The sequence below is a fragment of the Yinghuangia soli genome (genome assembly GCF_021502675.1).
Taxonomy (GTDB): domain Bacteria; phylum Actinomycetota; class Actinomycetes; order Streptomycetales; family Streptomycetaceae; genus Yinghuangia; species Yinghuangia soli.
Genome location: NZ_JAKFHA010000014.1, coordinates 8,505 through 60,203, shown reverse-complemented (window position 1 = coordinate 60,203; position 51,699 = coordinate 8,505). Strand labels below are relative to the sequence as shown.

General features: G+C 71.8%; 48 protein-coding genes and 1 tRNA gene. 30 read left to right on the top strand and 19 right to left on the bottom strand.

Translation table 11 applies throughout. The features are described 5' to 3' along the window. Window positions 1-108 precede the first annotated feature (108 nt). Window positions 109-1,548, bottom strand: coding sequence for a thioester domain-containing protein (locus LZ495_RS22785; RefSeq protein WP_235054700.1), 1,440 nt, complete (start codon window positions 1,546-1,548; stop codon window positions 109-111). Between the two features lie 407 nt (window positions 1,549-1,955). Further along, on the bottom strand, window positions 1,956-3,377 hold the full coding sequence (locus tag LZ495_RS22780) for a Cys-Gln thioester bond-forming surface protein (RefSeq protein WP_235054699.1): 1,422 nt from the start codon (window positions 3,375-3,377) through the stop codon (window positions 1,956-1,958). A gap of 344 nt (window positions 3,378-3,721) precedes the next feature. Between LZ495_RS22780 and LZ495_RS22775 the strand changes: the two genes are divergently transcribed. The 4 genes from LZ495_RS22775 (at window position 3,722) to LZ495_RS22760 (ending at window position 8,665) form a co-directional block, all read left to right on the top strand. Next, the gene (locus LZ495_RS22775) at window positions 3,722-5,932 is read left to right on the top strand and encodes an FUSC family protein (RefSeq protein WP_235054698.1); all 2,211 of its coding nucleotides are present in this window, start codon (window positions 3,722-3,724) and stop codon (window positions 5,930-5,932) included. An 89-nt stretch (window positions 5,933-6,021) separates the two neighbouring features. After that, window positions 6,022-6,879 (top strand): bifunctional methylenetetrahydrofolate dehydrogenase/methenyltetrahydrofolate cyclohydrolase, encoded by an 858-nt coding sequence (locus tag LZ495_RS22770; protein ID WP_235054697.1) that lies wholly within the window; start codon window positions 6,022-6,024, stop codon window positions 6,877-6,879. 199 nt (window positions 6,880-7,078) lie between these two features. Beyond that, a complete protein-coding gene (locus tag LZ495_RS44965) occupies window positions 7,079-7,504 on the top strand; it encodes a DUF3017 domain-containing protein (protein WP_235054696.1) in 426 nt (141 codons plus the stop codon). Window positions 7,505-7,675: 171 nt separating this feature from the next. Continuing rightward, window positions 7,676-8,665 carry a malate dehydrogenase gene (locus LZ495_RS22760; RefSeq protein WP_235054695.1) on the top strand — a complete coding sequence of 330 codons (990 nt, stop codon included), beginning with the start codon at window positions 7,676-7,678 and terminating at the stop codon, window positions 8,663-8,665. A 115-nt stretch (window positions 8,666-8,780) separates the two neighbouring features. Here the strand turns inward: LZ495_RS22760 and LZ495_RS22755 are convergent, their stop codons facing one another. Continuing rightward, entirely contained in the window at window positions 8,781-9,230 is a 450-nt protein-coding gene (locus tag LZ495_RS22755; protein WP_235054694.1) for an Lrp/AsnC family transcriptional regulator, read from the bottom strand. Window positions 9,231-9,498: 268 nt separating this feature from the next. Between LZ495_RS22755 and LZ495_RS22750 the strand changes: the two genes are divergently transcribed. Continuing rightward, entirely contained in the window at window positions 9,499-9,699 is a 201-nt protein-coding gene (locus LZ495_RS22750; RefSeq protein ID WP_235054693.1) for a hypothetical protein, read from the top strand. A 153-nt stretch (window positions 9,700-9,852) separates the two neighbouring features. On the opposite strand, the gene rocD is transcribed toward LZ495_RS22750, so the two are convergent. Both rocD and LZ495_RS22740 read right to left on the bottom strand, forming a co-directional pair. After that, entirely contained in the window at window positions 9,853-11,064 is a 1,212-nt protein-coding gene (gene rocD, locus LZ495_RS22745; RefSeq protein WP_235054692.1) for an ornithine--oxo-acid transaminase, read from the bottom strand. A gap of 46 nt (window positions 11,065-11,110) precedes the next feature. Next, window positions 11,111-12,136 carry a dimethylarginine dimethylaminohydrolase family protein gene (locus LZ495_RS22740; RefSeq protein ID WP_235054691.1) on the bottom strand — a complete coding sequence of 342 codons (1,026 nt, stop codon included), beginning with the start codon at window positions 12,134-12,136 and terminating at the stop codon, window positions 11,111-11,113. Window positions 12,137-12,493: 357 nt separating this feature from the next. Between LZ495_RS22740 and trpS the strand changes: the two genes are divergently transcribed. Genes trpS through LZ495_RS22725 form a run of 3 tightly spaced genes read left to right on the top strand, consistent with a single transcriptional unit; the run spans window position 12,494 to window position 15,217 of the window. Then, window positions 12,494-13,519: a tryptophan--tRNA ligase gene (trpS, locus tag LZ495_RS22735; protein WP_235054690.1), complete on the top strand. Its 1,026-nt coding sequence runs from the start codon at window positions 12,494-12,496 to the stop codon at window positions 13,517-13,519. A gap of 30 nt (window positions 13,520-13,549) precedes the next feature. Next, complete coding sequence (locus LZ495_RS22730) at window positions 13,550-14,062, top strand: 2'-5' RNA ligase family protein (RefSeq protein WP_235054689.1); 513 nt, start codon at window positions 13,550-13,552, stop codon at window positions 14,060-14,062. 57 nt (window positions 14,063-14,119) lie between these two features. Continuing rightward, window positions 14,120-15,217, top strand: a complete 1,098-nt coding sequence (locus LZ495_RS22725; RefSeq protein WP_235054688.1) for a YihY/virulence factor BrkB family protein — start codon at window positions 14,120-14,122, stop codon at window positions 15,215-15,217. An 84-nt stretch (window positions 15,218-15,301) separates the two neighbouring features. Here LZ495_RS22725 and LZ495_RS22720 read toward each other — a convergent pair whose 3' ends face one another. After that, window positions 15,302-16,564: a D-alanyl-D-alanine carboxypeptidase family protein gene (locus tag LZ495_RS22720; RefSeq protein ID WP_235054687.1), complete on the bottom strand. Its 1,263-nt coding sequence runs from the start codon at window positions 16,562-16,564 to the stop codon at window positions 15,302-15,304. Between the two features lie 143 nt (window positions 16,565-16,707). Between LZ495_RS22720 and LZ495_RS22715 the strand changes: the two genes are divergently transcribed. The 3 genes from LZ495_RS22715 (at window position 16,708) to gdhA (ending at window position 19,922) form a co-directional block, all read left to right on the top strand. Beyond that, the gene (locus tag LZ495_RS22715; protein ID WP_235054686.1) at window positions 16,708-16,950 is read left to right on the top strand and encodes an SCO4848 family membrane protein; all 243 of its coding nucleotides are present in this window, start codon (window positions 16,708-16,710) and stop codon (window positions 16,948-16,950) included. After that, the gene (locus LZ495_RS22710) at window positions 16,947-18,236 is read left to right on the top strand and encodes a cytochrome P450 family protein (RefSeq protein WP_235054685.1); all 1,290 of its coding nucleotides are present in this window, start codon (window positions 16,947-16,949) and stop codon (window positions 18,234-18,236) included. Before LZ495_RS22715 ends, LZ495_RS22710 begins: the two co-directional genes overlap by 4 nt. Window positions 18,237-18,548: 312 nt before the next feature. Next, window positions 18,549-19,922, top strand: a complete 1,374-nt coding sequence (gdhA, locus tag LZ495_RS22705; RefSeq protein WP_235054684.1) for an NADP-specific glutamate dehydrogenase — start codon at window positions 18,549-18,551, stop codon at window positions 19,920-19,922. A 73-nt stretch (window positions 19,923-19,995) separates the two neighbouring features. On the opposite strand, the gene LZ495_RS22700 is transcribed toward gdhA, so the two are convergent. Further along, window positions 19,996-20,853 carry an SGNH/GDSL hydrolase family protein gene (locus LZ495_RS22700; RefSeq protein ID WP_235054683.1) on the bottom strand — a complete coding sequence of 286 codons (858 nt, stop codon included), beginning with the start codon at window positions 20,851-20,853 and terminating at the stop codon, window positions 19,996-19,998. Window positions 20,854-20,967: 114 nt separating this feature from the next. Beyond that, on the bottom strand, window positions 20,968-21,471 hold the full coding sequence (locus tag LZ495_RS22695) for a MarR family winged helix-turn-helix transcriptional regulator (RefSeq protein WP_235054682.1): 504 nt from the start codon (window positions 21,469-21,471) through the stop codon (window positions 20,968-20,970). 131 nt (window positions 21,472-21,602) lie between these two features. On the opposite strand from LZ495_RS22695, the gene LZ495_RS22690 reads away from it, so the two are divergent. From LZ495_RS22690 to LZ495_RS22680, 3 genes are all read left to right on the top strand, one after another. Further along, complete coding sequence (locus LZ495_RS22690; RefSeq protein ID WP_235054681.1) at window positions 21,603-22,376, top strand: trans-aconitate 2-methyltransferase; 774 nt, start codon at window positions 21,603-21,605, stop codon at window positions 22,374-22,376. 66 nt (window positions 22,377-22,442) lie between these two features. Beyond that, window positions 22,443-22,802: a VOC family protein gene (locus LZ495_RS22685; RefSeq protein WP_235054680.1), complete on the top strand. Its 360-nt coding sequence runs from the start codon at window positions 22,443-22,445 to the stop codon at window positions 22,800-22,802. A gap of 69 nt (window positions 22,803-22,871) precedes the next feature. Continuing rightward, window positions 22,872-23,792, top strand: a complete 921-nt coding sequence (locus LZ495_RS22680; protein ID WP_235054679.1) for an ADP-ribosylglycohydrolase family protein — start codon at window positions 22,872-22,874, stop codon at window positions 23,790-23,792. Between the two features lie 133 nt (window positions 23,793-23,925). Here LZ495_RS22680 and LZ495_RS22675 read toward each other — a convergent pair whose 3' ends face one another. Beyond that, window positions 23,926-24,654 (bottom strand): TetR/AcrR family transcriptional regulator, encoded by a 729-nt coding sequence (locus LZ495_RS22675; RefSeq protein ID WP_235054678.1) that lies wholly within the window; start codon window positions 24,652-24,654, stop codon window positions 23,926-23,928. A gap of 7 nt (window positions 24,655-24,661) precedes the next feature. Next, complete coding sequence (locus LZ495_RS22670; protein WP_235054677.1) at window positions 24,662-25,624, bottom strand: acyl-CoA desaturase; 963 nt, start codon at window positions 25,622-25,624, stop codon at window positions 24,662-24,664. Between the two features lie 309 nt (window positions 25,625-25,933). Between LZ495_RS22670 and LZ495_RS22665 the strand changes: the two genes are divergently transcribed. The 5 genes from LZ495_RS22665 to pth all read left to right on the top strand — a co-directional run bounded on the left by LZ495_RS22665 (window position 25,934) and on the right by pth (window position 30,321). After that, window positions 25,934-26,008 (top strand) — tRNA-Gln (locus tag LZ495_RS22665). Window positions 26,009-26,186: 178 nt separating this feature from the next. After that, window positions 26,187-27,722, top strand: coding sequence for a bifunctional UDP-N-acetylglucosamine diphosphorylase/glucosamine-1-phosphate N-acetyltransferase GlmU (gene glmU, locus LZ495_RS22660; protein WP_235054676.1), 1,536 nt, complete (start codon window positions 26,187-26,189; stop codon window positions 27,720-27,722). Further along, window positions 27,719-28,696, top strand: a complete 978-nt coding sequence (locus LZ495_RS22655; RefSeq protein WP_308268561.1) for a ribose-phosphate diphosphokinase — start codon at window positions 27,719-27,721, stop codon at window positions 28,694-28,696. Before glmU ends, LZ495_RS22655 begins: the two co-directional genes overlap by 4 nt. A gap of 383 nt (window positions 28,697-29,079) precedes the next feature. Continuing rightward, window positions 29,080-29,682: a 50S ribosomal protein L25/general stress protein Ctc gene (locus LZ495_RS22650; protein ID WP_235054675.1), complete on the top strand. Its 603-nt coding sequence runs from the start codon at window positions 29,080-29,082 to the stop codon at window positions 29,680-29,682. 42 nt (window positions 29,683-29,724) lie between these two features. Continuing rightward, on the top strand, window positions 29,725-30,321 hold the full coding sequence (gene pth / locus LZ495_RS22645) for an aminoacyl-tRNA hydrolase (protein ID WP_235054674.1): 597 nt from the start codon (window positions 29,725-29,727) through the stop codon (window positions 30,319-30,321). A gap of 145 nt (window positions 30,322-30,466) precedes the next feature. On the opposite strand, the gene LZ495_RS22640 is transcribed toward pth, so the two are convergent. Beyond that, window positions 30,467-30,949 carry an SUKH-3 domain-containing protein gene (locus tag LZ495_RS22640; protein WP_235054673.1) on the bottom strand — a complete coding sequence of 161 codons (483 nt, stop codon included), beginning with the start codon at window positions 30,947-30,949 and terminating at the stop codon, window positions 30,467-30,469. A 7-nt stretch (window positions 30,950-30,956) separates the two neighbouring features. Continuing rightward, window positions 30,957-31,436, bottom strand: a complete 480-nt coding sequence (locus tag LZ495_RS22635) for a YwqJ-related putative deaminase (protein ID WP_235054672.1) — start codon at window positions 31,434-31,436, stop codon at window positions 30,957-30,959. Between the two features lie 419 nt (window positions 31,437-31,855). Between LZ495_RS22635 and LZ495_RS22630 the strand changes: the two genes are divergently transcribed. The 5 genes from LZ495_RS22630 to LZ495_RS22610 are packed head-to-tail and all read left to right on the top strand — an operon-like array spanning window position 31,856 to window position 37,842. After that, window positions 31,856-32,956 (top strand): Gfo/Idh/MocA family protein, encoded by a 1,101-nt coding sequence (locus LZ495_RS22630; protein ID WP_235054671.1) that lies wholly within the window; start codon window positions 31,856-31,858, stop codon window positions 32,954-32,956. A 7-nt stretch (window positions 32,957-32,963) separates the two neighbouring features. Beyond that, entirely contained in the window at window positions 32,964-33,977 is a 1,014-nt protein-coding gene (locus tag LZ495_RS22625) for an NAD-dependent epimerase/dehydratase family protein (RefSeq protein ID WP_235054670.1), read from the top strand. A gap of 45 nt (window positions 33,978-34,022) precedes the next feature. Further along, window positions 34,023-35,213 carry a DegT/DnrJ/EryC1/StrS family aminotransferase gene (locus LZ495_RS22620; RefSeq protein WP_235054669.1) on the top strand — a complete coding sequence of 397 codons (1,191 nt, stop codon included), beginning with the start codon at window positions 34,023-34,025 and terminating at the stop codon, window positions 35,211-35,213. Next, complete coding sequence (locus LZ495_RS22615; protein ID WP_235054668.1) at window positions 35,210-36,328, top strand: DegT/DnrJ/EryC1/StrS family aminotransferase; 1,119 nt, start codon at window positions 35,210-35,212, stop codon at window positions 36,326-36,328. The genes LZ495_RS22620 and LZ495_RS22615 overlap by 4 nt, the downstream gene beginning before the upstream one ends. Beyond that, window positions 36,325-37,842, top strand: coding sequence for a Rieske 2Fe-2S domain-containing protein (locus LZ495_RS22610; protein WP_235054667.1), 1,518 nt, complete (start codon window positions 36,325-36,327; stop codon window positions 37,840-37,842). Before LZ495_RS22615 ends, LZ495_RS22610 begins: the two co-directional genes overlap by 4 nt. Window positions 37,843-37,848: 6 nt before the next feature. Here the strand turns inward: LZ495_RS22610 and LZ495_RS22605 are convergent, their stop codons facing one another. From LZ495_RS22605 to LZ495_RS22585, 5 genes are all read right to left on the bottom strand, one after another. Then, window positions 37,849-38,736 carry a phytoene/squalene synthase family protein gene (locus LZ495_RS22605; RefSeq protein WP_235054666.1) on the bottom strand — a complete coding sequence of 296 codons (888 nt, stop codon included), beginning with the start codon at window positions 38,734-38,736 and terminating at the stop codon, window positions 37,849-37,851. A 280-nt stretch (window positions 38,737-39,016) separates the two neighbouring features. Then, a complete protein-coding gene (locus tag LZ495_RS22600) occupies window positions 39,017-40,093 on the bottom strand; it encodes a methionyl-tRNA formyltransferase (RefSeq protein WP_235054665.1) in 1,077 nt (358 codons plus the stop codon). Further along, a complete protein-coding gene (locus tag LZ495_RS22595) occupies window positions 40,083-41,108 on the bottom strand; it encodes an MDR/zinc-dependent alcohol dehydrogenase-like family protein (RefSeq protein ID WP_235054664.1) in 1,026 nt (341 codons plus the stop codon). The genes LZ495_RS22600 and LZ495_RS22595 overlap by 11 nt, the downstream gene beginning before the upstream one ends. Further along, window positions 41,105-42,364 carry a nucleotide sugar dehydrogenase gene (locus LZ495_RS22590; RefSeq protein ID WP_235054663.1) on the bottom strand — a complete coding sequence of 420 codons (1,260 nt, stop codon included), beginning with the start codon at window positions 42,362-42,364 and terminating at the stop codon, window positions 41,105-41,107. Before LZ495_RS22590 ends, LZ495_RS22595 begins: the two co-directional genes overlap by 4 nt. A gap of 71 nt (window positions 42,365-42,435) precedes the next feature. Then, window positions 42,436-42,936, bottom strand: a complete 501-nt coding sequence (locus tag LZ495_RS22585; protein WP_235054662.1) for a hypothetical protein — start codon at window positions 42,934-42,936, stop codon at window positions 42,436-42,438. A 170-nt stretch (window positions 42,937-43,106) separates the two neighbouring features. On the opposite strand from LZ495_RS22585, the gene LZ495_RS22580 reads away from it, so the two are divergent. Both LZ495_RS22580 and LZ495_RS22575 read left to right on the top strand, forming a co-directional pair. Beyond that, entirely contained in the window at window positions 43,107-43,499 is a 393-nt protein-coding gene (locus LZ495_RS22580) for a hypothetical protein (RefSeq protein ID WP_235054661.1), read from the top strand. Next, window positions 43,496-44,029: a DUF6036 family nucleotidyltransferase gene (locus LZ495_RS22575; RefSeq protein WP_235054660.1), complete on the top strand. Its 534-nt coding sequence runs from the start codon at window positions 43,496-43,498 to the stop codon at window positions 44,027-44,029. The genes LZ495_RS22580 and LZ495_RS22575 overlap by 4 nt, the downstream gene beginning before the upstream one ends. On the opposite strand, the gene LZ495_RS22570 is transcribed toward LZ495_RS22575, so the two are convergent. Further along, window positions 43,991-44,629 carry a hypothetical protein gene (locus LZ495_RS22570; RefSeq protein ID WP_235054659.1) on the bottom strand — a complete coding sequence of 213 codons (639 nt, stop codon included), beginning with the start codon at window positions 44,627-44,629 and terminating at the stop codon, window positions 43,991-43,993. The two genes, LZ495_RS22575 and LZ495_RS22570, sit on opposite strands and share 39 nt — an antisense overlap. A 282-nt stretch (window positions 44,630-44,911) precedes the next feature. On the opposite strand from LZ495_RS22570, the gene LZ495_RS22565 reads away from it, so the two are divergent. Continuing rightward, window positions 44,912-46,696 carry a glycoside hydrolase family 18 chitinase gene (locus tag LZ495_RS22565; RefSeq protein ID WP_235054658.1) on the top strand — a complete coding sequence of 595 codons (1,785 nt, stop codon included), beginning with the start codon at window positions 44,912-44,914 and terminating at the stop codon, window positions 46,694-46,696. A gap of 179 nt (window positions 46,697-46,875) precedes the next feature. On the opposite strand, the gene bioB is transcribed toward LZ495_RS22565, so the two are convergent. Continuing rightward, window positions 46,876-47,955, bottom strand: a complete 1,080-nt coding sequence (gene bioB / locus LZ495_RS22560) for a biotin synthase BioB (protein WP_235054657.1) — start codon at window positions 47,953-47,955, stop codon at window positions 46,876-46,878. 202 nt (window positions 47,956-48,157) lie between these two features. Here bioB and LZ495_RS22555 point away from each other — a divergent pair, with 202 nt between their 5' ends. From LZ495_RS22555 to LZ495_RS22545, 3 genes are all read left to right on the top strand, one after another. Then, window positions 48,158-49,072, top strand: coding sequence for an ADP-ribosylglycohydrolase family protein (locus LZ495_RS22555; protein ID WP_235054656.1), 915 nt, complete (start codon window positions 48,158-48,160; stop codon window positions 49,070-49,072). Window positions 49,073-49,285: 213 nt separating this feature from the next. Continuing rightward, window positions 49,286-50,425 (top strand): hypothetical protein, encoded by a 1,140-nt coding sequence (locus tag LZ495_RS22550; protein ID WP_235054655.1) that lies wholly within the window; start codon window positions 49,286-49,288, stop codon window positions 50,423-50,425. Beyond that, window positions 50,422-51,603: a hypothetical protein gene (locus LZ495_RS22545; RefSeq protein ID WP_235054654.1), complete on the top strand. Its 1,182-nt coding sequence runs from the start codon at window positions 50,422-50,424 to the stop codon at window positions 51,601-51,603. Before LZ495_RS22550 ends, LZ495_RS22545 begins: the two co-directional genes overlap by 4 nt. The last annotated feature ends 96 nt before the right edge of the window (window positions 51,604-51,699 follow it).

Below are 51,699 nucleotides of genomic sequence, written 5' to 3'. Positions count from 1 at the left end.
ACCTGACCCGCGGCGGGGCGCCCGGGGCCCCGGGTTGAGCACGGTGGCCCCGGACACGCACTGCGTGTCCGGGCCCTCGTACGTGCACGGCCGGCTACCGCCGCGGCATCACGCCGCGGACCGGCGCCGCACCACGAAGAACACCAGGCCGCCGCCGAGCAGCAGCACCGCGGCGCCGCTCAGGTACAGCGCGGTGTTGTCGCTGCCGGACGCACCAGTCTCGGCCAGCTGCGGGCCGCTCGGCGCGGGGACCGGCGTGGCCGGCGTCGAGGGCGCCGGGGTGCTGCCGCCGCCACCGGTGGTGGACTCGGTCTTGCAGTCCAGGACGCCCTTGAAGACCTTCAGCGGCTTGTTGTCCGCGCCCAGGATGGTGATCTCGTACGCCTGGTCCTCGGCGACCTTGATCAGCTGCTTCACCGGGGCGCCCGGCTTCACGACCGATTCCTTGCCGTCCAGGGTGAACTTGAAGTCCACGTCGCCGTTGTTGGTCGCGGTGACCTCGACGCCGCCGTCGACGCAGGATTCCTTGGCGGCGAACGCCGGCAGCGCGCCGTCGGCCGCCCACTTGACCGCCGCCGCGGCGTCCACCTTCACCGGCTTGACGCCGGCCAGGATGAGGAGCTGCGTGCTGTCCGTCTTGTCGGCGGACTTGACGTTGGCGACGCCCTTGAAGACCCGGCCGATGTCGACGGTCGACGTGCCGGACACCTCGACGGTCGCCTCGCCCGCGGTGCTGCCTGCGGGCGGCTGGATGAACAGCGTGTCCTTGTCGCCGAGCTTCGTGGCCGGCGTGACTTCCTTGCCGTCCTTGTCGACCAGCTTGGTGCCCGCCGGGGCGTTCTTGAGCTTGGCGGTGATGTCCTTGCCCTTGCCGCTGGTGTTGACCGTCAGCGGACCGACACCGGGCTTGTCGGACGGCTTGCCCGCGATGTTGTCCGGGGTCAGCGTGAGGGAGAACTTGCTGCCGGTGTCGGTGTTCGCATCGGCCTTGCCGACGAGGTAGTCGTAGAGCTTCTCGACGTCCTCGTTCGGCTCCTTCGCCTTGTCGAGCTCGACCTTGTCGCTGAAGTGCCAGATGGCGGCCTGGGTGGCGGCGCCGGCTTCCTTCTCGTCCAGGCCCGCGACACCCGACTTGGCCTTCAGGTCGGTCAGCGACAGCGCCGGGAACGAGTTGATGAGGATCCACTTGACCTTGGCGCCGTCGGCCTCGCGGCCCGGCTGGCCAAGCCAGACGCTGGCCCACTCGCCCTCGGTGTAGCTGTCCTTGGCGCCGACCGGGTTGTGGTAGTCGATGCAGTAGACCGAGAGGAGCTCGCCGCCGGGCTTGACCTTGAGGCTCAGCACACCCGCGTAGGGGGTGGGGTTCTTGCCCTTCGGGTCCACGACGTGGATGCCCATGCCCTGGTCGGCGACCGGACCCACGTAATCGGCGTCGATGCCGTCGGCTGCGGCGGGCAACGCCGTGACCAGGCCGGCGCCGACGGCGAGCGCGGTCGCGGTGGTTATCGCGGCCAGCCTTGCAGTCCTGCGTCGTTGCGTTCGGAGCATCTCGCGCTTCCCTCGATTCAGGTGTGGGCGAAGTGGCCGAGCCGGACAACCCCCCGTTGCAAGGACGGCGACCCCTGGAATGACCGTTGCAGCCTAGGTCGGGCCGATATTCCCGATGGGCAATTGTCACAGCCTTGTTCCAAGGCCTTTACCTTTCCCGGGGAACGGGTAAAGAGAAGACGGAAATTAATCGGGCTGTCGACAATTTCCGCATGCTGCTTGATGAGGAATACTCCGTTGCAGGGGAATTGCTCGGTGATGCGGCATATGCCCCTGGGTATCTCCGCCGCGAACGCATCGAGGGCCCCGCCGCAATGGCGGGGCCCTCGATGGTCGTACGGGTGGTGCGGGCCGGCTCAGGCCGACCGGTTCAGCCGTGCATCACCCGGGCAGCGTCGCCCCGGCCGTCAGGCCTGGGTGCGGCCGCGGCGCTTGGCGAGGAAGACCGCGCCGCCGCCGGCCAGCAGCAGGGCGCCCGCGATACCGGCCATCAGGCCGTTGTTCGAGTCGCTGCCGCCGGTCTCGGCCAGGTCCTTGCCCTCGACCGCGGGGGCCGGGGTGGAGGGGGCCGGGGTCGGCTGCTTCACGATCGGCTCGGCCGGGGTGTCGTCGACGGGGGGCTCCTCGTCCACGACCGGCGGCGGCGTCACGCAGTCGAGCTTGCCGGAGAAGGTCTTCTCGTAGCCCTCGGGGCCGGTCACCTTGATGGTGAAGTCGGCGTCCTCGGCGACCGGGACGACGTGCGTCTTGCTGCCGTTGGCGGGCACGTTGACCGCGGTGTCGCCGACCTTGAAGTCGCCGGCCGCGTCACCGGTGTTGGTGAGCGTGACGACGAGGCCCTTCTTGGCGCAGTCGATCGCGCTGTCCGCGGCGGGCACGGCCTTCGGGGTCTTCGCCCACGAGAAGGAGCCCTTCGCCGACGCCTTGACCTGCGACGCACCGGCGCTGATCAGCGTCTGCGTCTCGGTGCGGCTCTTGCCGATGAAGACGCGGCCGATGCTCACCGAGGAGGTCGTCTCGGCGCTGATGTCCAGCTTGCCCGGCGCGGTGCCGGCCGGGACCTTGGCGAACAGCTCGGTGCCGTCGGCGGCCGACGTGGCGGGCTTGCCGGCGCCGTCCACCAGCGTGACGCCGTCCGGAGTGGCGCCCTCGACCTTGACGGTGACCGCGCCCTTCGCGTTGGTCTCGACCTTGAGCGGGCCGATCTTGTCGCCCGCCACGCCCTGCGCGGACGCGGGGGTCAGCGCCAGGCCCGGCTTCGGCTCGGCGATACCGGCGTTCGCGGCACCGGTGAGGTACGCGTACAGCTTGGGGATGTCGCGGTCCTGGCCCTTGCGGGGCTGGTTCGGGAGCTGGACCCCGTTGCTGTAGTGCCAGATCGCCGCCTGCGTGGCCGCGACCGCGTCCTGCACGGTCAGCTTGTTCTCGGCGGACTGGGTGATGCCCGCGGCGGTGGCGAGCTGGTCCAGGTTCTCGATCTTCGGGTACGAGTTGTTGAGCACCCAGTTGATGCGGCGGGTCTTCTCGGAGTCGCTCAGCCACGAGTCGCTCCACGAGCCCTCGCGGTACTCGGCAGCGGTGTCGATGCCGGTGGCCAGGTCGATGCAGTAGACCTTGATGACGTTGCCGTCGGCCTTCAGCTTCATCAGCGCGGTGCTGTACTTGCGCCACTTCGACTTGCCGTCTTTTTCGACCTTGACCTGGACGTGGCCGCCGGTCCCGTCGACGTACCCGTCGTACTTCGCGGTCAGCGTGTCGGCGGTCGCCGTGCCGGACGCGAACAGCAGTGCAGCGGCGGTCGCCCCGGCGACTGCTCCGACCGAAGTCACGCGGGATATGCCCCGCAGTGCCCGAAACATGAAGAAGAGTGTCCCCTCGCGGAAGAAGACGGCCCGCTGCCAGCCCGGGTGTGTCACCGGTTCACTGCCCCCCAGGACCGCCGGAATCAAGAATCGTCGCCGAACGGATCACTAGTCAATTCGGGAGTGCCGGATTCTGCGTCAATTGAATAGCGCGTGGAAACTTTTGTTGTCGATCAAGGTATTGATGGCATTTTTGGGCGTTTTGGAGACTCTCAGGGCATACGCCGGGTCGATCCCTCGGAACCGCGCGTAGTTCACTATCATTTGATGGCATTGGTTCGTTTTGTCCGAGTCGACTGTGAGTGAGCCGCATGCCCGAGGACGCCAAGCCGGAGCTCCCTGCCGCCGAGCCCCGCCGCGCCCTCCCGCCCGGCCCGTCCGCTTCCGAGGCCCCCGCGCCGCCCGGCGTCGCGGACACCGGACCCCTGCTGCCGTTCCCCGAGGCCCACCCGCCCGGCCTCGCGCCCAGCCCGGTCGGCAGCACGCTGCGGCCCATCGTCACGCTCACCGACGAACGCTTCGCGTGGTCCAACGGCGTGCGCGCCGCACTCGGCGTCGGCCTCCCCTTTGCGCTCGTCACGGCGACCGCCGGCGTCGAGCACGGCGCCACTGCCGCGATCGGCGGCTACGCGGTCCTGTACGCGAGCCGCGAACCGTACCGCCGCCGCGCCCGCGTGCTGGCCGCCGTCGGCCTGGGCCTCGCCGCCGCGTACACCGCGGGCGCCCTGGTCGCCGGACACCGCTGGTTCACCGCGCTGGTGATCGCCGTGGTGGCCGCCGCCGCGACGTTCCTGTGCGGGGCGCTGCGCGTCGGCCGCCCGGGCGGCTACATCTTCACGCTCGTCTGCGCGCTCGGCACGTTCGTGCCGCCTGACCTCGGCCTGCTGCCCACCAACCTCGGCTGGCTGCTGGTCGGCTGCGCGGGCGGCTGGCTGGTGTCGATGTCCGGCTGGCTCTTCCGCCCGCACCACCCCGAACACGTCGTCACCGCCGACGCGTTCCGGGCCGTGGCCGGCTTCCTGGACGCCATCGGCAGCCCGCAGGTGGACGCTGCCCGGCACCGCGCCTCGCACGGCGTCTACCAGGCCTGGGTCACCCTGACCGGCGCCGCGGACCGGCATGCCCGCATGTCCGGCGAGGCCCGGCGCCTCCAGGTCCTGGTCCGCCGCGCGCACGACGTCTTCCACGCCGGCGAGCTCCTCGCCGAGGAGCGCTCCAAGCCGCTGCCCCCCGAGATCGGCGACGTCGTCCGCGGCCTCGCCGACGCCGTCGGCCGGCCCGCGCTCGTCCCCCTCCCGGAATTCCTGGCCGGCCCCGAGACCAATGGGCAGCGCCGGCTGCGCACCGCGCTGCGCGACGCGGTCCGGGCCGCCGCCGAGCCGACCCTCGGCAAAGGCGAGGCGCTCAAGGGCGAGCGGCCCGGCGCCCTCGAACTCCTGGAGACCGCGGCCGGCCGCGCCTCGCTCCTCCCGCCCGTGGCGATCCGCACCGGCCTCGCGGTCGGCGCCGCCACCGGAGACGCCGAGATCCTGCCGATCGTGCACCCGTCCTGGGTCGCCATCGGCGCCGCCGCCGCACTGCAGGGCGGCAATGCCGTCCTCGACCTGGGCAGTGCCCTGCAGCGCGCGATCGGCACCGCGATCGGCGTCTTCGTGGTGACCGTCTTCCTGCACGACCTGTCACCGGGGCCATGGGAGACCGTGGTCGCGGTGGCCCTGCTGTACGGCGCCGCGCAGACCGTCATCCGCCGCAACCTGGTGGCCGGCACCGCCTTCATCACCCCGGTGCCGCTGCTGCTGGTCGGCGCCGGGGTGCCGGGCAGCGAGGTCGGCGACCTGGCCTTCACCCGGCTCCTCGACATGCTGCTCGGCCTGGCCATCGGCCTCTTCATCAGCTTCTTCCTGTGGCGGCGCGCGTCCACCGCCCGGCTGCCCGCGGCCTTGGGCCGGGCGATCCGCGCCGAGGGCCTGCTGCTGCGCTCGGTCGTCGCCGGGCGGGCCGAGGAGGACGCCGCCGGCTGGCTGCGCACCCGTACCGCGGCCCGCCGCGAACTGATCCAGCTGTGGAACGTCTACGAGTCGTCGCTCGGCGAACTGGCCGGCCGCCGGGTCGGCGTGCAGCGCCTGTGGCCCGCGGTGGTCGTCGCCCAGCGCTTGGGCTTCCGGCTCATGGCGGCCCCCTTCAAGCCCGCCCCGGCGCTCGCCGAACCCCCGCCGCCCGAGGAACTCGACGAACTCGCCGCCTACGTCCAAGAGCTCGCCGAGGAACTCGAGAAGCTCGACGCGTACATCCAGGAACTCGCCTCCGCCGCCGAGGACCGCCGCACCCCCGCCCCGCCCGAGCTGCCCGAGATGTGGGGCCACCCGGTCCTGCGGCAGCACCTCAAGCGCCTGACCCGGGCCCTCGGCGAGGCCGCCGAACCGGTCGCGCCGAGCCTGGCGACGCAGTTCCTGAGCCACCTCAGCGAGCCGCCGCGCAGGGTGCGTGAGGCCGACCAGCCGGGTGCGGGACAATTGCGGTGACCCCCGCGACCCGCGCCGCCGCCGGCGATCCCCGCCGCCAGGCGCCCGGGCCCCGGGACCGGCCGGCACCCGTGGATCAGGAGACCCCCTTGAAGGCGCAGAAGCTCGACGGCAAGGCGACCGCCGCCCAGATCAAGTCCGAACTCGCGGTCCGGGTCGAGGCACTCAAGGCGCAGGGCATCCACCCGGGCCTCGGGACCGTCCTCGTCGGCGACGACCCGGGCAGCCACTCGTACGTCGCGGGCAAGCACCGCGACTGCGCGCAGGTCGGCATCGCCAGCATCCAGCGCAACCTGCCCGCGGACGCCACGCAGGAAGAGGTCGAGGCGGTCGTCCGCGAGCTCAACGAGGACCCGACCTGCACCGGCTACATCGTCCAGCTGCCGCTGCCGCGCGGCCTGGACGCCAACCGCGTGCTGGAGCTGATGGACCCGGAGAAGGACGCGGACGGCCTGCACCCGACCAACCTGGGCCGCCTGGTCCTGGGCCAGGACGCCCCGCTGCCGTGCACCCCGCGGGGCATCGTCGAGCTGCTGCACCGGCACGACATCCCGCTCAACGGCGCCGACGTGTGCGTCATCGGCCGCGGTGTCACGGTCGGCCGCCCGATCGGCCTGCTGCTGACCCGCCGCACCGAGAACGCCACCGTGACGCTGTGCCACACCGGCACGAAGGACCTGACCCGGCACGTCATGGAGGCCGACATCGTGGTCGCCGCGGCCGGGGTCGCGGGCCTGGTCAGCGCCGACATCGTCAAGCCGGGCGCGGTCGTCCTGGACGTGGGCATCACCCGCACCGAGCAGGGCCTGGTCGGCGACGTGCACCCGGAGGTCTTCGAGAAGGCCGCCTGGGTCGCCCCGATGCCCGGCGGCGTCGGCCCGATGACCCGCGCGATGCTGCTCTCCAACGTGGTCGAGGCCGCCGAACGGCAGCTCGCCGCCCGCTGACCCGAACCGGCGAAGCCGGCCGCACCCGATGCGGCCGGCCCACCCGGGCGCTCCGCGCGGACTGCGTCGCGGCGGCCGTCCCCACTAGAGTGGAAGGCTCGACCAGCAGGGAGGCAACGGGCATGGCCGACAAGCCGGATCGCGGTGCGGGCAGCATCGCGGCGACCTGCGTCCCCGCCGGCCGCGCCCGGTGACGGCGGTGGCCTCCGAGGCGTCCGGCAGGCGCAGCCCGGGCTCGGGCCCGCCCGCGGGGCCGGGACGTGCGGCGACGCGGCGGGCGGGTACCCGCGGCGGCGGGACGCACCTGCCCGAGGGCGGTGCCTCGCCGGCCGGTCCGGGCGGACTGCGCGAGTGGCCCGCGATGCTGGTGTTCGGACTGCTGACCGCCGCCCTTCTGACCGCCGCGATGGCCGGCTTCCGGCCCGCCACGGTGCTCATCGGAGTGACCTTCGCGGTCGCCGCGGTGCTCCGGGTCTTCGTCCGCGACGTGGGCATCCTCGCGGTGCGCAGCCGCTTCACGGACGTCACCGTGATGCTCGTGCTCGGCGGCGCGGTCGTGATGCTCGGGCTGATGATCCCGCCGCCGGTGGTCGAACTGCCCTGGGTGCCGCGGCGCACCGGGTAGCGGAGCGCCGGAGGGTGGCCCCGGACGGGCGATTCCGGTGGTGTTTCCCACAAGCGCCCCGGACCGGTCCTCGGGGCTGCCCGGGCGGAGTAGGGTGGCTGCGGAAGTATCTCGATCACGAGATATCCCCTTTCCGGGAACCCTCACCCGCCAGGTAGCAGGAGATCTTCGATGACCCGCACGCCCGTCAACGTCACCGTCACCGGCGCGGCCGGCCAGATCGGCTACGCGCTGCTGTTCCGTATCGCCTCGGGCCACCTGCTCGGCCCGGACGTTCCGGTCAAGCTGCGTCTCCTGGAGATCCCGCAGGCCGTCAAGGCCGCCGAGGGCACCGCCATGGAGCTCGACGACTGCGCGTTCCCGCTGCTCAAGGGCATCGACATCTTCGACAACCCGACCGACGGCTTCGCGGGCGCCAACGTCGCGCTGCTGGTCGGCGCCCGTCCGCGCACCCAGGGCATGGAGCGCGGCGACCTGCTGTCCGCCAACGGCGGCATCTTCAAGCCGCAGGGCGAGGCGATCAACGCCGGTGCCGCGGACGACATCAAGGTCCTCGTGGTCGGCAACCCGGCCAACACCAACGCGCTCATCGCGCAGCAGCACGCGCCGGACGTCCCGGCCGAGCGCTTCACCGCGATGACCCGCCTGGACCACAACCGCGCCATTTCGCAGCTCGCGCAGAAGACCGGCGCCGCGGTGTCGGACATCGCCAAGCTGACGATCTGGGGCAACCACTCGGCGACCCAGTACCCGGACATCTTCCACGCGGAGATCGCCGGCAAGAACGCCGCCGAGACGGTGAACGACGAGGCCTGGCTCGCCGACACCTTCATCCCGACCGTCGCCAAGCGCGGCGCGGCCATCATCGAGGCGCGCGGCGCGTCCTCGGCGGCCTCCGCGGCGAACGCGGCGATCGACCACGTGTACACCTGGGTCAACGGCACCAAGCCGGGCGACTGGACCTCGATGGGCGTCGTCTCGGACGGCTCGTACGGCGTGCCGGCCGGCCTCATCTCGTCCTTCCCGGTCACCTGCCAGGACGGCAAGTGGGAGATCGTCCAGGGCCTGGAGATCAACGAGTTCTCGCGCGGCCGCATCGACGCGTCGGTGAACGAGCTGGCCGAGGAGCGCGACGCGGTCCGCGAGCTGGGCCTCATCTGACCCGACCCGGTCGTCCGGCCCGCGGCCGGATGCGCAGCGTCCCGACGGGCGCCGGTCGGACCGCTCCACGCGGTCCGTCCGGCGCCCGTCGGCGTTCCTGCGAGCGCGCGAGCGGTCAGCTGTCGGCGGCCGGGCGGTCCAGGAGCCGGCTGAGCACCACGGTGCTGTGCGTGGTCAGCACGACGGGGTCCTGGCGGATCCGCTCGAGCACCGTCTCCAGATGCCGGACGTCGGCGGCCAGCAGCCGGACCACCGCGTCCGCCTTTCCGGTGACCAGGTCGGCGCGGACCACCTCGGGATGCCGCTCCAGGCAGGCGAGCAGTGCGGCGGGGGAGGTGCGCGGCTCGCAGAAGACCTCGACCAGGGCCTCGGTGGTCCAGCCGAGAGCGTGCGGGTCGACCTTCACGGTGAAGCCCCGGATCACGCCGGTGCCGCGCAGCCGGTCCACGCGCCGCTTCACGGCAGGGGCCGAGAGGCCCACCCCGGTCCCTATCTCGGCGTAGCTGGCGCGGGCGTCCCGGAGCAGATGCGCGACGATCTTCTCGTCGAGGTCGTCCAGGGGCACGGACCCATGGTGCGCCCTCGGTACGCGGCAGTGGAGTGATTCGGCCTTTTCCCACCCGCATGTGCGACCCGTGGCCGATCCTGTCCCGGCGCGCGGATCCAGGCTGATGAGATCCGTCACACATAGTCGGACTCAGGGCAAATGTACGTATCTGTACGTTTAGGGTGGTCAATCTCGGGGGAGCGCCGCGGCTTCGCGCCAAGCGCCCCAGGGGCTGCCTTCCGGCCGGCCCCCGGCAGCACTGCACGCCGACCGGAAGTACTGCACTTTGATCTCCCTCCGCCTCGCCCGCAAGCTCGGCATACTCGCCGCCGCCCTGCTCGTCGCCCTGCTTCTCCTGCCGGTCGTGCCCGGCGCGGACAACATCGCGATGGCGGCCACTGGCCTGACCTTCCTGGGCCTGGGCGCTGTCGCCATCGCCGTGGCGGCCGGCAAGCGCCGCAAGTGCGAAGGCTGGCACCGTAATTGACGGGGTGGGGGCGCGGCCCGGGGCGGCGCGCGCCCCCCCCCGCCGCCCGGTGCCGGGGGCACCCCGCCGTGGGCCCGGGGGGCCGGGTGGGGGGGGGGGGGGGGCCCCCCCGGGGGGGGGGCGCGCCCCCACCCCGTTCGCGTTTGCCGGTGCTCAGCTCGCCAGGACCGCGCGGAGTTGTTCCAGCGACCAGTCCAGGTCGTCCTTCTCGATCACCAGCGGCGGTGCGATGCGGATCGTCGCGCCGTGCGTGTCCTTCACCAGCACGCCGCGCTCCATCAGCGCCTTCGAGACGTCCCGCCCGGTGCCGTGCGCCGGGTCGATGTCCACGCCCGCCCACAGGCCGCGCCCGCGCACCGCGGTGACCGGGCCGCCGACCATCGCGTTCAGCTCCTGGTGCAGGTGCTCGCCGAGCTCCGCGGAGCGCTGCTGGAACTCGCCGGTGCGCAGCATCGCCAGCACCTCCAGCGCGACCGCGCAGGCCAGCGGGTTCCCGCCGAACGTCGAACCGTGCTCGCCCGGCTTGAAGACGCCGAGCACCTCGCGCGAGGACACCACCGCGGACACCGGCAGCACGCCGCCGCCCAGCGCCTTGCCGAGCACGTACATGTCCGGCACCACACCCTCGTGCTCGCACGCGAACGTGCGGCCGGTGCGGCCCAGTCCGGACTGGATCTCGTCCGCGATGAACAGCACGTTCTGCTCGGTGCAGATGCGCCGCACCTCGGCGAGGTAGCCGGGCGGCGGCACGAGCACGCCCGCCTCGCCCTGGATCGGCTCCAGCAGCACCGCGACGATGTTCGGATCGGCCTCGACCACGTTGCGCAGCGTCTCGATGTCGCCGTACGGCAGCACCTCGAAGCCCGGGGTGTACGGGCCGAAGTGGCGGCGGGCCTCTTCATCCGTCGAGAAGCTGACGATGGTCGTCGTACGGCCGTGGAAGTTGTCGGTGCCGACGACGATCTTCGCCTTGCCGTCGGGGACGCCCTTGACCTCGTACCCCCATTTGCGCGCCGTCTTGACCGCGGTCTCCACGGCCTCCGCACCGGTGTTCATCGCCAGCACCATGTCCATGCCGCACAGCGCGGCCAGCTGCTCGCAGAACGGAGCGAACTGGTCGTTGTGGAACGCCCGGCTGGTCAGCGTGACCCGGTCGAGCTGCTTCTTGGCGGCATCGATCAGGCGCTGGTTGCGGTGCCCGAAGTTGAGCGCCGAGTAGCCCGCCAGCATGTCCAGATACCGGCGGCCTTCGACGTCGGTCATCCACGCGCCTTCGGCATGCGCGATGACGACGGGCAGCGGGTGGTAATTGTGTGCGCTGTACGTGTCGGCGAGCGCGATCAGTTCCTGGTCGTGCTTGATCATGACGTCCTTCCGCCCGACATCGAGTGATTCCGGAAATTCCGGACTCCTACCGATTGTCGCGCAGTTCGAGCACGCAACTGCGGACGCCGACCCCGAAACCGGCAAAGCGCGACATGTCCAGCGCCACCGTGCGGAAGCCGTGCCGCGCCAACTGCAGTGCCAGTCCCGGCGCGCGATCGGTGAGCACCACTGTGCGGCCGTCGCAGATCGCGTCGAGGCCGCCGACCAGCGCGTCGGCCTCGCCGACCGGGATCCGCTCCGGGAAGAGCCGGGCGAGCCGCTCGCGCGCGGTGACCGAGAAGGCCCCCGGGTGGTACGCGATGGTCCGGTCGGTCAGCACGGCTATCGCGCTGCCGAGCCGGGTGAACCGCGGATCGGTGAGCTCCAGCGGCACGATCGGCAGGCCCAGGAACTCGCCTGCCTCCACGTGCGCGTGCAGCTCGGTGTGCGGTCCGGAAGCGGCGAGCAGATGCCGACCGGCCGGCACCAGGTCGATCTCGCCCTCGTGCGCGAAGACCGGCTCCAGCCGGGTCCGGAAGCCGCGTTCGGCGAACCAGCGCAGGTACGCCGGAGCCTCCGGCTGCCGCGCGGTGCTGCGGAACCGGGCGCCGAGCACCCGGCCGTCCACCACCGTCGCGGCATGCGCCGCGAACACCATGCCCGGCAGTCCGCTGCGCGGCGGGATCAGGCTCACCCGGTGGCCGAGCCGCAGCAGCGTCTCGCGCAGCCGCTCCCACTGCTCCAGCGCCGCGTCCGCCCCCGGGCGCGCAACAGCACCCGCTGCAGCGCCCGCTTCGGTGGACGCCGCCGGCCCGGCGCCGTCTGGCAGGCCCGCCGGCAGCGGGTGCAGCGGATACGGGAAGCCGGACGCCGCATCCGCGCCGATCGTCCCGGGACCGCCCAGGTGCGTGGGCGGGCACATCACGTAGTGCCGGACCGAGGCCCGGCGCCCGGTCGCCTCACGGCGGCGGCGCGGCCGCGGCAGCCGGACCTGGCCCCGGGACGCGCGGGGCGGTGCCGGAAGCCACAGCAATCCGGACCCGCCGCCGGGCGGGGGGAAGCTCAGGCGCACGCGATCTCCCCTTACTCGCGGACGGCAGCATGAATGCGGGGGCGCCCGGGATCTCCGGCGCCCGACGTCGATTTGCCGATGCGGCCGACTCGGATCGTCACCCTGGATGCCCGGCCCGCGACCCTGAGTGTCGGCCGAGGAAAGCCTAGGCCGCGGAGCCCAGGCCGGTAAATGCGCGAACGTTGCGCACCCGCGGGCTTTCGTTGCGGCTGCGCCGCGCCCCACGGCGCATCGTTGCGGCGCACGGGTGCGCCTTCGCGCCCCCCGCACGCCGCCGCACACCGGTTGCGGACCCGCTGCGGCGTGTACACACGTACCCGGGATGGAGTAGCGGCCGGAGCCTGCGAGAATGGCGGCATGGTCTCGACGGTCTCGACGCGCCCCCGTGTGCTGTCCGGCATCCAGCCCACCGCCGGCTCGTTCCACCTGGGCAATTACCTCGGCGCAGTGCGGCAGTACGTCGCGCTGCAGGAGGACAACGACGCCTTCTACATGGTCGTCGACCTGCACGCCATCACGGTGCCGCAGGACCCGGCCGAGCTGCGCGCCAACACCCGGGTGTCGGCGGCCCAGCTGCTCGCCGCCGGACTGGACCCGGACCGCTGCGCGCTGTTCGTGCAGAGCCACGTGCCGGAGCACGCCCAGCTGGGCTGGGTGATGAACTGCCTGACCGGGTTCGGCGAGGCCTCCCGCATGACGCAGTTCAAGGACAAGGCCGCCAAGCAGGGCAGCGACGCCGCGACCGTCGGCCTGTTCACCTACCCGATCCTGCAGGTCGCCGACATCCTGCTCTACCAGGCCAACGCGGTGCCGGTCGGCGAGGACCAGCGCCAGCACCTGGAGCTGACCCGCGACCTCGCGCAGCGCTTCAACACGCGCTTCGGCGCGACCTTCACGGTGCCCGAGGCGTACATCGTCAAGGAGACCGCCAAGATCGTCGACCTGCAGGACCCGGCGATCAAGATGAGCAAGTCGGCGTCCTCGCCCAAGGGCATCGTCAACCTGCTCGACCCGCCGAACCAGACCGCCAAGAAGATCAAGAGCGCGGTCACCGACACCGGCACCGAGGTGCGCTTCGACGAGAAGGAGAAGCCGGGCGTCAGCAACCTGCTGTCCATCCACTCGGCGATCTCCGGCGTGCCGGTCGCGGAGCTGGAGGAGCGGTTCGCCGGGCGCATGTACGGCGACTTCAAGAAGGAGGTGGCCGAGGTGCTGGTCGACTTCGTGACGCCCTTCCAGGAGCGCTTCCACCTCTACCACGACGACCCCGCCGAGCTGGACCGCACGCTCGCCAAGGGGGCCGCGAAGGCCCGCGAGGTGGCGTCCGAGACGCTGGCCCGGGCCTACGACCGGATCGGCCTGCTGCCGCCGGCCGGGGCCTGAGGCACGGGTAGCGGCAGGATCGGACGAACCATGCGCACCATCGGCGTCTCCCTCGCGATCCCCGAACCCTGGGGCGGGCAGCTCCAGGCCTGGCGGGCGAGCTTCGGCGACCCGCTGGCCCGGGCCATCCCCACGCATGTGACGCTCCTGCCGCCGACCGAGGTGGAGGACGCCTCGCTCGACGCGATCGAGGCGCACCTGCTCGGCGTCGCCGCGCGGGAGCGCGCGTTCCCGATGATCCTGCGCGGCACCGGGACGTTCCGGCCCACCTCGCCGGTGGTCTTCATCCAGGTGGCGCGCGGCATCCCGGACTGCGAGCGGCTGGAGCAGGCGGTGCGCTCCGGGCCCCTGCTGCGCGGGCTGCACTTCCCGTACCACCCGCACGTGACCGTGGCGCACCACCTGCCGGACCCGGTCCTGGACCGCGCGTTCGACAAGCTGTCCGGCTACGAGGCGAGCTTCGAGGTGCGCGGCTTCAGCCTGTACGAGCACGGCGACGACGAGGTCTGGCGCCCCCGACGGGCCTTCCCCTTCGGCGGCTGACCTGCGGTGACGCCGCGCGCGGGTGTGGATTCCCGGGAATCGGGCAAACGCTCAGGCGTGGCGATCAAGGACAAGCTGTACTCCATGCGCGGTATCGGCCGCACCATGCGTGCGTACGACCGGTACACCGAGCGGGACGGCAACTTCGGTTCCGCGGCGGTGACCTTCTACGGTTTCCTCTCGCTGTTCCCGCTGCTCGCCCTCGCGGCCGCCGTGGTGGCCGCTGCGCTCAGCCCGTCGCGCGTGCAGGAGATGCAGGACAAGATCTCCGAGAACGTCCCGGGCATCGCCGACCGGCTCAACCTGGGCGCGCTCGCCGACAACGCGGGCACCGTCGGCGTCATCGGCGGTGTGCTGCTGCTCATCTCGGGTCTCGGCTGGGTCGAGGCGCTGCGGCCGTCCATCCGCAAGATGTGGATCGCCGACGAGCCCAAGCCGGAGGGCTTCAAGGCGACCGTCTCGGCCAAGCTCAAGGACGTCGGGGTGCTGATCGGCCTCGGTCTGGCGATGGCCCTGACGGTCGGCGCGTCGGCCTTCGCCACCAGCGTGATCGGGCGGATCTCCGACTCGATCGGCCTTGAGGACCAGCCGGTCGGGCGGGTGCTGCTGCAGATCGCCGCGTTCGCGGTGGCGGTCTTCGCGGGCGTGGTGCTGTTCCTCTACCTGCTGGTCGGCATGCCGCGGCTGTCGATGCCGCGGCCTACCGCGCTCATCGGCGCGCTGATCGGCGCGATCGGGTTCGAGGTGCTCAAGTTCCTGGTCGCGGCCTACATTTCGGGGGTCGCGAGCAAGAGCATGTACGGCGCGTTCGGCGTGCCGGTCGCGCTGCTGCTGTGGATCTACTTCGTCACGCGCCTGCTCATCTTCTGCGCCGCCTGGCAGGCCACCGACAAGCGCGCCGAACACCTGCACGACGACGAGGGCCGGACCTCGGAGCAGTCCGCGAAGGCCGACGACGACGCCACCGTCGAGTGGCGGGCCACGGAGGCGCCGGACCGGACGCGTACCGCTCCCGGCGCCGCGGAGCGCGGCGCGGACGCCGATCCGGCCAAGCCTCCGCACACCGTGCGCAATTACGCCCTCGGCATGCTCGGCACCGCCGGGGCGGGCATGGCCCTCGAACGCTTCACCCGCCGCCCTCGCGGCACCACCTGACGCAGACCCCGCAACGCGAAGGAGCCGGACCGGCCTTGCGGCGGTCCGGCTCCTCTCGCTTGTGCGCCCCGGCTGTCCGCGGCGTCAGGGGAGTAGGTCGTCCTCGAAGTGCACCGTGCTCCGGGCCCAGCCGCGGCGCCGGACGAGGAACAACGTGGCGCCGCCGACCAAGAGCACCGCGGGGATGCCGAAGCCGGCCCACACCGCCCAGTCCACGCCCTCGTCGGATGCGGCGCCCGCCTTCGCGACCCCGGGGCCCGACGGCGTCTGGCCGGGCTTGGCGTCCGCGCCGGGCGCACCGCCGCCGGGCGACGCCTCGCCCGGGCTGCCGAGCGGGTCCACCAGGCGCCCGACCGGCTTGGCCGCGGCCGCCGTGCCGAAGCCCCAGTCCAGCAGCTGCTTGGTGAACTCGTAGGTCTTCCCCTTGCCTTCGACGTGCAGGATGCTCACCAGCAGCGTCCGGCCGTCGCGCGTCGCGGCACCCACGAAGGTGTTCTTGGCGTTGGTGGTGAAGCCGTTCTTGACCCCGATCATCCCGGGGTACGTGCCGAGCATCGTGTTGGTGTTGGAGATCGGGAAGGTCGTGTTGTCCTTGCCCGGGAACTTCGCCTCTTTGGTCGCCGCGTAGGTGCGGAAGTCGGCGTTCTTCAGCCCCTCGCGGGCGAACAGCGCGAGGTCGTACGCCGACGACACCTGGCCGGGTGCGTCGTACCCGTCCGGCGAGACCACATGGGTGTCGTTCGCCTGCAGCCCCTTGGCGCGCTCGTTCATCTGCGCGACGGTGGCGTCGATGCCGCCGTTCATGTGGCACAGCACCCGCACCGCGTCGTTGCCGGAGTGCAGGAACACGCCGTTCCACAGGTCCTCGACCTTGTAGGTCAGCTTCTCCTTTATCCCGACCGCACTGCTGCCCGCGCCCATGCCCAGCAGTTCCTCGTCGCCCACGGTGTGGGTCGCGTTGCGGTCGAGCTTGGGCAGCACGGTGTCCGCGAACAGCATCTTCAGCGTGCTGGCCGGGGCGAGCTTCCAGTGCGGGTTCTTGGCGGCCAGGATCTGCCCGGTGCCGGCGTCCGCGACGAGCCAGGAGTATGCCTCGACGACCGGCGGCGGAGGGGTCCCCGCGGGCAGGTCGGACTGGACGCCGGGCTGCGCCAGGCGGTCGCCGCCGAGCCCGGACATGTCGGTGGGAGGGGGCGGTTCGGGAGTGGTGGTGGCCGTCGGTGTCGGCGTGGCCCGGGGTGCCGCGGGAGCCGCTCCAGCCGAGGCCGGAGCTCCCCCGAGCACACCCGTGATCAGCACCGCACCGACGGCGGCGAAGCGCGTCGCCGGTCCAGACCTATATGACATGCAGATGAGAGTAACCGCGGCCCCCGCCTGCGGATGAGGGACGTACACGCCGCATACTGGACCCGGACGCGACTGTGACCGAACGGCCTAATCCCGGTCCGGTCCGCGTGCGCGAAAGCCCCCGAAGGAACAGGTACACCGCCATGCGGATCGGCCGCACGATCTCCCTCTTGCTCGTCCTGTTCGGCGTCTGGACCTGGATCCTCTGGCCGAACTTCCTCAAGAACATCTGGCGCGACGACCGCTCCTGGAACGACGGCCCGACCGCGTTCTTCCTGGTCCATCTCGCACTGACCGTCGTCTCCTTCGCGGCCGGCAACGCGATCGGCTGGCTCGGCGTCAAGGGCCTGCGCGCGGCCCGCCAAGGCGGCCCGAACCCGGCATGACCTGCCCTGTGACCGGCGGCGGGATCCCGCCCGGGCCGGAGCTGTTCACCCGCGAGTTCGTCGCCGACCCCTATCCGGCGTACGCGCACCTGCGCGCGCACGCCCCCGTGCACCGCACCACCCTGCCCAGCGGCGTCGAGGCCTGGCTGGTCACCCGGTACGCGGACGCCCGCCAGGCACTCGCCGACCAGCGGCTCAGCAAGGACCCGCGGCACTCCGAGGCAGCCTGGAAGCAGGGCAAGGTCGGGGTGCCCGGCGAGCAGCGCTCCGGCGTCGGCGCGCACCTGCTCAACCTCGACCCGCCGGACCACACCCGGCTGCGCCGCCTGGTCTCCAAGGCCTTCACGCCGCGCCGCGCGGAGGACTTCCGACCGCGCGTGCAGGAGCTGACCGACCGGTTCATCGACGGCTTCGCGGCGTCCGGCGAGGCCGACCTGATCCACGACTTCGCGTTCCCGCTGCCCATTTACGCGATCTGCGACCTGCTCGGGGTGCCCGAGGAGGACCAGGACGACTTCCGCACCTGGGCCGGGATGATGATCCGGCACGGCTCCGGGCCGCGCGGGGGAGTGGCCCGGGCGGTGCGGCACATGCGCACGTACCTGCGCGAGCTGATCCACCGCAAGCGCGGCGACCTCGGCGACGACCTGATCTCCGGCTTGATCCGGGCGAGCGACCACGGCGAGCACCTCACCGAGGACGAAGCCGCCGCGATGGCCTTCATCCTGCTGTTCGCCGGATTCGAGACCACGGTCAACCTCATCGGGAACGGCCTGCGCACCCTGCTGGCCCACCCCGGGGCCCGGGCCGCGCTGCAGCGCGAACCGGACGAGCGGATCGGCCCGGCGGTCGAGGAACTCCTGCGCTACGACGGTCCGGTCGAGTTGGCCACCTGGCGCTTCACGACCTGCGCTACGCCGATCGGGGGCGTCGTCATCCCCGCGGGCGAGCCCGTTCTGGTGGTTCTGGCGTCCGCAGACCGCGATGCAGAGCGGTTCGCCGAACCCGACAAACTGGATCTTTCGCGCGCCGACAACCCGCATCTCGCGTTCGGCCACGGCATCCACTACTGCATCGGTGCGCCGCTGGCCCGGCTCGAAGGCCAGATCGCCATCACGACACTCCTGCGCCGCCTGCCCGACCTCGAACTCGCCGATCCGGATGCCGAATTGCGCTGGCGCGGCGGCCTGATCATGCGCGGCCTGCAGCGCCTTCCGGTGCGCTTCACACCGGAACCGGCCGCAAAGCCCGGGCCGGAGCCGACACCGCCCGCCCCGGCGAAGTGACCGGTACGGGCCGCCGGATCCCCGAGATCCGGCGGGCCCGCACCACCCCCCACCCCGTTCCCCCGAACGCGACGCTTCCCCGGCGCCCCGCCCCCCGCCGGCACCTTGCGGCGCCGGAACTTTTCTACAGCGCGTGGCGGAACGCGCACAATGGATGACGGGAATATTTGCCCGCGAGGGGTGATTTGGCACCACGATTGCCGCGATAGGGTTTTCGCGTCGTCCGGGCAGGAAACGAACCACCGGAAGAAGCACCGGAAGTTCCCCCGGCCCGCCACTTCATGCAGGCCCGCCAGAAGGGGAATTGAACCGATGCCGCTTTCCCGCCCGGGTGTCGAATCCGGTACGCCGCAGCCCGTTTCGGACGGCTTGTACGACGAGGTGCTGCGCCGCAACCCCGGCGAGCCGGAATTCCACCAGGCGGTACGCGAGGTCCTGGAGTCGCTCGGCCCGATCCTCGCCGCCCGCCCCGACTTCGTGGACGCCCGCCTGCTGGAACGCATCTGCGAGCCGGAGCGCCAGGTCATGTTCCGGGTGCCGTGGACGGACGACGCGGGGCGGGTCCAGGTCAACCGCGGATTCCGGGTGGAGTTCAACAGCGCACTCGGCCCGTACAAGGGCGGACTGCGTTTCCACCCGTCCGTGAACCTGGGGATCGTCAAGTTCCTGGGCTTCGAACAGATTTTCAAGAATGCCCTCACCGGGCTGGGAATCGGCGGCGGGAAGGGCGGCAGCGACTTCGACCCGCGGGGCCGCTCGAATGCCGAGGTCATGCGTTTCTGCCAGTCGTTCATGACCGAGCTGTACCGGCACCTGGGCGAGCACACCGACGTCCCGGCCGGCGACATCGGGGTGGGCGGCCGCGAGATCGGCTACCTCTTCGGCCAGTACCGGCGCATCACCAACCGCTGGGAGGCCGGCGTGCTGACCGGCAAGGGCGCGGGCTGGGGCGGCTCGGCGGCCCGTCCCGAGGCCACCGGCTACGGCAACGTCATGTTCACCGCGGCGATGCTGGCGCAGCGCGGCGAGGAGCTGGCCGGGCAGCAGGTCGTCGTGTCCGGCTCGGGCAACGTGGCGATCTACTCCATCGAGAAGGCCCAGGCGCTCGGCGCGAACGTGCTGACCGCCTCGGACTCCGCCGGCTACGTCGTCGACGAGAAGGGCATCGACCTCGAACTCCTCAAGCAGATCAAGGAGATCGAGCGCGGCCGGATCGCCGACTACGCGGCCCGCCGGCCCTCCGCGCGCTACATCGAGGGCGGCAGCGTCTGGGACGTCCCGGCCGACGTGGCCCTGCCGTCCGCGACGCAGAACGAACTCGGCGCGGACGCCGCCCGGATCCTGGTGGGCAACGGCGTGAAAGCCGTCTCGGAAGGCGCCAACATGCCGACCACCCCCGACGCGGTGCGCATCTTCCAGGAGGCCGGCGTCGCCTTCGGCCCGGGCAAGGCGGCCAACGCGGGCGGGGTGGCCACCAGCGCACTGGAGATGCGCCAGAACGCCGGCCGCGAATCGTGGCCCTTCGCCACCGTCGAGGCCGAACTCGCGGGCATCATGCGGGACATCCACGACACCTGCTTCGCCACCGCGGAGCGCTACGGGCACCCGGGCGACTACGTCGTCGGCGCGAACATCGCCGGCTTCGAGCGCGTGGCCGAGGCCATGCTCGCGCAGGGCGTCATCTGACCGCACCCCTGCGACGCAGGCGGTGCCATGCGGCCCGGGACGGGCGTACCCTCCCGGGCCGCACGGCTGCGGATCACTTCTTCAGCACGGCCGCGAACGAGTCGGCCAGCACCTGGTACCCGGCCGGGTTCGCGTGGATGTCCTGCCGCGTGCACATGAACGTCAGTTGGCAGATCTTCGCCACGTTCAGCGGCACCTGCCCGACGCCGGGCAGCGGGACCAGCGGCGTATACGACCGGCTGGAGAACGCCCCGGCGACGTCGGCCACCCGGAAGTCCTTGACACGCAGGCTGCTGCCGATGATGCCGTTCAGCACCTCCTGCAGCACCGAGGTCAGGTACGCGAACTGCCGCCCCTGGTCACCGGCCAGCCATGCGGCGAGCGACGGGTTGTAGTACGTCATGCCGGCGAACTTCACCTGCGGACCGCCCGCGGCGCGCAGCCGCTTGAGGATGACCGGCAGGTTCTTGCCGACCGTGGACATCCCCTCCGCCACGCACGGGAAGTCCAGGCTCATGCCGCGCGCGCAGCGCTGCACGTCGTTCGCGCCGATGTCGATCGTCAGGACGCGCACCTTGCCGCGGTGCGCGCGCAGGAACTTCTCGGCGGCCGCGAGCTGGCTGCCCTCGGCGTACGTACAGCCCCCGCCCCCGTTGAGCAGGGTGGTCGTGGTGGCGCCGCTGCACCCCAGCTTGATGTGCTCGATTCCGGCGTCGCCCGCCTTGAGCGCGGTGTGCAGCCGGTCGGTGTAGCCCTGGTCGGTGTCGCCCTGGCCGGGCATGTAGCCCTTGGCCAATGAATCGCCGAGCGAGACGTAGTACGTCGCGCCGCTGCCGGCACCGGTGCCGGCCACCGCCGACGAAGCGCCGCCCGCAACAAGCAGGACGGCGCTGAGGAGTGCGGCGAGCAGCGTGCCTGGTCTGGTGCGCATGCCGTGATCCCTCCCGCTGGGACCGCCGATCGGCGGTCGCGTGCCGCCATATTGGGCGTGCCTGTGCAGTCGGCACCAGACGCGGCACCGAAATGGGGAGGGGAGAGCGGAAGCTCAGTGCGAGGACGCGTGGTTGTCGAACGGCGCGACGACCGAGCGCAGCAGCCCGGCGAGCGCCGCGCGCTGGCCGGAGTCGAGCCCGGCCAGGATGTCGCGTTCGTGTTCGAGGAGTTCGGCCATCGCCGCGTCCACCCGGTCGCGCCCGCGGTCGGTGAGCCGGACCAGCACGCCGCGCCGGTCGCCCGGATCGGGCAGCCGCTGCACGAGGTCCTTCGCGGCGAGCCGGTCGATGCGGTTGGTCATCGTGCCGGACGTCACCAGCGTCTGGGTGAGCAACTGTCCGGGGGAGAGCTGGTACGGCGCCCCCGCGCGGCGCAGTGCGGAGAGCACGTCGAACTCCCACGGCTCCAGGTCGCGGGCGGAGAAGGCGAGGCGGCGCGCACGGTCCAGGTGCCGGGCCAGCCGGGTGACCCGGCTGAGCACCTCAAGGGGCTCGACATCGAGGTCGGGGCGCTCGCGCTGCCACGCCTCGATCAGTCGGTCGACCTCGTCCTTCATGGGATCAGTCTAGCGAGTCTTTCGACGCCGAGCCTCTTGACGTCAAGACAAAAAGCGGCGGACCGCGTACTATCTTGATGTCAAGATAAATCGCCTGCCCCGGCACCGCCCCCGCCACCCAGGAGGAAGCCATGTGGGACCCCGGCCAGTACCTGCACTACGCCGACGAGCGGGCCCGCCCGTTCCACGAGCTCGTCGCCCGCATCCCGGTCGCGGCGCCGGCGCGCGTGTACGACCTGGGGTGCGGTCCGGGCAACGTCACCGCCGTCCTCTCCGACCGCTGGCCGGACGCGCACGTCACCGGACTCGACAACTCCGCCGAGATGGTCGAGGCGGCACGCGCCCATGAGCGTCCCGGGCGCCTCGGCTTCGCGCTCGCCGAACTCGCCGACTGGGCCCCCGCGGACACCCCCGACGTCATCGTCGCCAACGCCGCACTGCACTGGGTGCCCGGCCACGTGGCCAAGCTCGCCCGCTGGTGCGATGCACTCGCTCCGGGCGGGGCCTTCGCGGTCCAGGTGCCCGGCAACTTCGCCGAGCCGACGCACGTCCTGATCGGCGAACTGGCCGCCTCGGCCCGCTGGAAGGACCGGCTCGCCGACGTGCCGCTGCTGCGCTCCGAGGTGACCTCCGCGGACCAGTACCTGGAGGCGCTGGCCCGGCCCGGCTTCCGGGTCGACGCCTGGGAGACCACGTACCGGCACGTCCTGCACGGCCCGGACCCGGTCCTGGAGTGGACCAAGGGCACCGCGCTCCGGCCGGTGCTCGACGCGCTGGAGCCGGGCGAGCAGTGCGAGTTCCTCGCCCGGTACGGCGCGCTGCTGGCCGAGGCCTACCCGGCGCGGCCGTACGGCACGGTGCTGCCGTTCCGCCGCATCTTCGCGGTCGCGGTACGCGACGCCTGACCGCACCGCCCCCCGACCTGACCCCGACCCGCCCCGAACGACCCGATCCGGCCGAAGAGAGATCCGATGCTGCGCTCGCTCGACCACGTGCAACTCGCCATCCCGTCCGGCGCCGAGGACCTGCTGCGCGCCTTCTACACCGGGCCGCTGGGCATGGCCGAAGTGCCCAAGCCGCCCGCCCTCGCGGTCCGCGGCGGCTGCTGGTTCACCGCGGGCGCGGTGCAGCTCCACCTCGGCGTGGACCCCGACTTCCACCCGGCCGGGAAGGCGCATCCCGCGTTCGTCGTCGACGACCTGGACGTACTGGCCGAGCGGCTCGCCGCGGCGGGCGCCCCGGTGCGGTGGAGCGACGAGATCCCGGGCGTCCGCCGCTTCCACACCGAGGACCCGGTCGGCAACCGCCTCGAGCTCATCGCCGCGCACTGACGTCCCACGCCCGACGTTGCGCATTTAAAGGCCTGGCCGGGGCCCGCGCGGCAAGAGGAGGATGCGCCCATGGACCGCATCCACAACGCCGCGGCTTCACTGCGCGGCCTCGCCCTCGGAGACGCCTTCGGACAGCGCTGGTTCTTCCGGAAGGGGGCGGAACGCGTCGACGCACTCGTGCACCGCACCACCCCCGAGGAGAGCCCCTGGAACTGGACCGACGACACCGCCATGGCGCTGTCCGTCGTCCGCATCCTGCACCTGCACGGACACATCGACCAGGACGCTCTCGCCGACCACTTCGCGCACACGTACATGGCCGACCCGTACCGCGGCTACGGCGGGTCGATGCACGGTGTGCTGCGCGCGATCCACGCGGGCGAGGACTGGCGCGACGTCACGCAGGCGCAGTTCGAGGGCATGGGCTCGTGGGGCAACGGCTCCGCGATGCGGGTCGCGCCGCTGGGCGCGTGGTTCGCCGGCGACCTCGACCTCGTGGCCGAGCAGGCCGCGCTCAGCGCGGAGGCCAGCCATGCGCATCCGGAGGCCGCCGCGGGTGCGGTGGCGGTCGCCGTCGCGGCCGCGCTGATGGCCGCCGGACGGGACGAACCGGCGACCGCCCCCGAGGCGTTCCTCGGCGCGGTCGCGGACCGGACGCCCTACAGCGAGGTGCGCGGCGGCCTGCGCAAGGCCGCCTCGTTCGGCGAGATGACCACCTGGCGGCACGCCGCCGAGGTGCTCGGCACCGGCCGGCGCATGTCGTGCCCGGACACCGTGCCGTTCGCGCTGTGGTCCGCGGCCCGCCACCAGGACGACCTCGTCGAGGCGCTGTGGACAACGGCGTTCGGCCTGGGCGACGTGGACACCACCTGCGCCATCACCGGCGGCGTGGTGGCCGCCCGCACCGGCCTCGGCGGCGTCCCCGATGCGTGGCTGGCCGCGGCCGAGCCGGTCCCCGACTGGGTGGACACCGGCAGCCTCGTCGGCTGACCGCCCGCAGACGGCCGCCGCGGCGGCTCCCCCCCCTCACACGGCTTGGGCCCCCCCCGTGCCCGGGGGGGGCCGAAGCCGTAGGTGCGCTGCCGCCACAGGCGGGTCCGCGGTGAGCCCCCTGCACGAGTGCTCAGACCGCGGGTTTGCCGTGCTTCCCGGGATCCGCCCCCGGGACGTCGGCGATGCCGCGCCCGTCGGTGCGGTCGTACTTGCGCCGGGTCACCAGGCGCGGGTTCTGCTCCAGCCCGGACAGCCCGTTCCAGGCCAGGTTCACCAGGTGCGCGGCCACTTCCGACTTGGCCGGCGAGCGCACGTCCAGCCACCACTGGCCGGTGAGCGCGACCATGCCGACGAGCATCTGCGCGTACATCGGGGCGAACTTGGGGTCGTAGCCGCGCGAGGCGAACTCCAGGCCCAGGATGTGCTCGACCTGCGAGGCGATGTCGCTGATCAGCGAGGCGAAGGTGCCGGTGGACTGGGCCACCGGCGAGTCCCGCACCAGGATCTGGAAGCCGTCGGTGGAGTGCTCGATGTAGTCGAGCAGGCCGAAAGCGGCCTGCTCCAACAACTCCCGCGGGTGGCCGCCGGTCAGCGCACTGGTCACCCCGTCCAGCAGGATGCGCATCTCGCGGTCCACGACCACCGCGTAGAGGCCTTCCTTGCCGCCGAAGTGCTCGTACACCACCGGCTTGGAGACGCCCGCCTTGGCGGCGATCTCCTCCACGCTCGTCGCGTCGAACCCGCGCTCCGCGAACAGGGTGCGACCGATGTCGATCAGCTGCTCGCGCCGTTCCTTGCCGGTCATGCGCACACGACCGCCGCCGCGCGGGGCCCCGCCGCGTCTGCTGCTTTCGGTCATCGCCCCATCATGCCGCGCGCCGCGACTCGATCCGCGCACGGTCCGGCCAACGCACATCCGAAACCCAGCCCAATTTCTCCATGATGCGGATGATCCGGGCACTGGAGTCGATCTGCCCGCGCAGCACGCCGTGCCGGGCCGCGGTCTGGTCGGCGTGGTGCAGGTTGTGCCACGACTCGCCCATCGACGGGATGGCCAGCCACCACACGTTGCCGGACTTGTCGCGGGACCGGAAAGGCTGGTTGCCCACCGCGTGGCAGATCGAATTGATCGACCACGTGACGTGGTGCAGCAGGCCGACCCGGACCAGGCCGGCCCAGAAGAACGCGGTGACCGCGCCCTGCCAGGACCACGTGATCAGACCGCCGGCCAGCGCGGGGAACAGCAGCGAGACGGCCACCCAGAACGGGAACTGGCGCGAGACGCGGACCATGTCGTCGTCCTTGAGCAGGTCCGGCGCGTACTTGTCCTGCGGCGTCTGCTCGACGTCGAAGAGCCAGCCCATGTGCGCCCACCACATGCCCTTGGACAGCGCGCGCACGCCGCTGCCGTACTTCCACGGCGAGTGCGGGTCGCCCTCCTGGTCGGAGAACTTGTGGTGCTTGCGGTGGTCCGCGACCCAGCGGACCAGCGGGCCCTGCACGGCCATGTTCCCGGCGATCGCCAGCGCGATGCGCACCTTGCGGCCGGCCTTGAACGAGCCGTGCGTGAAGTAGCGGTGGAACCCGATGGTGATGCCGTGCCCGGTGATCCCGTACATGACGAACATGAGGGCCACGTCGACCCACGTCAGGCCCCAGCCCCACATCGCCGGGACCGCGGCGATCAGCGCGAGGAACGGGATCCCGATGAACAGCGCGAGGGCCACTTGTTCGGCCCAGTTCTTCTGCTCCCCGCCCAGCGTGCCCCTTATCGGGGCCGGCGTCGGGGTCTCGGTTTCGAGCACGGCGGTGCCGGACGGAGGTGTCATGGAGTTCCCTCGCACGTCGGAGGACGGGGGTCGGCGGGCAAGTCGGCTGGCGACAGGCGGCGGGGACGCGGGCCGGAGCCCGGGGCAGCCGGACATACGGATGCGTAACCTACGGGTCCGTAGGTTCGTCGTCAGTATTGCATCAGGTGTGCCGAATGTGAGGAGTCCCGGCGTCAACCGGATTTCCTGCGCCGCGACGCGCGGCGGCCCGCCTATATGCCCGGGCATCCGGGGGCGGCGAACTGGCATAGTAGGAGCCGACGTCGGCAGGCCCTCCGGAACAGCGGTGCGGGCTGCCTGGCGCAGCGATCCGCTGTGGTGTAATTGGCAGCACTGGGGCCTTTGGAGCCCTATGTCCAGGTTCGAGTCCTGGCAGCGGAGCCATCGTCCGCCGACCGGCCGCCCCTCGGGGCCGGCAATCCGGTCGGCTCTCCCGGGTGGCGGCCCCTCGGGGGCGCACCGGTATCCTCGTGAGTGTCCGGTCTTTCCGGTGTGTTCGCGCTGCCGTCGGCACGCCGTTACCGGGCGGTCCCCCCGCAAGTAGAGCCGAGGAGCCACCTGCGTGAGCCCCGTCCGCCCCGCTGCCGTTGTCGTACTCGCTGCGGGTGAGGGCACCCGCATGAAGTCCGCGACCACCCCCAAGGTGCTGCACGCCCTCGCCGGGCGGAGCCTCGTGGGGCATGTGGTCGAGGCCGCCCGCCGGCTCGATCCCGAGGAACTCGCCGTGGTCGTCGGCCACGGCCGCGACCAGGTCGTCGCGTACCTCGCCGAGATCGACCCGCAGGCCGTCACCGTCGTCCAGGAGCAGCAGAACGGCACCGGGCACGCGGTCCGGGTCGCCGTCGACGCACTCGCGGACCAGGGCCGCGAACCGTCCGGCACGGTCCTCGTGGTCTGCGGGGACACCCCGCTGCTGACCACCGAGACGCTCGCCGCGCTGGTCGACACGCACCAGAACGAAGGCAACGCGGTCACCGTGCTGTCCGCGATCGTGCCCGACCCCACCGGCTACGGCCGCATCGTCCGGGTCTCCGGCGACAACGCGGTCAGCGGCATCGTCGAGCACAAGGACGCCAACGAGGCGCAGCGCGCCATCACCGAGATCAACTCGGGCGTGTACGCCTTCGACGGCAAGCTGCTGCGCGAGGCGCTCGGCGGCCTGACCACCGACAACAGCCAGGGCGAGGAGTACCTCACCGACACCCTGACGCTGCTGCGCGAGGCCGGGCACCGGGTCGGCGCGGTCGCCGCCGCCGACCACCGCGAGATCCTCGGCATCAACGACCGCGTGCAGCTGGCCGAGGCGCGCCGCCTGTTCAACCAGCGCATCGTCGAGGGCTGGATGCGCGCCGGGGTCACCGTGGTCGACCCGGCGACCACCTGGATCGACGTCGACGCGGTCCTGGAGGCCGACGCCGAGCTGCTGCCGAACACCCAGCTGCACGGCCGGACGTTCGTCGCGGCCGGCGCCGAGGTGGGCCCGAACTGCACGCTGCGTGACACCCGCGTCGAGGCGGGTGCGCACGTGACGAACGCGACGTGCGACCGCGCGGTGATCGGTCCGCAGGCCACCGTCGGGCCGTACACCTACCTGCGCCCGGGCACCGTACTGGCCGCCAAGGCCAAGGCCGGCGGCTTCGTCGAGATGAAGAACGCGCAGGTCGGCGAGGGTTCCAAGGTCCCGCACCTGTCGTACGTCGGCGATGCCACCATCGGTGCGGGCGCGAATATCGGTGCCGCTACGATTTTCGTGAACTACGACGGTGTGGCGAAACACCACACGGTCGTCGGCGACCATGTACGTGTGGGCAGCGATTCGATGCTGGTGGCACCGCTCACTATCGGTGACGGTGCCTACACGGCGGCCGGATCGGTGGTCACCGAGGATGTCCCGCCCGGTGCGATGGCGGTGGCCCGAGGACGCCAGCGCAACATCACCGGTTGGGTGGCCCGTCGGCGGGCGGGTTCCCCCGCGGCTGCAGCCGCGGAAGCGGCGCAGCAGAGCGCCGCGGAGCAGGGCGCGGCCGGGGGCGTGCAGGACACGGCAGGGCCGATCGCCGGCCAGGTCGAGGCGAGCAACAAGGAGACGGATCAGTGACCGGGATCAAGCTGGCGCCCGAGCGCAAGCTCATGCTTTTCAGTGGCAGGGCCCACCCCGAGCTGGCAAAGGAAGTGGCGAACGAGCTGGGCGCCACTCTCGTTCCGACCAAGGCGTTCGACTTCGCCAACGGCGAGATCTACGTGCGCTTCGAGGAGTCCGTCCGCGGCTCCGACGCGTTCGTGATCCAGAGCCACGCGGCGCCGATCAACACGTGGATCATGGAACAGCTGATCATGATCGATGCGCTCAAGCGGGCCTCCGCGAAGCGCATCACCGTGATCATCCCGTTCTACGGCTACGCCCGGCAGGACAAGAAGCACCGCGGCCGCGAGCCGATCTCGGCGCGCCTGATGGCCGACCTGTTCAAGACCGCGGGCGCCGACCGCCTCATGTGCGTGGACCTGCACACCTCGCAGATCCAGGGCTTCTTCGACGGCCCGGTCGACCACCTGTTCGCGCTGCCGCTGCTGGCCGACCACGTGGGCAACCGGGTGGACCGCGAGCGCCTGACCGTGGTGTCGCCGGACGCCGGCCGGGTGCGCGTGGCCGACCAGTGGACCGACCGCCTGGGCGCCCCGCTGGCCATCATCCACAAGCGCCGCGACCCGAACGTCGCCAACGAGGTCTCGGTCCACGAGGTCGTCGGCGAGGTCAAGGGCCGCACCTGCGTGCTGGTCGACGACATGATCGACACCGGCGGCACGATCTGCGCGGCCGCCGAGGCGCTGTTCGCCAACGGTGCCGCGGACGTCATCGTGGCGGCCACCCACGCGGTGCTGTCCGGCCCCGCGGTGGACCGCCTGAAGAACTCGCGCATCAGCGAGGTCATCGTCACCAACTCGCTGCCGATCCCGCAGGAGCGGCAGTTCGACAAGCTGACCACCCTGTCCATCGCCCCGACGCTCGCGCGCGCGATCACCGAGGTGTTCGAGGACGGTTCGGTCACCAGCCTGTTCGAGGGCCACGGCTGAGCCGACCGGCCCGGCTCGGTCACCTGAGCGAACTATGGGGCGCCGCCTGGTCGTACGACCGGGCGGCGCCCCTTGTTCGTGTCCCGGCCCCGGGTCGGCGGACGGCTTGCCGGGGGCCGTCCGGGGTACCCGATTTCAGGGTCGCGCGATGTTGCGGGTAGGCTTACGGGGTTGCCCGGCGAGGGATGCGAGATCTGCTCCGTGATCGACGCGGTAGCTGACGGCTTGCACGCTCCTCTCGGGTGCAGGGAACCCGGTGCCACTCGGGCACCACGGGGTCCGATCGAGTTCGTCCGCTCCCCAGCGTCGCTCCGGTCGGGCTTCATCCATGGGGATCCCACCCCGCACATCCGCCACCGCGTCGTTTTCGAGGAGTACCCGTCGTGTCCGAGGTCCGTATCGCCGCCGAGTCGCGTTCCGAATTCGGCAAGGGCGCCGCGCGGCGTGCGCGTCGCGAGGGCAAGGTTCCCGCCGTCCTCTACGGTCACGGCACCGCTCCCGTGCACCTGTCGCTGCCGGGCCACGACCTGATGCTCGCGCTCAAGACCCCGAACGTCCTGCTGTCCCTCGAGGTCGACGGCAAGAAGGAGCTCGCGCTCCCCAAGGACGTGCAGCGCCACCCGATCAAGCGCCACCTCGAGCACGTCGACCTGATCCTGGTCAAGCGCGGCGAGAAGGTCACCGTCGACGTCCCGGTCGTCCCGACCGGCACCGTCGCCCCGGGCGGCCTGCTCGAGACCGTCCTGGTCGCGCTGCCGATCGAGGCCGAGGCCACCCACCTCCCCGAGACCATCGAGGTCTCGGTCGAGGGCCTGGAGGCCGGCCAGTCCGTCAAGGCCGAGGACATCAAGCTGCCCGCCGGCTCGACCCTCGCGGTCGACGGCGACACCGTCGTCCTGCACGTCATGGTCCCGGCTGCCGCCGAGGCCGAGGCGAACGAGGACGAGGCCGCCGAGGAGCCCGCCGAGGTCGCCGCCGAGGCCTGAGCCTCGCGGTAGCGGAACACACGAACACACGGGGAACCGAACATGGTTGCGTCGCAGGCCCACGTCGGCCCGGACTCCGGTCCGTGGCTGGTCGTGGGCCTCGGCAATCCCGGACCCGAGTACGCCGGCAACCGGCACAACATCGGGTTCATGGTCGCCGACCTGCTCGCCGACCGCATGGGCGGCCGGTTCAAGGCCCACAAGTCGCGCTCCCAGGTGGTGGAGGGCCGGCTTTCCGGGCTGCGGGTCGTGCTGGCGAAGCCGATGACGTACATGAACCTGTCGGGCGGTCCGGTCACCGCGCTGCGCGACTTCTACAAGGTGCCGCTCGACCGCATCGTGGTGGTGCACGACGAGTTGGACATCGACTTCGCGGTGCTGCGCCTCAAGCGCGGCGGCGGCGACAACGGCCACAACGGCCTGAAGTCGCTCACCAAGGCGATGGGCCCGGACTACTTCCGGGTGCGTTTCGGCATCGGCCGCCCGCCCGGGCGCATGGACGTCGCGGACTTCGTGCTCAAGGACTTCTCGTCCACCGAGCGCAAGGGCCTGGACGTCGAGGTCGACCGCGCCGCGGACGCCGTCGAATCGCTCATGGGCGAGGGCCTGGAGGCCGCGCAGGGGCGCTACAACTCCTGACCGCGCCGAGTGCCGCCCTGCCGGGCTGCTCGGCTGCTGCACGGGTACGGCCCCGGACCGGAGACGGTCCGGGGCCGTCGTGCGTCCCGGGGCCCGCCGGTGCCGCACGCTGCCGCGTGGTGCCGAACGGGTGCTCAGGCGCAGGTCACCACGTGCCGTCCTCGCGGATCCGGGCCGGCGCGGTGCCGAGGATGAGCGTGGTGAGCCCGGCGTCGACGCCGTCGCCGAGGAACCACTCGCCGGTGTGGTCGATCCCGAACACCCGGCCGGACGGGTCGATGGCCAGATAGCCGACCCCGTCGTCCTCCTCGCCCAGCGGGCACAGGTTGGTGCCGATACTGCGGCCCACGTCGGCCAGGGTGCGGGTGAGGTGCAGGCCGGTGGTCGGGTCGATGCGGAACGGCCGCCGGGCCACTGCGGCGCCCGGTCCCTCCACCGCGATGCGCAGCCCGCCGAACTCCGACCAGGCCTCCAGTGCGGCCGGGAACACGCTGTGCCGGTGCCCGTCCGGCGACGTGTGGTCGGAGACCTCCTTGGCCCAGGACTCCGCCTGTTCGAGCCGCCGGCGGCCGACCCGCCAGCCGGCCCGGCCGAGTTCGTACACCACCTCGGTGGGGAATCGCGACACGCCCGGTTCAGCCTTCCGTCGCCGTCACGCCGAAGTGCTCGAGGAGCGCGGCACACGAGCGGCACGGGAGCTGCGGGCTCCCGTGCAGCGGATCGCCTTCTTCGCGGATGCGCCGCAGCGTGATGCGCGCGCCTTTGAGCGAGCGCCGGGCATCGGACAGCGTGAAGGGCTTCTTCGCGGCGCGGCCTTTGCGGTCTTCCTCGGTCTCGGCCAGATGCGCGGACACCAACTCGACTTCGGGGCACCGCCCGGCCCAGCGCTCGCGCGCGTCGGCCGGCAGCGCGGCCAGGAAGTCGCGCACCAGCGGGTGCGCCGGCGGCGGGGCATCTCCCTTGCCACCGGCCCGAGTCCGTACCTTCTTGCCGACGAACAGCGCGGCCGCGACGGCGGGCAGGATGCTGTCGCGCGGCACGGGTACTGCGAGCAGAGGGGGATGGGCCGTGTTCTCCTGCGGTGCCCGGCTGGTCGTCGGGTGAGGCGGGGGCACGGTGCTTCCCTTTCTGTGGCGCTGTGCGTCGGCTGTGCGTCGGTGCTCGCGGCCCGGTGGCCGGGACGCCGTGTTCGGCATCGGTGTTCCACGGGCGTTCACGCCCTGGTCACAGAGTGCCAAATGGAAGGCCGTGCCACACAATCAGGGTCACCCAACGTGTGCACCGACACAGTCGCGGGCGGGTCGGAAGGCAGCTCATTGCACCGGTCGCCCCGATTTTTCGCCGGTTGGGCAGTCTGAGCGGCGTACGGGCGCTAGCGTCGGGGTGGCGGTCCGCAATCGGTACAGCGGCGCCCGGGGTGGGGGGTCCATGCCGGGAGCGCTGCGGGGCGCAGTCGGCCGCGTTCGGCGCGGGTGGGGATGCCGCAGGCCAGGGGGGCGTGCGGCAGGGGGAGCCGAGGAGTTGACGTTTCGTCATGTCATCCGTGGGGTTGGCGGTGATCGGCGCCGGTTACTGGGGGCCGAACCTGGTGCGCAATGCGCAGGCCACACCGGGCCTGCGCGTCGAGTCGCTGTGCGACCTCGACGAGGAGCGGGCCCGCGCGGTCCTGGGCGCGTACAGCACGGTCCGGGTGACCACCTCGTACGAGGAGGTCCTGAAGGACGACGCGGTGCAGGCGGTCGCCATCGCGACCCCCGCCGCGACGCACTTCGAACTCGTGCGCGCCGCGCTGGAGTCCGGCAAGCACGTGCTGGTCGAGAAGCCCATCACGTCGTCGCGTGCGGACGCCGTCAAGCTGGTCGAGCTGGCCGAGCGCAGCGGCCTCACGCTGATGTGCGACCATACCTTCTGCTACATGCCGGTGGTACGCCGCATCCAGGAGATGATCCACGGCGGCGAACTGGGCGACATCCAGTTCTTCGACTCGGTGCGCATCAACCTCGGGCTGGTGCAGCCGGACGTCGACGTGCTGTGGGACCTCGCCCCGCACGACCTGTCCATCCTGGACTTCATCCTGCCGCCCGGGGTGCACCCGATCTCGGTGTCCGCGCAGGGCGCCGACCCGATAGGCACCGGCCGGGCCTGCCTCGCGTACCTGGTGCTGCGGCTCAACACCGGGGCCATGGCGCACGTGCACGTGAACTGGCTGTCGCCGACCAAGGTGCGCACCACGATCATCGGCGGCTCGCGCAAGACGCTGGTGTGGGACGACACGAACCCGGCGGCCCGCCTGCACGTCTACGACAAGGGCATCGACCTTGCCGAGGACGCCGCGATGGGCCGCGAGGACCGGCACCGCAAGCTGATCTCGTACCGGACCGGCGACGTCGTCGCGCCCGCGCTGCCGGAGACCGAGGCGCTGCGCGGGGTGATGGCCGAGTTCGCCGCGGCGATCGCGGAGTCGCGGCCCGCGCTGACCGACGGGCGGTCCGGGCTGCGGGTGTTGGAGCTGCTGGAGGCCGCGTCGCGCAGCCTGGAGACCGGAGGCCTCGCGGTCCCGGTCGGTCCGGGCGTCCCGGCGGCGCGTTCGGTTGCGGCGTCCGGCGCAGGGCCGGCGTCCGGACGAGAGGGTTGAGCGACCTATGAGCACGGCTCCGGAGTCTCCGGAAAACCCGTCCGGCGGCCCCGCGGTCGCCCTGGCCGGCACCAAGTGCCTGGTCACCGGCGGTGCGGGGACCATCGGTTCGGCGATCGTGGACCAGCTGCTGGCGGCCGGGGCGCGCGAGGTGGTCGTGCTGGACGACCTCACGCGCGGCCGCCGCGAGAACCTGGCCGCGGCACTCGACCCGGCCCAGGGCGGCCGCTGCCGGCTGGTCGAGGGCGACATCCGCGACCGGGCGCTGCTGGCCGAACTGATGCCCGGCACCGACGTGGTGTTCCACCTGGCCGCGATCCGCATCACGCAGTGCGTGGAGGACCCGCGGCTGGCCCTCGAAGTGCTGGTGGACGGCACGTTCGACGTACTGGAGGCGGCGCAGCGCGCCGGGGTGCGCAAGATCGTGGCCTCGTCGTCGGCATCCGTCTACGGGCTGGCCGAGGAGTTCCCGACCACCGAGCAGCACCACCCGTACGACAACGACACCATCTACGGTGCCGCGAAGCTCTTCAACGAGGGCCTGCTGCGCAGCTTCCGGGCGATGTACGGCATCGACTACGTGGCGCTGCGCTACTTCAACGTGTACGGCCCGCGCATGGACATCCACGGCCTCTACACCGAGGTGCTGATCCGCTGGATGGACCGGATCGGCGAGGGCAAGCCCCCGCTGATCTTCGGCGACGGCCTGCAGACCATGGACTTCGTCTTCACCGAGGACATCGCCCGCGCCAACCTGCTGGCCGCCGCTGCCCCGGTGACCGGCGAGGTCTACAACATCGCGTGCGGGGTGGAGACCTCGCTCAAGGAGCTGGCCGAGGGCCTGCTGGGCGCCATGGACTCCGACCTGGACGTCGAGCACGGCCCGGAGCGTGCCGTCAACGGCGTGACGCGGCGGCTCGCGGACACCTCCAAGGCCGAACGCGACCTGGGTTTCCGGGCCGAGATCGGCCTGGACGAGGGGCTGCGCAAGCTCGTCGCATGGTGGTCGGACAGCAAGTGAACCGTCTGTGGGGGGAGTCCAAGTGGTGGTTCGGTGGGGGGACAAGTGACTGAGCGCATACCCGTCATGAAGCCGTGGTTCGGGCCCGAGGAGGCGGAGGCCGCGGCTGCGGCGGTCGCCTCCGGGTGGGTCGCGCAGGGGCCGCGCGTGGCGGAGTTCGAGGCGGCGTTCGCGGCGCGCATCGGGGTCGCGGACGCGGTCGCGGTGTCGTCCTGCACGACCGCGCTGCATCTGGCGCTGATCGGTGCCGGGGTCGGGCCGGGCGACGAAGTGGTGGTGCCGTCCTTCTCGTTCATCGCGACCGCGAACGCGGTCCGGTACGTGGGGGCCCGGCCGGTGTTCGCGGACGTGGACGCCGCGACCGGCAACCTGACCGCGGAGACGGTCGACGCGGTGCGGACCGCGGCGACGCGCGCGGTCGTCCTGGTCGACCAGGGCGGTGTGCCCGCCGACCTGGACGCGGTGCGGGAGCTGTGCGATCCGCTGGGCATCGTGGTGGTCGAGGACGCGGCGTGCGGGGCGGGTTCGCTGCTGCGCGGCCGCCCGGTGGGTGCGGGGGCGGCGTTCGCGACGTACTCGTTCCATCCGCGGAAGCTGCTCACCTGCGGCGAGGGCGGCATGGTGACGGTCGACCGGCCCGAGGTCGGGGCCCGGTTGCGGCGGCTGCGCGAGCACGGCATGAGCGTCAGTGCGGCGGACCGGGATGCGGCGGACCGCGGGGGAGCGGCACCGGTCATCGAGACGTACGACGAGCTGGGCTTCAACTACCGGATGACCGACGTGCAGGCCGCGATCGCGCTGGTGCAGCTCGGCCGGCTCGACGCCATGGTCGCGCGGCGGCGTGAACTGGCCGCCCGCTACCGCACGTTGCTGGCCGGGGTGGCGGGCCTGCGGCTGGTCGGCGATCCGGCGTACGGCGAGACGAACTTCCAGGCGTGCTGGGTGCTCCTCGACGAGGACTTCCCGTACGGGCGCGACGAGTTGCTCGGGAAGCTGTCGGCGGCCGGGATCTCCGGGCGCCGCGGCATCATGGCGGCGCATCTGGAACCGGCGTACGCGGACACCAAGCACGTCCCGCTGCCGGTCACCGAGCGGCTCACCCGCGACTCGCTGATCCTGCCGCTGTTCCACGAGATGACCGAGGCGCAGCAGGACCGCGTGGTGGCGGAACTGGTCGCTGCAGCAGGGGGACCGGCGGCGGGTACCGCGGCCGCGATGGCGGAGGCGGGCGCGTGAGCAACGTTCCATTGGTCGACCTGCTGGCCGGGCACGCCGAAGTGGCGGCCGAGGTCGAGGAGGGATTCGCCCGGGTGCTGGCCACCGGGGCGTTCATCAAGGGCCCCGATGTCGGCGCCTTCGAGCAGGAGTTCGCCGTGTTCAGCGGTGTCGCGCACTGCATCGGGGTGGCGAACGGCACGGACGCGCTGGAGCTGATGCTGCGCGCCGACGAGATGCCCGCGGGTGCCGGGGTGCTGATGCCCGCGAACACGTTCGTGGCGTCCGCCGAGGCGGTCGTGCGGGCGGGCGGCCGCCCGGTGTTCGCGGACGTGGACGACGAGTACCTGCTGCTCGACCCGGCTGCGGCCGCTTCGGCGGCGGGCGGTTCGGACGTGTGGGGCCTGCTCCCGGTGCACCTGAACGGCCAGCTGGCGCCGATGGCCGCCCTGGCCGCGGCGGCCGAGGAGCACGGGCTGCGCCTCTTCGAGGACGCCGCGCAGTGCCAGGGCGCCACCCAGGTCGGCCGCGGTGCGGGCTCGTGGGGCCGGGCCGCGGGCACCAGCTTCTACCCGGGCAAGAACCTCGGCGCGTACGGCGATGCCGGGGCGGTCCTCACGGACGATGCCGGGCTGGACGCGGCGATCCGCGAACTGGGCGACCACGGCTCGTCCCGCAAGTACGTGCACGACCGGCTCGGCTTCAACTCGCGTCTGGACACCCTGCAGGCCGTGGTGCTGCGCGCCAAGCTGCGGCGCCTTGCGGACTGGAACACCGCCCGCCGGGCCGCCGCGGCCCGCTACGACGCGCTGCTCGCCGACGTGGACGGTGTGCGGCTGCCGCGTACCGCCCCCGGCAACGAGCACGTGTGGCACCTGTACGCGGTCCGCGTGCCGATGCGCGACGCGGTGCTGGCGGAGCTGAATGCCGCCGGGATCGGTGCCGGGGTGCACTACCCGGTGCCGGTGCACCTGCAGCCGGCGTTCCTGGAACTGGGCCATGCCCCGGGCGACTTCCCGGTCGCCGAGCGGGCCGCGTCCGAGATCCTGACGCTGCCGCTGTTCCCGCAGATCACCGAGGAGCAGCAGGTGCGGGTCGCCGAGGCGCTGGCGAAGGCGCTGCGGAGCGTCTCGTGACCGGACGCACGCTGCCCGCGGGCGCCCGGATCCGCTCGCTCGGGCACGCCGGGTACGAGATCGAGCACGCGGGCGTGCGCCTGCTGATCGACCCGTGGTTCCACCCGGCGTTCCTCGGCGCGTGGTTCCCGTTCCCGGACAACCGGCCGCTGCTCGACCATGTGGCGGCCGGCTCGTACGACCTGCTGTACCTGTCGCACGCGCACGAGGACCACTTCGACGAGCGGGCGCTGGCACTGCTGGACCGCGACGCGACCACGGTGGTCGTGCCGCGGTTCCGCTCCAAGTCGGTCGTGCGCCGGTTGGAGGGGCTCGGCTTCCGGTCCGTGGTCGCGCTCGGCCACAAGGAAGTGCACGAGGCGGCACCGGGGTTCGTGCTCACGATGCTGCTCGACACCAGCCACAAGGAGGACAGCGGGCTCATCGTCGACCTCGACGGCTTCCGCTTTCTGGACCTGAACGACTGCAACACGCCGCTGTCCGAACTGCCCACGGACGTCGACGTGCTGTCCGCGCAGTACTCGGGCGCGATGTGGTACCCGAACTGCTACGCGTACCCGGACGAAGTGCAGCGCCGCAAGACCGCGGAGATCCGCGGCGACCTGTACGACACGCTGGTGCGGAAAGTGCGGCTGACGGGTGCGTCGACGTACCTGCCGGCCGCCGGGCCGCCGTGCTTCCTGGACCCGGAGCTGGAGCGCTTCAACGACCGTTCGGCCACCATCTTCCCGGTGTGGGACGACCTGGCCGCGGATTTCGCGGCGGACTGCCCCGAGGTCGGCACGGTGTGCCTGGAGCCGGGCGACGTGCTGACCGCGGACGGGGTGGAGGAGAGCGCCGACCCTGAGCGCGGGCGGTGGCGGACCGAGCCGGAGGCGTACCTCGCGGCGTACCGGGCGCGGCGCGAGGACGAGTGGTCCGCGTACCACGAGGAGCCGTTCCAGCCGGTCGGCGCCGCCGAGTTGGACGCGTACTTCGCCAAGCTGACGAACTGGAACAAGCGCTTCCTGGCCGACTACCAGCGCGACGTGCGGCTGGTCGCGGACGGCAGCACCTGGGCGGTCCGGCTGGGGCGCGTCGGCGGGGTGCTGGAGGAGGACCCGGTGGACGCCGGGTACACCATCCACGTCCCGCCGCGGGCGCTGCGCGCGATCGTGGAAGGGCGGATCGGCTGGGAGGAGGCGCTGCTGTCGCTGCGGCTGAGCCTGCACCGCGACCCGGACGTCTTCGACCTGACGCTGATGAGCCTGCTGCGCTACGGCAACCAGCCGGCCCAGACCATGCAGATGGTCCGCGAACGCGACGACGCGGCCGCGGGGGAGACGATCGAGCGCTGCGGGTACGCGTTCCAGCGGTTCTGCCCGCACGCGGGCGAGGACCTTGCGCATGCGGACATCGAGGGCGACGTCGTGGAATGCCCGCGGCACCACTGGAAGTGGGACCTGAAGACGGGCGAGTGCGTGGCGGGCGGGACGGTGCCGCTGCGGGTGGATCCGTCGGAGCGGGTCGGCTGAGGATGGTCAGGGCCTCGCCGGGGGGCGCCGGCGGGTCCGGAGATACTCGCGGCCGAGCAGGCGCAGTGCGGCGAACTTCGGTGGGCCTGCCGAGCGGCGGAGGAGAGCGTCGACATCGGCTCGGGCCGCGGTGCGGGTGAGCCGGTCGATGCCGACGATGCAGCGGACCATCGGCTGGTGAGCGGTCGGCACTAGGCCGATGACCGCAGCGGCCTCGGCCTGGGTGCGGGCCACCTGGTCCAGCAGGTCGCCCAGCAGGGCACGCACGGCCGGGGTCGGCCGGGCCTGCTCCAGGTCGCCCCGTGTGACGCCGTGCTCGGCCAGGGTCTGCTCCGGGATGGCGAGCCGGCCGTCCGCCAGGTCCTCGGCAAGGTCGTTCACGAAGTCGAGCCGCTGGCTGGAGTCGATGAACGTCCGGCAGGCGGCCCGGTAGGCCGTCTGGTCGCCGTCCGGCCCCAGCAGCGCGGCGACGACCATGAAGGCGGGCAGCGAGTACGCATCGAGATAGGCCTGGTAGTCGTCCTCGGTCGCGAAGCCCGCGAAGTCCAGGTCCGCGTCTGCCACGGCGAGGTAGTCCAACACCCGTTCGCCCAGGACCGGATGCGCTTGGACGCTGTGCAGCAGCGGGCGGAGCTCCGGGTCGTCGGTACGGCCACTGCGCAGCGCCTCGGTGACGGCCTGGCGCCACTGGGCAAACGCCGTCCGGCGCGCGGTGACAGGGCCGCCGCCGTCGACCAAGGTGTCGGTGCCGTGCATGAAGGCCGTCGCCGCGAGGACATGCGGGACCAGCGCCGCCGGCAGCAGCAGACCGGTGGCCAGCGCGGCTTCCTTTTTGTACTGGGCCACTTGGCGCCGCCGGCGCCCGTAGGCCGCCCGCAGCTCAGGATCCCGCACCCCTGCCGCATCCAGGGCCCGATCCCACCTGCCCACCCGGCTCACCCGCCCCTCTCGTCGTGAGGTCTCCGAGCCTAGGGGGTGGCTGCGGACGTGCCCCGGACGTGCCCCAGACGTGCCCCGGACATGTGGCCCCCTGGTTGCGTCCGGGGAGGGACGGGCCCGGGGAGGGGCCCTCCGCATGGTGAGGCAGGAGGCCGGGCGGATGGGATCCGCGGGACGCAGTTGCTCTCGTCGTCCGGCGGGGGTCGGCAGCGTACTTCTCGGTTCCCACGCAGTTCTAAGGCAGTTCGTTCGCTGCGGCGTGGTCGCGTGCGTCGCGGAGTTCGCGGACGAGGCGGAGCAGGTCCGCAGTACGCAGGCCCAGGGTGGTCTTCACCGAGCGGATGACCGCGTTCGCGGGCACCGGCGGGCCGTCCTCGGTGGCCACGGTGTGGACGCGCAGGACGCCGTCGCCGGTCAGGACGTCCACCCAGCCGCCGTCGTCCGCGGTGCCGGTGCCGGTGCCGGTGCCGGTGCCGGTGCCCGTGCCCGTGCCGCTGTCGCCGGTGGTCCGGGTCGTGCGGTCCACCAGAACGACGCGGCCCGGTACGCGGCCGGTGTACTCCGGTGCGTCCGGGGCGGGTTCGGCCCGCAGGATGCGCAGCCGATCCAGCCCCAGGTAGGTGAACGCGCCGGGGTAGGGCGGCGTCAGCGAGCGGATCAGGCGGTCCGCGGCGAGCGTCCCTGCCGTCCAGTCGATCTCGCCGTCGTCGGGCAGCCGCGTGCAGCCGTACGTCGCCTGGCCGTGGTCCTGCGGCTCGCCTTCGTCGCCGGACAGGCGGCGGGCGACGGCATCGGCCAGCACCGCGCGCTGCCGCGCGTTGAGCCGGTCGTACAGGTCCGTCACCGTGTCGCGCGGCCCGATCGGCACCGCCTCCTGGTGCAGGATGCCGCCCGCGTCCAGGCCGGGGGCCATCGTGTGCACCGAGATCGCCGTCTCGGTGTCGCCGTTGATGATCGCCCAGTTGACGTTCGCACGCCCGCGGCCGCGCGGCAGCGGCGAGTAGTGCACGTTCACGAACGGGCAGCGGGCGAGCAGCCGGTCGGGGAGGATCCGGTCGTACGACGACACCACGACCGCGTCCGGGGCCAGCCGTTCGACCAGCGCCTCGATGTCCGCGATGCGGGTGCCCGGCTCGACCGGGACGCCGAGCTTCCCGGCGTACGCGGTCGTCTCGTCGTCGCCGGGGCGGACCAGTGCGACCACGTCGAAGCGGGCGGCCAGCGACTCGAGCGCGTCCGCGGCGGTGGGGCCGATGCCGACCAGGACCACGCGGGCCGGGACGGTCGGCGCGGCTGCGCGTTCAGAGCTCATCGACGTACTCCCGGTCCTCGTCGGAGCGCAGTTCGGGGCGGGTGAGCAGGATCTGGGCAACCTTGAGCCCCCCGGCCTGCAGCCGGACGATCGGCTCGGGGCCGACCGCGGACGGCAGGATCGCCATGTGCCCGGCCGCCGGTGCGGCGAGCGGCCAGAACGGCACGCCGCAGCCGGTGAGCGCGTCGCGGTCGACGTCGCCCCACACCTGCACGAGCACGGCACCGGGCCAGCGTTCGGCGATCCTCCGCGCCTCGGCCGCACCGATCACCGGCTCGCCGCCGGGCCGCAGCGCGACGATGACGGCGTCCACGTCCTCGGGCGTGTTCACCAGGTCGAGCGAGCCCGCACAGTGCACTTGGGCGCCTGCGCGCACCAGTCCGTCCACGATCTCCGGCTCGAACGGGTTGTCGCACAGCACCACGCAGTTCGCGCCGTACACCGCGATGCCGCAGTCCGAAAGGAGCCGCATGACCATCGCGCGGTGGTGTTCGAACACCCCGACGGCCTTGTGGTGTTCGTTCGTCCCGGCATGCGCGATGCCGCGGGCCCGCAGCGCCGCCAGGTCCACATCGTCCCGGCCCAGCCCGATCTCCCAGGCCTCGAACATCAGCGGGACGACCGCGGTCGGCTTCATGTGCGCCGCGAAGTCCGCATCGATGGGGCGCAGATGGCCGCTGTTGGTGACCACATCGGCCGCGGCGATGTGCGCCGGGGTCAGCTCGGTGACGATGTCCACGGGATGCCGGCTGCCCGCGAACAGCCCGATCATCTCCGTCAGGAACTTCACTTCCTCCGCGGTGCCGTAGCGGCTGTCCCGGGTCTTCGCGATCACCCGGGCGCCGGCCAGCGACGCCAGCACCGGCGTCACCGCGTACGCGCCCGTCGCCGCCTCGGTCAGCACCGTCCGCCCGGTCAGGTCCAACTTCATGTCGGCGACCGCCCGCACCGCCAGCCTTGCCAGGCGCTCCGGGCTGAACCCCGGACGCGCCTCCCCGTCAGGCTTACCGCTCACAGCACTTCCACATTGTCGGCACGGCCCAGCGAGCGCCGGCAGTCCAGGATGTACGACGCGTGCTCGCGCACGAGCTGCAGGTCCACGTCGTCGTGGTCGACCAGCAGCACCACGGCGTCCGCGGCCTTGACCGTCTCCACGGTCAGCTCGGCGCGCTGCAGCCGGGAGTCCACCCGCTGCTCCAGGCCGACGTGCGGATCCACCGCGGTGACCTCGGCACCGAGGTCGAGCAGCAGCCGCGCGACCTGCGTCGACGGCGACTCCCGCGCGTCCCCGGTGTTCTTCTTGTACGCCAGCCCGAGCAGCAGCACGTTCGACCCGTTGACCGACCGCTTGCGCGTATTGAACGCCGCGGTCAGCCGCCGCACCACGTAATCCGGCATGTGGTTGTTGACGTCGTTCGCCAGCTCCACGAACCGGAAGCTCTGCCCCAGCGCCCGCTGCACCCGCCACGACAAGTACGAAGGATCGATCGGCAGGCAATGCCCGCCCACCCCTGGCCCCGGCGTGAAGCGCATGAACCCGAACGGCTTGGTCGAGCACGCGTCGATCGCTTCCCACACATCGATGCCGAGATCATGCGCGAACATCGCGACCTCGTTGACCAGCGCGATGTTGACGTGCCGGAAGGTGTTCTCGATGAGCTTGACCAGCTCGGCTTCCTTCGGCGAGGACACCGGCACGGTCCGCTCGATCAGCGACCCGTAGAACGCATCCACGACGTCGAGCGACGCTGCGTCTATCCCCGACACGATCTTCGGCGTATTCACGAGATTCCACGTCGGGTTCCCCGGGTCGATCCGCTCCGGGCTGTACCCCAGATGGAAGTCCCGCCCGGCCGTGAGCCCGGACCCTTCCTCCAGCAGCGGCCCGACGAGCTCCTCCGTCGTCCCCGGATAGGTCGTCGACTCCAGGACGACCGTCGCCCCCGGCCGCAGGTACCGGGCCAGCGTCTTCGCGCAGTCCTCGATGTACGTCAGATCCGGCACGCCCTCCCGCAGGGGAGTCGGCACCGTGATCACCGCAATATCGAAACCGCCCAAGTCCCGTGGCTCCGCGGTCGCCTTGTACCTACCCGCGTCCAGAATCTCCCGGACCTGTTCGCTCGGGATGTCCTCGACGTACGACTCGCCCGCGGCAAGCTGCTTCACGCGCCGCTCGTCGGTGTCGTACCCGACGACCTCGTGCCCCACCTGCGCGGCACGCACGGCCAGCGGCAGCCCCACGTACCCCTGCCCTGCAATGACCACCCGCATGACCTGTTCCCTCCCCAAGAACCAGCCCTGACCTGCTGTGCGACCCGCCCGCTCCCCGCGCGCGCCCGCATTCACCGCGGCTTCGCCGCAATCCACGACACCGTCACACCGGCCCGGCGCTCCCGCCGGAACACCGCATCCGGAAACCACTGCCCCAACTGCCGCCCCGATGCGGACCCCGCCCGCACCCAGTACCGCGGCGCGGCATTCCGCACCACCCACGCCACCGAGGCCCGCTCGTCCACGACCCCCCGCGACGCATCCAGCAGCCCGTCGCAGACCGCCAGGTCGTACTTCCCCTCATGGCCCACCGGATCCCCGGCCACCACGTCCAGCCACGGCAACACCCGCCGCGCCTGCACACCCTGAGCCACCACGTCCACATGCGCCGGCCGCACCGGCGCATGCAGCCAAAACTCCGCAGATCCCCCCAAGTCGACGACCCGCAACGCGCCTATGTCCGGGAACGCCTCCCGGAACAACTCCCACCGCCGAGCCCGCGTAGCCGCATCGAACTGCGCGACAAACTGCCTGGAAACGGCCGCAACCGCCCCACGCACCTTCCCGCCCACCGAACGCACCCGAACCCCCAGCCCCCACAACCCGACACGACCACCCCCGGCCGCCCCGCCAGGCTATGCGACAAGAGGCAACCACCGCGGCGTTTCGGACACCGGAGTCAGGCTCCCCGGCCGCCGCGCGGACTCCGATGATTTCGGGGCCGGGCGATAGGATGTCCGTCATGACCGATGCGCGGCAGCCCTACCGGGCAGCCCGGCTGGTAGAGCTGGCCAGTTGGATCCGAAGCAGCGACGAAGACGAGCGCTGGCGACTGGTGGCCGAGTTCCTGGAGGAATTCCGCCACGAGGAACCGGTGACGAGACTGGCCCTCCTTCGGGAAGAGCCTCCGCCCATCGGCGATCCCAACTGGGACGCATTCCTGGCCGGCCTTGCGGAGCATCTTGCAGCCAAGGACGGACGTGCAGGGCCGCCGTGGTCCGAAGGGCATGTCCTGCCCCGGTTTTGGTTCCCGTTCAACACCCCTGCGGCGCGTGTCGACGCATTCGTCCATGCGCCTGCGGCGTTCCGTCGCCGCGGCGTCTTCGTCGCTGCGTCCGAGCTGGACGTCGCGTGAGCGAGGGGCCCCTGCTGGGGCGGGACGAGATTGAGGACGCTCTGCGCCGGTTGGGCGACAAGCTCGCATCGCGGGGCGTGGTCGCCGACGTGTACATCTTCGGCGGAGCCGCCCTCGCCCTCGCGTATGACGCACGGCGGTCGACGCGCGACATCGACGCGGTGTTCGAGCCGCACGGTGTCGTCCTCGATGAGGCTCGTAATGTCGCCAGAGAGCTGGGACTGCCTGATTGGTGGCTCAACGAGCAGGGGAGCGTGTACGTCGCGCCAGGCGGTGACCCTGAGGCGGCCCGCGTCTTCGACCACCCTGGCTTGCGACTGTCCGCGGCCTCGCCCCGGCATCTGCTGGCCATGAAAGTCATCGCCGCGCGACGCAGAGACGCCGGCGATATCCGGTTCCTGGCTGAACACCTGGGCTTGGCGACCGTCGACGAGGTGTTCGCAGTGTGCACCGAAGTCTTCCCGGACGAGCCTCCGCCGCCGAGGGCACGGCTACTGGTCGAAGACGTACTCGCCCAGCCGAACGACTGACGGGCGCCTGCAGCGCGCGTCCGCCCAGTTTCGGTTTCCGAGCAGATGGTCTGCCGTTTCCCAGACCGTCTCCGCCGGGGCCCCGATCTCCGTCAGTGCGTCCGCAACTGCCGCTTCGGCTTCGTCCGGCAAGTCGTCGTCGGCGAGCAGTGGCAGCAGGAGCAGAAGCCGTTGCGCAGGATCATGTACGCCGGGGGCGTCCAGGTCGGGCGTCCGGGCAATGCGGTCGATGTCCCGCCACGACAGTCCGGGGCCGTACCCGTCACCCTCGTCGACGTAGACGCTCTCCGCCCGACTCCAGTCCGGATGGGTCAACAAGTAGTCCACCCCGAAGTCGCCCACGAGATTTCGGTAGACGACCACAGCGCAATGGCCTGCTTGAAAGGGCACCCGAAATACCGGCCAGGCAGCGTCGTCCATGAGCACGTCCGACAGCGCATCAGTGTCGGCGCCGTCGTCCCCGAACCACTCGGGTATCGGCCGTTCGCCCCCGGCGGTGTACCGGCACATGGAGAGCAGATGGTTGGCCCAGAACCCGGCCCGGTCCACCAAGTCCTCTCCGGCAACCAGTGGTCCCGCCCCATACCCCTTGATCAGCATCTTCCGAGCGTGACAGGGCTCGCTGACACCCGAAGGGCGGTGGGTCCGACCACCTGATCGAGCCCTGGGGCGCGACTCCCGCAGATTTGGTCTGGACCATTGACCGAGTGGTCCAGACCTTTCTAGTATCGCGGCACTGCTTGGTGAACGCGTGCGGTTGCCGCGGGTTCGCCGGACGGAGCAGGTCCCACCTCTCTGCACGTCGGACCTCACTCGGGAGCAGTTTTGAGCAGTGCAACGCGCACCCGTGCCCGCCGATCGCGGCGGTCGGGAATCACGGCCATGCTCATCGCCTTCATCCTTCCCCTCGGAGTGTTGATCGGCCTGTCGAACCCGGCAGCCGCGGCCACGTCGGCCACCGCCACCTACACCAAGACCCAGGACTGGGGCACCGGCTTCGGTGGCCAGTGGGTCGTCAAGAACACCGGGACCACGACGCTCACTTCGTGGACCGTCGAATGGGACTACCCGGCCGGCACCCGCGTCACCGGGTTCTGGGACGCCGACATCACCTCGTCGGGCAACCACTGGACGGCCAAGAACAAGTCGTGGAACGGGACGCTGGCCCCGGGAGCGAGTGTCTCGTTCGGCTACAACGGCGCCGGGCCCGGCGCTCCGTCCGGGTGCAAGGTCAACGGGGCGTCCTGTGACGGGAGTACGCCCGGCGACAACCCGCCGTCCGCCCCCGGCACCCCGGTGGCAGGCAACATCCAGGACCACTCGCTGACGTTGACCTGGCCTGCTGCCACCGACGACAACGGTGTGCAGGGCTACGACGTCTTCCGGAACGGAAGCAAGGTCGCGACGGTGACCGGGACTTCCTTCCCGGACTCGGGGCTGGCCGCAGGCACTACGTATCTCTACAGCGTCACCGCGCGAGACACCGCAGGCCAGACCGGCCCGCCGTCGCCGGAGGTGTCCGTGACCACGACCGGTGGCGGCGGGCCCGGCGGGGACAAGATCCGGCTCGGGTACTTCACCAACTGGGGTGTGTACCAGCGGAACTACCACGTGAAGAACCTGGTCACGTCGGGCTCCGCGGGCAAGGTCACCCACATCAACTACGCCTTCGGCAACGTCACCGGCGGCGCCTGCCAGATCGGCGACGCGTACGCGGACTACCAGAAGACGTACGACGCGGCCTCGTCGGTCGACGGCGTGGCGGACACCTGGGACCAGCCGATCGCGGGCAACTTCAACCAGCTCCGCAAGCTCAAGAAGCTGTACCCGAACCTCAAGATCCTGTGGTCGTTCGGCGGCTGGACCTGGTCCGGCGGCTTCGGCCAGGCCGCGCAGAATCCGGCGGCGTTCGCCGAGTCGTGCTACCGGCTGGTCGAAGACCCGCGCTGGGCAGACGTGTTCGACGGCATCGACATCGACTGGGAGTACCCCAACGCCTGCGGCCTGAGCTGCGACAGCAGCGGGTCGGCGAGCCTGCGCAACATGATGTCGGCGCTGCGCGCACGGTTCGGGGCGGGCAACCTGGTCACGGCCGCGGTCACGGCCGACGCCACGCCCGGCGGCAAGATCGACGCCGCGGACTACGCGGGCGCCGCGCAGTACATGGACTTCCTCAACGTCATGACGTACGACTTCTTCGGAACGTGGGCGAGGACCGGTCCGACGGCCCCGCACTCCCCGCTGACGTCGTACGCCGGCATCCCGACCCCCGGATTCGACAGCGACTCCGCGATCCAGAAGTACAAGGCCAAGGGCATCCCGGCCGCCAAGCTCAACCTCGGCATCGGCTTCTACGGCCGCGGTTGGACCGGCGTCACGCAGAGCGCCCCCGGCGGCACCGCCACCGGACCGGCGCCGGGCACGTACGAGCAGGGCAACGAGGACTACAAGGTGCTCCGCAACAGCTGCCCGTCGAACGGCACGATCGCCGGGACCGCGTACGCGCACTGCGGGTCGAACTGGTGGAGCTACGACACCCCCGCCACCGTCGCCTCCAAGATGGCGTACGCCAAGAACCAGGGCCTCGGCGGCGCGTTCTTCTGGGAGTTCAGCGGCGATACCGCCAACGGCGAGTTGGTCACCGCCCTGGACAACGCCCTCAAGTAGGCAACGCGCTCAAGTAGGCAGCGTTCTCGACTGGGCAGCGTCCTCGGACAGGAAGCGCCGCCGAAGGGCAACGTCCTCGACCAGCGGAGGTGCCGGGGCCGGCAAGCGCCGCCCCCTCTGACGAACCCGGGGCAAGGGACCGTCCCCCGAGCCCCGGGTTCACCGCGTCCGGAAACAGGTCAGGTGTTGGTCGGCAGGGTGGTGCCCGCGCCGCGTTTGCGGGTCGCCACCAGGTCGTGGCGCGCGGCGGGGAGGGTCTGCTCGGCAGTGCCCTCGACGGTGAAGCCGGCGTCGGCGATCATCGCGAGGTCGTCCGCGCCGGGCTGCCCCTCGCTGGTCAGGTAGTCGCCCAGGAACATCGAGTTCGCGAGGTGCAGGGCCAGCGGCTGCAGCGTGCGCAGGTGGATCTCGCGGCCGCCGGCGAGGCGGACCTCCACGTCGGGGAACACGAAGCGGAACAGCGCCAGGATGCGCAGGCAGCGGTGCGGCGTCAGGTCCCAGCGGGTGCCGAGCGGGGTGCCCTCGAACGGGATCAGGAAGTTGACCGGGACGGAGTCCGGGTCCATGGCCTTCAGCGCGAAGGCGATGTCGACGACGTCGTCGTCCGACTCGCCCATGCCGAAGATCGCGCCCGAACAAGGCGACAGGCCCGCGGTCTTGGCCGCGCCGACGGTCTGCACGCGGTCGTCGAACGTGTGCGTGGAGCAGATCTCGCGGTAGTTCTCCGCGCTCGTGTTCAGGTTGTGGTTGTACGCGTCGGCACCCGCCTCGCGGAGCTGCTCGGCCTGCCCGGGCTGCAGGAGGCCCAGGCAGACGCAGACCTCGACGTCGGGTGCCGCGCCCTTGATCGCGCCGATGGTGTCGGCGACGCGGGCGATATCGCGTTCGCCCGGGCCGCGGCCGCTGGCGACCAGGCAGACGCGCTTGGCGCCCGCACCGATGGCCTTCGCGGCGGCGCCCGCGGCCTCGTCCGCGCTGATCCAGGAGTACTTGAGGATGTCGGTGGACGAGCCGAGGCGCTGCGAGCAGTACGTGCAGTCCTCCGGGCACAGCCCGGACTTCATGTTGACGAGATGGTTCAGCTTGACGCGGTGGCCGAAGTAGCGGCGCCGTACGCGCGATGCCGCGGCCACGACGTCGAGGATGTCGGCGTCGTCGGAGGACAGCAGATCGAGGAGTTCGGTGCGCTCCGGGGTCTCCCGCCGCAGGGCCTTGTCCGCCAGGTGGTCGAGCAGGACGTGCAGATCAGGTCGGGTCATGACGTCCATCCAACGGACCGCCCCGGGCCGCGCTCAATGATCGTTCGCACAGGAAGCACCGCGAAATCTTGTGCGTACGGAGGTACGTGGCCAGGGGTCGGATAAGCGAATCGGAACCCGCGGGGGTGGTCACTCGTTCCACACTGGGGAGTGCGATCCGTGTCCGGGGGCGCGGATAAACCTCACGAAGAAGGGGAGTTCGATGAGGGAACAACACGGCGGGATGGGCACGGAGGCGCGGCGCGCGCTGGCGTTCGACGCGCTGGCCGGGCTGTCGACCGGGGACGCGTTCGGCAATCAGGCGTTCCCGGAGCGCGTCGTCGTCCGCGGGCCGGGGCGGCCCGCGGGGGAGTGGGCCTGGACCGACGACACGCAGATGGCCTGCTCGGTCCTGGACGTGCTGCTCCGGCACGGCACCGTGGACCAAGCGGACCTGGCCCAGCGCTTCGCCGAGCGCGCCGAGACGGAACGCGACTACGGGCAGGGCGCATTGCGGTTCATCGCCCGCGTCAAGGAGGGCGGCTACTGGCGCGAGGTGTGCCGCGAGCTGTTCCACGGCGTCGGGTCGTGGGGGAACGGCGGTGCGATGCGCGTGGCCCCGCTGGGGGCGTACTTCGCGGACGACCTCTCGCGCGCGGCCGCCGAGTCGGCGGCGTCCTCGGAGGTGACGCACGCGCACCCGGAGGGCGTCGCGGGCGGTATCGCGATCGGCGTGGCGGCGGCGTACGCGGCCTCGCAGCGCGGCCGCGACAAGCCCATGGAAGCGGACGAACTCATCAGCGTCGCGGTGGCTTTCACCCCGAAGGGCGACACCCGCACCGGCATGGAGAAGTCGCTGCAGCTCCTCGACCGTCCGGCCGCCGAGGTCGCCGCGAAGCTGGGCAACGGCGCGCGGATCTCCGCGCCGGACACCGTGCCGTTCGCGCTGTGGGCCGCGGCCACCCGCTTCGACGACTTCGAGGCGGCCGTACGCACCTGCGCGGAGGCGGGCGGCGACATGGACACCACGGCGGCGATGGCAGGCGGCATCATCGCCGCGTTCCACGGCACCGCGGCGATTCCGGCCGCGTGGGCGGCACAGCGCGAGCCACTGCCTGCGTGGATGCCCTCCGCGTAGCCGCGGCACCGAAGAACACGGAGAACACGAAGAACGCGAAGAACACCCCGTCCCGGCAAGGGAGATAGTCGCCCCGAGGATGTGCCTCCCCGGGCGGTTCCGGGTGCACCGCCCCGGACCTTTGCTGCTACTGTCCGGGCCATCCGAACGGTAGGCGACGGGGGCCTGATGGACGGAGACGGGGAGCGGCATGCGCCGAGGGCGCTGCCGGCCATGTCCGAAGCGGAAGCGGCGGCAGGCGCGGCCCTGGCGCATCGTGAACCGGAGCGCGGCAGACGGGCCGGGCGCCTGCGGCACGCGGCTGCCGCGCTGGTGGTTGTCGCTGCGCTCGGCTTCGCCGCGGCGGACCACGACCGGCGCGAGGACGCCCGCATCAGCGCGGACCGCGGCACGCTGGGCATCAAGCCGCTGCCGGAAAGCCTCTGCGGGGGTGCGCTCGGCACCGCGGACCTCGCCGCCTTCGATCTCCTGGCACGGGCCTGGACGTTCGACGTCGTGGCCGGCCGGGAGCCCACCCCCGGCGATTCCGAGGGCTTCTGCGCGATCCGCACCATAGATGCCGTCGACCTGACCTTCGCGGTGGCTCCGGCCGGGCGCGGCACCTACCCCTGGCTGCTGGGCACCGACGCGGACGCCGTACCCCTGGGAACGCGGCCGTCCGGGCCGTCCGGACCCGCCGACCTCACCGGTATGGCCGGTTCGCGGCGGGCCTGGGTGCTCGTGCCTTGCCCCGGTCAGCCCTCCGACGCACTCGTCGCCACTGCCGCAGTCACGAGCATCGGCGGCACATGGCTGCCGCCGTGGGGCGCGGACGACCCCGACGAACGCGCGGCCCTCGCCCGCGCCGCCGTGCGCGTCGGCAACGCCGCCGCCCGGAAGGCCGGCTGCGCGGCTCCCGAACTCCCGGACCCGGGGCCGGTGCCCTACCCGGAGGGCCCGCGCGGTCCGGTGGCTCTCGGCGCCGCCCCGGTCTGCGCACCGGCGGCCGCGGGCGACACCGGAGGCAGACGGGTCGAGGTGGCGTCGACTTCGCTGCGTCCCGCCCTTGTCGAGCAGTGCCGCTGGGTGGCCGACGAGCGGGAGTTGCGCTTCATGGCCTTCCGCGGACCGGCGGCGCGGCTGCTGCCGCAGGCCGACCCGCCCGACGAGCCCGGCGTACCCGGAGTCGGGCGCGTCGAATTGCAGGTTGCGCGCACATCCGGGCAATGCGGGGGCGAACCGATGGTATGGATGACGCGCATGGCCCGATACGGCCTGGGGGACACGGCAGCGCCGCCCGAGGGGGCCCGCCAGGCCCACGAGCGGTTCGTGGCCGCCGCGGTGGCTTCGGGATGTACGGCGGTGCCGGCATGACCGACGCCAACGCCAACGCCAACACCGATGCCAACTCCAACGCCAACGCCGACGCCGAGGCACCCGCCACCGCCCCTGCCCAGCAGGCCGGAGGCGTGCGGTCGTTCGTCCCCCGCAGCCGTGCCGCGCGCCTGCGGGTCTCCCTGATCGCCGCCGTCGCCGCCTTGGCGCTGCTCGCCGTCCAGCAGTTCGTCGACCGCGCCCGCGACGCCGACGCCCCGGACGCGTTCTGCGCCGGAATGATCGACGCCGAAGCGCTGCGCGACCAGGACGACCGCAGCCGCCTCGCCGTCGACGAACGCCAGCTGCCGGCCCCCGGGATGCCGTACGCCGACTGCCGGTTGGGCAGCATCGAGGTCCGGGCCCAGCTGCTCGCCCGCGACCCCGCCCGGGTCCGTCCGCTGATCTGGGCGAACGGCAACAGCGCGCTGCCGCTGGGGGCCGGCCTTGAAGGCATGGCGTCCCCGGTCCTGGCCTGGCTGGTCGTCCGCTGCCCGGATCCCGTGCTGGTCACGGTCGGCAGCGAGGAACTGCGCCCGGAGCTTCCTGCGGACGACAGCCGCGGGCGCCTGGCCCGGTGGGTGCATGCGGTCGGTGCCGGAGTCCTGGCCCGCGGCGCCTGCGGAACCACGTTGCCGCCGCTCGCACTTGCCGTGCCGCAGCGTACGGAGCACAGCCTGCAGAGCGAGCGCCGCGACGCCGAACTGGACTGGCAGCGGGGCGGCACCTCGTGGACCTACACCTACACCGAGGTCTGCGGTCTGGCAGCGATCGGCGCGGACTGGGGCGGCGGCCTCGACAAATCGGTGTTCCAGCAGAGCATCACGCCGCTCGGCGGTCCGCAGTTCGCCTGCTCGGTCAAGGTGGACCACGGCCGCACCTTCGACTTCACCGTCCTGCGCGGCGCCGTCGCACCGTACGCCGACCCGGCGTGGCGCACGCCGGAGCAGGCCCTCGGCAACGCCCAAGAGCGCGACTTCGGTCCGCCTGCACGCCCGGGCGTCATCTCGCCGCTGCGCGCCCAGCTGGCCGGCACCTGCCCCGACGGGCCTGCCGTGTTCCGCCTGGACTTCGTGCCATCCGCCAGAGGCTACGCGGGCGACACACTCGAGGCCTTCTTCCGCAGTCTGGTCACCGCCTACGCGCAGCGCGAGGGCTGCACCGTCCCCTTCACGTGACCGCGCATGCCCGACCGCCCGAAATGCCGGTGGCCGCCCCCGCCATACCGGGCCGCCCCCGCAGACACACACACCAAGGGGTAGCTCAGCCCCGCC

Coding starts and splice junctions, on each gene's coding strand:
- bioB (WP_235054657.1), bottom strand. CDS start 47,955: ATGACCCGACCTGATCTGCACGTCCTGCTCGACCACCTGGCGGACAAG.
- LZ495_RS22630 (WP_235054671.1), top strand. CDS start 31,856: ATGTCATCCGTGGGGTTGGCGGTGATCGGCGCCGGTTACTGGGGGCCG.
- rocD (WP_235054692.1), bottom strand. CDS start 11,064: ATGATCAAGCACGACCAGGAACTGATCGCGCTCGCCGACACGTACAGC.
- LZ495_RS22670 (WP_235054677.1), bottom strand. CDS start 25,624: ATGACACCTCCGTCCGGCACCGCCGTGCTCGAAACCGAGACCCCGACG.
- LZ495_RS22590 (WP_235054663.1), bottom strand. CDS start 42,364: ATGCGGGTGGTCATTGCAGGGCAGGGGTACGTGGGGCTGCCGCTGGCC.
- LZ495_RS22730 (WP_235054689.1), top strand. CDS start 13,550: ATGCGCACCATCGGCGTCTCCCTCGCGATCCCCGAACCCTGGGGCGGG.
- LZ495_RS22565 (WP_235054658.1), top strand. CDS start 44,912: ATGCTCATCGCCTTCATCCTTCCCCTCGGAGTGTTGATCGGCCTGTCG.
- LZ495_RS22695 (WP_235054682.1), bottom strand. CDS start 21,471: ATGAAGGACGAGGTCGACCGACTGATCGAGGCGTGGCAGCGCGAGCGC.
- LZ495_RS22690 (WP_235054681.1), top strand. CDS start 21,603: ATGTGGGACCCCGGCCAGTACCTGCACTACGCCGACGAGCGGGCCCGC.
- LZ495_RS22625 (WP_235054670.1), top strand. CDS start 32,964: ATGAGCACGGCTCCGGAGTCTCCGGAAAACCCGTCCGGCGGCCCCGCG.
- LZ495_RS22785 (WP_235054700.1), bottom strand. CDS start 1,548: ATGCTCCGAACGCAACGACGCAGGACTGCAAGGCTGGCCGCGATAACC.
- LZ495_RS22700 (WP_235054683.1), bottom strand. CDS start 20,853: ATGCGCACCAGACCAGGCACGCTGCTCGCCGCACTCCTCAGCGCCGTC.
- LZ495_RS22550 (WP_235054655.1), top strand. CDS start 49,286: ATGTCCGAAGCGGAAGCGGCGGCAGGCGCGGCCCTGGCGCATCGTGAA.
- LZ495_RS22710 (WP_235054685.1), top strand. CDS start 16,947: ATGACCTGCCCTGTGACCGGCGGCGGGATCCCGCCCGGGCCGGAGCTG.
- LZ495_RS22760 (WP_235054695.1), top strand. CDS start 7,676: ATGACCCGCACGCCCGTCAACGTCACCGTCACCGGCGCGGCCGGCCAG.
- LZ495_RS22555 (WP_235054656.1), top strand. CDS start 48,158: ATGAGGGAACAACACGGCGGGATGGGCACGGAGGCGCGGCGCGCGCTG.
- LZ495_RS22675 (WP_235054678.1), bottom strand. CDS start 24,654: ATGACCGAAAGCAGCAGACGCGGCGGGGCCCCGCGCGGCGGCGGTCGT.
- LZ495_RS22685 (WP_235054680.1), top strand. CDS start 22,443: ATGCTGCGCTCGCTCGACCACGTGCAACTCGCCATCCCGTCCGGCGCC.
- LZ495_RS22570 (WP_235054659.1), bottom strand. CDS start 44,629: ATGCTGATCAAGGGGTATGGGGCGGGACCACTGGTTGCCGGAGAGGAC.
- LZ495_RS22600 (WP_235054665.1), bottom strand. CDS start 40,093: ATGAGCTCTGAACGCGCAGCCGCGCCGACCGTCCCGGCCCGCGTGGTC.
- LZ495_RS22775 (WP_235054698.1), top strand. CDS start 3,722: ATGCCCGAGGACGCCAAGCCGGAGCTCCCTGCCGCCGAGCCCCGCCGC.
- gdhA (WP_235054684.1), top strand. CDS start 18,549: ATGCCGCTTTCCCGCCCGGGTGTCGAATCCGGTACGCCGCAGCCCGTT.
- LZ495_RS22680 (WP_235054679.1), top strand. CDS start 22,872: ATGGACCGCATCCACAACGCCGCGGCTTCACTGCGCGGCCTCGCCCTC.
- LZ495_RS22715 (WP_235054686.1), top strand. CDS start 16,708: ATGCGGATCGGCCGCACGATCTCCCTCTTGCTCGTCCTGTTCGGCGTC.
- trpS (WP_235054690.1), top strand. CDS start 12,494: ATGGTCTCGACGGTCTCGACGCGCCCCCGTGTGCTGTCCGGCATCCAG.
- LZ495_RS22580 (WP_235054661.1), top strand. CDS start 43,107: ATGACCGATGCGCGGCAGCCCTACCGGGCAGCCCGGCTGGTAGAGCTG.
- LZ495_RS22720 (WP_235054687.1), bottom strand. CDS start 16,564: ATGTCATATAGGTCTGGACCGGCGACGCGCTTCGCCGCCGTCGGTGCG.
- pth (WP_235054674.1), top strand. CDS start 29,725: ATGGTTGCGTCGCAGGCCCACGTCGGCCCGGACTCCGGTCCGTGGCTG.
- LZ495_RS22545 (WP_235054654.1), top strand. CDS start 50,422: ATGACCGACGCCAACGCCAACGCCAACACCGATGCCAACTCCAACGCC.